Annotated in this window: 61 protein-coding genes (2 of these 61 cut by a window edge); 24 read left to right on the forward strand and 37 right to left on the reverse strand. The window is 39.1% G+C overall.

Annotation, left to right across the window (positions count from 1 at the left end; translation table 11 throughout):
• The 3 genes from ATS74_RS11220 to ATS74_RS11230 form a co-directional block, all read right to left on the reverse strand.
• Positions 1–233, reverse strand: partial view of a response regulator transcription factor gene (locus ATS74_RS11220; protein ID WP_058548980.1) — the 5' portion only. The gene continues 442 nt to the left of window position 1, outside the view; only the first 233 of its 675 coding nucleotides appear in the window; the start codon lies at positions 231–233; its stop codon lies off the left edge, out of view.
• A 3-nt stretch (positions 234–236) separates the two neighbouring features.
• The gene (locus ATS74_RS11225; protein WP_058548981.1) at positions 237–497 is read right to left on the reverse strand and encodes a PepSY domain-containing protein; all 261 of its coding nucleotides are present in this window, start codon (positions 495–497) and stop codon (positions 237–239) included.
• A 159-nt stretch (positions 498–656) separates the two neighbouring features.
• Positions 657–959, reverse strand: coding sequence for a YciI family protein (locus tag ATS74_RS11230; RefSeq protein WP_058548982.1), 303 nt, complete (start codon positions 957–959; stop codon positions 657–659).
• 188 nt (positions 960–1,147) lie between these two features.
• Here ATS74_RS11230 and ATS74_RS11235 point away from each other — a divergent pair, with 188 nt between their 5' ends.
• On the forward strand, positions 1,148–2,572 hold the full coding sequence (locus ATS74_RS11235; protein ID WP_058548983.1) for a sodium-dependent transporter: 1,425 nt from the start codon (positions 1,148–1,150) through the stop codon (positions 2,570–2,572).
• 54 nt (positions 2,573–2,626) lie between these two features.
• Here ATS74_RS11235 and ATS74_RS11240 read toward each other — a convergent pair whose 3' ends face one another.
• Entirely contained in the window at positions 2,627–3,268 is a 642-nt protein-coding gene (locus ATS74_RS11240; protein ID WP_058548984.1) for a CPBP family intramembrane glutamic endopeptidase, read from the reverse strand.
• A 67-nt stretch (positions 3,269–3,335) separates the two neighbouring features.
• Entirely contained in the window at positions 3,336–3,911 is a 576-nt protein-coding gene (gene ispZ, locus ATS74_RS11245) for a septation protein IspZ (protein ID WP_058548985.1), read from the reverse strand.
• Between the two features lie 172 nt (positions 3,912–4,083).
• Here ispZ and ATS74_RS11250 point away from each other — a divergent pair, with 172 nt between their 5' ends.
• Positions 4,084–4,353, forward strand: coding sequence for an HU family DNA-binding protein (locus ATS74_RS11250; RefSeq protein ID WP_058548986.1), 270 nt, complete (start codon positions 4,084–4,086; stop codon positions 4,351–4,353).
• A gap of 341 nt (positions 4,354–4,694) precedes the next feature.
• Positions 4,695–5,273: a type 1 glutamine amidotransferase domain-containing protein gene (locus ATS74_RS11255; RefSeq protein WP_058548987.1), complete on the forward strand. Its 579-nt coding sequence runs from the start codon at positions 4,695–4,697 to the stop codon at positions 5,271–5,273.
• Between the two features lie 90 nt (positions 5,274–5,363).
• On the opposite strand, the gene trpA is transcribed toward ATS74_RS11255, so the two are convergent.
• Genes trpA through ATS74_RS11285 form a run of 6 tightly spaced genes read right to left on the reverse strand, consistent with a single transcriptional unit; the run spans position 5,364 to position 11,952 of the window.
• Positions 5,364–6,185, reverse strand: a complete 822-nt coding sequence (gene trpA, locus ATS74_RS11260) for a tryptophan synthase subunit alpha (protein WP_058548988.1) — start codon at positions 6,183–6,185, stop codon at positions 5,364–5,366.
• Positions 6,182–7,366, reverse strand: coding sequence for a tryptophan synthase subunit beta (trpB, locus tag ATS74_RS11265; protein WP_058549169.1), 1,185 nt, complete (start codon positions 7,364–7,366; stop codon positions 6,182–6,184). Before trpB ends, trpA begins: the two co-directional genes overlap by 4 nt.
• 7 nt (positions 7,367–7,373) lie before the next feature.
• Entirely contained in the window at positions 7,374–8,738 is a 1,365-nt protein-coding gene (gene trpCF, locus ATS74_RS11270) for a bifunctional indole-3-glycerol-phosphate synthase TrpC/phosphoribosylanthranilate isomerase TrpF (RefSeq protein WP_058548989.1), read from the reverse strand.
• The gene (gene trpD / locus ATS74_RS11275) at positions 8,731–9,768 is read right to left on the reverse strand and encodes an anthranilate phosphoribosyltransferase (RefSeq protein ID WP_058548990.1); all 1,038 of its coding nucleotides are present in this window, start codon (positions 9,766–9,768) and stop codon (positions 8,731–8,733) included. The genes trpCF and trpD overlap by 8 nt, the downstream gene beginning before the upstream one ends.
• A gap of 11 nt (positions 9,769–9,779) precedes the next feature.
• Positions 9,780–10,382 carry an aminodeoxychorismate/anthranilate synthase component II gene (locus ATS74_RS11280; RefSeq protein WP_058548991.1) on the reverse strand — a complete coding sequence of 201 codons (603 nt, stop codon included), beginning with the start codon at positions 10,380–10,382 and terminating at the stop codon, positions 9,780–9,782.
• 1 nt (position 10,383) lies between these two features.
• Complete coding sequence (locus tag ATS74_RS11285) at positions 10,384–11,952, reverse strand: anthranilate synthase component 1 (RefSeq protein ID WP_058548992.1); 1,569 nt, start codon at positions 11,950–11,952, stop codon at positions 10,384–10,386.
• Positions 11,953–12,402: 450 nt separating this feature from the next.
• Here ATS74_RS11285 and rnm point away from each other — a divergent pair, with 450 nt between their 5' ends.
• From rnm to ATS74_RS11300, 3 genes are read left to right on the forward strand one after another with little or no spacing between them, the layout of a single operon-like run.
• On the forward strand, positions 12,403–13,257 hold the full coding sequence (gene rnm, locus ATS74_RS11290) for an RNase RNM (protein ID WP_058548993.1): 855 nt from the start codon (positions 12,403–12,405) through the stop codon (positions 13,255–13,257).
• The gene (locus tag ATS74_RS11295; protein WP_058548994.1) at positions 13,254–13,874 is read left to right on the forward strand and encodes an L-threonylcarbamoyladenylate synthase; all 621 of its coding nucleotides are present in this window, start codon (positions 13,254–13,256) and stop codon (positions 13,872–13,874) included. Before rnm ends, ATS74_RS11295 begins: the two co-directional genes overlap by 4 nt.
• Before the next feature lie 6 nt (positions 13,875–13,880).
• The gene (locus ATS74_RS11300) at positions 13,881–14,723 is read left to right on the forward strand and encodes a segregation and condensation protein A (protein ID WP_058548995.1); all 843 of its coding nucleotides are present in this window, start codon (positions 13,881–13,883) and stop codon (positions 14,721–14,723) included.
• A 57-nt stretch (positions 14,724–14,780) separates the two neighbouring features.
• Here ATS74_RS11300 and ATS74_RS11305 read toward each other — a convergent pair whose 3' ends face one another.
• Together ATS74_RS11305 and ATS74_RS20020 are read right to left on the reverse strand one after the other, a co-directional pair.
• A complete protein-coding gene (locus ATS74_RS11305; RefSeq protein WP_058548996.1) occupies positions 14,781–15,626 on the reverse strand; it encodes a transporter substrate-binding domain-containing protein in 846 nt (281 codons plus the stop codon).
• A gap of 137 nt (positions 15,627–15,763) precedes the next feature.
• On the reverse strand, positions 15,764–15,931 hold the full coding sequence (locus tag ATS74_RS20020) for a hypothetical protein (protein WP_007375427.1): 168 nt from the start codon (positions 15,929–15,931) through the stop codon (positions 15,764–15,766).
• 370 nt (positions 15,932–16,301) lie between these two features.
• Here ATS74_RS20020 and ATS74_RS11310 point away from each other — a divergent pair, with 370 nt between their 5' ends.
• Positions 16,302–16,856, forward strand: coding sequence for a hypothetical protein (locus ATS74_RS11310; protein ID WP_058548997.1), 555 nt, complete (start codon positions 16,302–16,304; stop codon positions 16,854–16,856).
• Here the strand turns inward: ATS74_RS11310 and ATS74_RS11315 are convergent.
• Positions 16,843–17,646: a M61 family metallopeptidase gene (locus tag ATS74_RS11315; RefSeq protein WP_058548998.1), complete on the reverse strand. Its 804-nt coding sequence runs from the start codon at positions 17,644–17,646 to the stop codon at positions 16,843–16,845. The genes ATS74_RS11310 and ATS74_RS11315 overlap by 14 nt on opposite strands.
• 392 nt (positions 17,647–18,038) lie before the next feature.
• Between ATS74_RS11315 and icd the strand changes: the two genes are divergently transcribed.
• Positions 18,039–19,310 carry an NADP-dependent isocitrate dehydrogenase gene (gene icd / locus ATS74_RS11320; protein WP_058548999.1) on the forward strand — a complete coding sequence of 424 codons (1,272 nt, stop codon included), beginning with the start codon at positions 18,039–18,041 and terminating at the stop codon, positions 19,308–19,310.
• Between the two features lie 12 nt (positions 19,311–19,322).
• Here the strand turns inward: icd and ATS74_RS11325 are convergent, their stop codons facing one another.
• The 4 genes from ATS74_RS11325 to ATS74_RS11340 all read right to left on the reverse strand — a co-directional run bounded on the left by ATS74_RS11325 (position 19,323) and on the right by ATS74_RS11340 (position 21,875).
• Positions 19,323–19,754 carry a hypothetical protein gene (locus ATS74_RS11325; protein ID WP_058549000.1) on the reverse strand — a complete coding sequence of 144 codons (432 nt, stop codon included), beginning with the start codon at positions 19,752–19,754 and terminating at the stop codon, positions 19,323–19,325.
• 410 nt (positions 19,755–20,164) lie between these two features.
• Complete coding sequence (locus ATS74_RS11330; protein ID WP_058549001.1) at positions 20,165–20,371, reverse strand: hypothetical protein; 207 nt, start codon at positions 20,369–20,371, stop codon at positions 20,165–20,167.
• Positions 20,372–20,398: 27 nt separating this feature from the next.
• Entirely contained in the window at positions 20,399–20,848 is a 450-nt protein-coding gene (locus tag ATS74_RS11335) for a GNAT family N-acetyltransferase (protein WP_058549170.1), read from the reverse strand.
• A 79-nt stretch (positions 20,849–20,927) separates the two neighbouring features.
• Positions 20,928–21,875, reverse strand: coding sequence for a LysR family transcriptional regulator (locus tag ATS74_RS11340; RefSeq protein ID WP_058549002.1), 948 nt, complete (start codon positions 21,873–21,875; stop codon positions 20,928–20,930).
• Positions 21,876–22,256: 381 nt separating this feature from the next.
• On the opposite strand from ATS74_RS11340, the gene aceK reads away from it, so the two are divergent.
• The 4 genes from aceK to lepB all read left to right on the forward strand — a co-directional run bounded on the left by aceK (position 22,257) and on the right by lepB (position 26,196).
• Complete coding sequence (gene aceK / locus ATS74_RS11345) at positions 22,257–24,032, forward strand: bifunctional isocitrate dehydrogenase kinase/phosphatase (RefSeq protein ID WP_058549003.1); 1,776 nt, start codon at positions 22,257–22,259, stop codon at positions 24,030–24,032.
• A 51-nt stretch (positions 24,033–24,083) separates the two neighbouring features.
• Positions 24,084–25,046 (forward strand): zinc-binding dehydrogenase, encoded by a 963-nt coding sequence (locus tag ATS74_RS11350; RefSeq protein WP_058549004.1) that lies wholly within the window; start codon positions 24,084–24,086, stop codon positions 25,044–25,046.
• 103 nt (positions 25,047–25,149) lie between these two features.
• Positions 25,150–25,404, forward strand: a complete 255-nt coding sequence (locus ATS74_RS11355) for a DUF2999 family protein (RefSeq protein ID WP_004586776.1) — start codon at positions 25,150–25,152, stop codon at positions 25,402–25,404.
• Positions 25,405–25,545: 141 nt separating this feature from the next.
• A complete protein-coding gene (lepB, locus tag ATS74_RS11360; protein ID WP_058549005.1) occupies positions 25,546–26,196 on the forward strand; it encodes a signal peptidase I in 651 nt (216 codons plus the stop codon).
• Positions 26,197–26,275: 79 nt separating this feature from the next.
• Here lepB and ATS74_RS11365 read toward each other — a convergent pair whose 3' ends face one another.
• Complete coding sequence (locus ATS74_RS11365) at positions 26,276–26,920, reverse strand: bifunctional 4-hydroxy-2-oxoglutarate aldolase/2-dehydro-3-deoxy-phosphogluconate aldolase (RefSeq protein WP_058549006.1); 645 nt, start codon at positions 26,918–26,920, stop codon at positions 26,276–26,278.
• 127 nt (positions 26,921–27,047) lie between these two features.
• Positions 27,048–29,069, reverse strand: coding sequence for a methionine--tRNA ligase (metG, locus tag ATS74_RS11370; RefSeq protein WP_058549007.1), 2,022 nt, complete (start codon positions 29,067–29,069; stop codon positions 27,048–27,050).
• A gap of 187 nt (positions 29,070–29,256) precedes the next feature.
• On the opposite strand from metG, the gene apbC reads away from it, so the two are divergent.
• Both apbC and dcd read left to right on the forward strand, forming a co-directional pair.
• A complete protein-coding gene (gene apbC, locus ATS74_RS11375; protein WP_058549008.1) occupies positions 29,257–30,333 on the forward strand; it encodes an iron-sulfur cluster carrier protein ApbC in 1,077 nt (358 codons plus the stop codon).
• 5 nt (positions 30,334–30,338) lie between these two features.
• Complete coding sequence (dcd, locus tag ATS74_RS11380) at positions 30,339–30,923, forward strand: dCTP deaminase (RefSeq protein WP_058549009.1); 585 nt, start codon at positions 30,339–30,341, stop codon at positions 30,921–30,923.
• 16 nt (positions 30,924–30,939) lie between these two features.
• Here the strand turns inward: dcd and ATS74_RS11385 are convergent, their stop codons facing one another.
• Positions 30,940–31,725, reverse strand: coding sequence for a CLCA_X family protein (locus ATS74_RS11385; RefSeq protein ID WP_058549010.1), 786 nt, complete (start codon positions 31,723–31,725; stop codon positions 30,940–30,942).
• Between the two features lie 19 nt (positions 31,726–31,744).
• Positions 31,745–32,341: a tRNA-uridine aminocarboxypropyltransferase gene (locus ATS74_RS11390; protein WP_058549011.1), complete on the reverse strand. Its 597-nt coding sequence runs from the start codon at positions 32,339–32,341 to the stop codon at positions 31,745–31,747.
• A gap of 136 nt (positions 32,342–32,477) precedes the next feature.
• Between ATS74_RS11390 and ATS74_RS11395 the strand changes: the two genes are divergently transcribed.
• Positions 32,478–32,822: an Hpt domain-containing protein gene (locus ATS74_RS11395; protein WP_058549012.1), complete on the forward strand. Its 345-nt coding sequence runs from the start codon at positions 32,478–32,480 to the stop codon at positions 32,820–32,822.
• Positions 32,823–33,236: 414 nt separating this feature from the next.
• The gene (locus tag ATS74_RS11400; protein ID WP_058549013.1) at positions 33,237–34,454 is read left to right on the forward strand and encodes a pyridoxal phosphate-dependent aminotransferase; all 1,218 of its coding nucleotides are present in this window, start codon (positions 33,237–33,239) and stop codon (positions 34,452–34,454) included.
• A gap of 62 nt (positions 34,455–34,516) precedes the next feature.
• Here ATS74_RS11400 and ATS74_RS11405 read toward each other — a convergent pair whose 3' ends face one another.
• From ATS74_RS11405 to ATS74_RS11420, 4 genes are read right to left on the reverse strand one after another with little or no spacing between them, the layout of a single operon-like run.
• The gene (locus ATS74_RS11405; protein WP_058549014.1) at positions 34,517–34,984 is read right to left on the reverse strand and encodes a glycine zipper 2TM domain-containing protein; all 468 of its coding nucleotides are present in this window, start codon (positions 34,982–34,984) and stop codon (positions 34,517–34,519) included.
• Between the two features lie 55 nt (positions 34,985–35,039).
• The gene (gene lpoB, locus ATS74_RS11410) at positions 35,040–35,657 is read right to left on the reverse strand and encodes a penicillin-binding protein activator LpoB (RefSeq protein WP_058549015.1); all 618 of its coding nucleotides are present in this window, start codon (positions 35,655–35,657) and stop codon (positions 35,040–35,042) included.
• A gap of 11 nt (positions 35,658–35,668) precedes the next feature.
• Complete coding sequence (locus ATS74_RS11415) at positions 35,669–36,094, reverse strand: YcfL family protein (protein WP_058549016.1); 426 nt, start codon at positions 36,092–36,094, stop codon at positions 35,669–35,671.
• A gap of 8 nt (positions 36,095–36,102) precedes the next feature.
• A complete protein-coding gene (locus tag ATS74_RS11420) occupies positions 36,103–37,467 on the reverse strand; it encodes a COG3014 family protein (protein WP_058549017.1) in 1,365 nt (454 codons plus the stop codon).
• A 414-nt stretch (positions 37,468–37,881) separates the two neighbouring features.
• On the opposite strand from ATS74_RS11420, the gene ATS74_RS11425 reads away from it, so the two are divergent.
• Positions 37,882–38,751 (forward strand): DMT family transporter, encoded by an 870-nt coding sequence (locus ATS74_RS11425; protein WP_058549018.1) that lies wholly within the window; start codon positions 37,882–37,884, stop codon positions 38,749–38,751.
• An 18-nt stretch (positions 38,752–38,769) separates the two neighbouring features.
• On the opposite strand, the gene ATS74_RS11430 is transcribed toward ATS74_RS11425, so the two are convergent.
• From ATS74_RS11430 to ATS74_RS11460, 7 genes are all read right to left on the reverse strand, one after another.
• Complete coding sequence (locus ATS74_RS11430) at positions 38,770–39,456, reverse strand: M15 family metallopeptidase (RefSeq protein WP_058549019.1); 687 nt, start codon at positions 39,454–39,456, stop codon at positions 38,770–38,772.
• Positions 39,456–40,586, reverse strand: coding sequence for a succinyl-diaminopimelate desuccinylase (gene dapE / locus ATS74_RS11435; RefSeq protein WP_058549020.1), 1,131 nt, complete (start codon positions 40,584–40,586; stop codon positions 39,456–39,458). The genes ATS74_RS11430 and dapE overlap by 1 nt, the downstream gene beginning before the upstream one ends.
• On the reverse strand, positions 40,586–40,930 hold the full coding sequence (locus tag ATS74_RS11440) for an ArsC family reductase (protein ID WP_058549021.1): 345 nt from the start codon (positions 40,928–40,930) through the stop codon (positions 40,586–40,588). The genes dapE and ATS74_RS11440 overlap by 1 nt, the downstream gene beginning before the upstream one ends.
• Positions 40,931–40,934: 4 nt before the next feature.
• Complete coding sequence (locus tag ATS74_RS11445) at positions 40,935–41,432, reverse strand: PTS glucose transporter subunit IIA (RefSeq protein WP_058549022.1); 498 nt, start codon at positions 41,430–41,432, stop codon at positions 40,935–40,937.
• A gap of 3 nt (positions 41,433–41,435) precedes the next feature.
• Positions 41,436–41,822, reverse strand: a complete 387-nt coding sequence (locus tag ATS74_RS11450; RefSeq protein WP_058549023.1) for an ACT domain-containing protein — start codon at positions 41,820–41,822, stop codon at positions 41,436–41,438.
• Positions 41,823–42,049: 227 nt separating this feature from the next.
• The gene (gene pta / locus ATS74_RS11455; RefSeq protein ID WP_058549024.1) at positions 42,050–44,209 is read right to left on the reverse strand and encodes a phosphate acetyltransferase; all 2,160 of its coding nucleotides are present in this window, start codon (positions 44,207–44,209) and stop codon (positions 42,050–42,052) included.
• A gap of 2 nt (positions 44,210–44,211) precedes the next feature.
• Positions 44,212–45,426: an acetate kinase gene (locus tag ATS74_RS11460; RefSeq protein ID WP_058549025.1), complete on the reverse strand. Its 1,215-nt coding sequence runs from the start codon at positions 45,424–45,426 to the stop codon at positions 44,212–44,214.
• Positions 45,427–45,682: 256 nt separating this feature from the next.
• On the opposite strand from ATS74_RS11460, the gene yfbV reads away from it, so the two are divergent.
• Positions 45,683–46,129, forward strand: a complete 447-nt coding sequence (gene yfbV / locus ATS74_RS11465; RefSeq protein WP_058549026.1) for a terminus macrodomain insulation protein YfbV — start codon at positions 45,683–45,685, stop codon at positions 46,127–46,129.
• Here yfbV and ATS74_RS11470 read toward each other — a convergent pair.
• The 3 genes from ATS74_RS11470 to xthA are packed head-to-tail and all read right to left on the reverse strand — an operon-like array spanning position 46,113 to position 48,372.
• Positions 46,113–46,916 (reverse strand): putative RNA methyltransferase, encoded by an 804-nt coding sequence (locus ATS74_RS11470; RefSeq protein ID WP_058549027.1) that lies wholly within the window; start codon positions 46,914–46,916, stop codon positions 46,113–46,115. The two genes, yfbV and ATS74_RS11470, sit on opposite strands and share 17 nt — an antisense overlap.
• Positions 46,913–47,560 carry an energy-coupling factor ABC transporter permease gene (locus ATS74_RS11475; RefSeq protein ID WP_058549028.1) on the reverse strand — a complete coding sequence of 216 codons (648 nt, stop codon included), beginning with the start codon at positions 47,558–47,560 and terminating at the stop codon, positions 46,913–46,915. The genes ATS74_RS11470 and ATS74_RS11475 overlap by 4 nt, the downstream gene beginning before the upstream one ends.
• Positions 47,561–47,565: 5 nt before the next feature.
• Entirely contained in the window at positions 47,566–48,372 is an 807-nt protein-coding gene (gene xthA, locus ATS74_RS11480) for an exodeoxyribonuclease III (protein WP_058549029.1), read from the reverse strand.
• Positions 48,373–48,612: 240 nt separating this feature from the next.
• Between xthA and ATS74_RS11485 the strand changes: the two genes are divergently transcribed.
• The 4 genes from ATS74_RS11485 to rluB all read left to right on the forward strand — a co-directional run bounded on the left by ATS74_RS11485 (position 48,613) and on the right by rluB (position 51,394).
• Positions 48,613–49,044 (forward strand): hypothetical protein, encoded by a 432-nt coding sequence (locus ATS74_RS11485; protein WP_058549030.1) that lies wholly within the window; start codon positions 48,613–48,615, stop codon positions 49,042–49,044.
• A 222-nt stretch (positions 49,045–49,266) separates the two neighbouring features.
• On the forward strand, positions 49,267–49,788 hold the full coding sequence (locus ATS74_RS11490) for an EF-hand domain-containing protein (RefSeq protein WP_058549031.1): 522 nt from the start codon (positions 49,267–49,269) through the stop codon (positions 49,786–49,788).
• A 149-nt stretch (positions 49,789–49,937) separates the two neighbouring features.
• Entirely contained in the window at positions 49,938–50,528 is a 591-nt protein-coding gene (gene scpB, locus ATS74_RS11495) for an SMC-Scp complex subunit ScpB (RefSeq protein WP_058549032.1), read from the forward strand.
• Positions 50,525–51,394: a 23S rRNA pseudouridine(2605) synthase RluB gene (gene rluB / locus ATS74_RS11500; protein WP_058549033.1), complete on the forward strand. Its 870-nt coding sequence runs from the start codon at positions 50,525–50,527 to the stop codon at positions 51,392–51,394. The genes scpB and rluB overlap by 4 nt, the downstream gene beginning before the upstream one ends.
• Positions 51,395–51,458: 64 nt before the next feature.
• Here rluB and ATS74_RS11505 read toward each other — a convergent pair whose 3' ends face one another.
• The gene (locus ATS74_RS11505; protein ID WP_058549034.1) at positions 51,459–52,205 is read right to left on the reverse strand and encodes a YciK family oxidoreductase; all 747 of its coding nucleotides are present in this window, start codon (positions 52,203–52,205) and stop codon (positions 51,459–51,461) included.
• A 207-nt stretch (positions 52,206–52,412) separates the two neighbouring features.
• Here ATS74_RS11505 and ATS74_RS11510 point away from each other — a divergent pair, with 207 nt between their 5' ends.
• Both ATS74_RS11510 and sohB read left to right on the forward strand, forming a co-directional pair.
• The gene (locus ATS74_RS11510) at positions 52,413–54,842 is read left to right on the forward strand and encodes a VolA/Pla-1 family phospholipase (protein WP_058549035.1); all 2,430 of its coding nucleotides are present in this window, start codon (positions 52,413–52,415) and stop codon (positions 54,840–54,842) included.
• A 101-nt stretch (positions 54,843–54,943) separates the two neighbouring features.
• Positions 54,944–55,919 carry the 5' portion of a protease SohB gene (sohB, locus tag ATS74_RS11515; RefSeq protein WP_058549036.1) on the forward strand. Its footprint extends 41 nt past the window's final position, so only the first 976 of its 1,017 coding nucleotides appear in the window; its start codon is at positions 54,944–54,946; the stop codon falls past the right edge of the window.

Here is a 55,919-nt window from a genome sequence, read left to right on the forward strand (position 1 = left end):
AATATTAAAATAGGGATTGTTATGCCTTGTGCACGTGCTTTATTAATTAGCTCAATACCGTCTATTTTAGGTAAACCTAAATCAACTACGGCCATATCAAGCGGGTATTCTGTAATGTGGAAAAGACCTGCTTCACCATCGTGGCATAAATCCACACTGTAACGTTCTTTTTCTAGTGCATTACGTAGGTTATCTGCTAAATGTAAATCGTCTTCTATAACTAAAATTCGCATTTGTTAATCCTTTTTCACTTCGCCGGTTTTTTTATTTATATGTAAATCAACGACGTGGCCGTCAGATTTGAGTATTCGTACGGTATAAAAATCTGTTTTTTCGGTAATTTTAAGGGTTTTACCGTCTATGGTTTGTTTTGCAAGTACTACAGCTTTCTTTTTGCTTACCTCAGTTTTTGCTGTTTTTGTACTCGTTGTGCTTGCTTGAGCTAAATTAGCAAAGCTAATACAAGCAATTAAACTAAGGCTTAATAATACGCGCATGACGGAAACTCCTAGACCAGACCCACCTAGTTTAATTAACTAAGTTACTAAAATTCAAGTAAAAACGTTTAATTTAGTTTTACTTCGGTAATTTTAATTAAAATCTTGTGAACAAACCCTGAATTGTGAGATAGCAACTGTCCTCAGGGCATTTCACAATTAAGCAGGTAATACTTTTTTAAACGGTTTAACTACTGAATTATCGTAAACGCCGCCAGCTACGTAGGGATCAGCAGCAGCCCATTCGCGGGCCTCTTCTAACGACTCAAATTCGGCAACTACTAAAGAACCTGTAAAACCAGCATCTTGTGGGTCTTCGCTATCAATGGCTGGTAAAGGACCCGCTGTAAATAAGCGGTTTTGAGAATCAAGCTCATGTAAACGTGCTAAATGAGCCGGGCGAGCTGCTTTTCTGAGCTCTAAGCTGTTTTCAACGTCAGTTGAGTAAATCATGTACAACATAGTAAATCTCATAAATTTTGTTAAATTTGATTAATCAAATAATACCACAGCGTTGATACTTGGTGAATTAAAAGCGTATTTACACAGGTTTACACCAAGAATTATTTTTTACGCTGCAATTGCTTGAAAAGCGCTGTGTAACACTGGTAGAGTCGCTTGGATAACATAAATAATAACAAGGTTTACGCATGAGCGAAAATAGAGAGCACTTTAGTTCCCGCCTCGGATTTATATTAGCAGCTGCTGGGTCTGCAGTTGGCATAGGCAATTTAGTTGGTTTTCCTGTTTCTGCAACAAAAAATGGTGGTGGCGCATTTTTACTCGTCTACGCTCTATTTGTAGCATTTATCTGTTTACCAGTGATGATGGCCGAAATGGCAATGGGGCGTAAAGCGCAAAAAGATCCTTTAGGCTCTTACAAAACTTTGGCTGATAATGATAAAAAATGGAAAATTGCAGGCTTTTTAGCCGTGTTAACTCCATTTATGATTGCTGTATTTTATATGGTAATTACTGTTTGGATTTTTGGTTACTTAAGTCAAACAGCTATGGGCAATTTAGATGTACTTGCCGACCCTAGTCATTTTGGCAGTTTTATAAATAGTTATACAGTATTTGGTTACATGGCTGTTGTTGTTGTTATTGTTAACCTAATTTTACTTGGGGGTGTTAAGCAAGGTATTGAAAAAGCAGCTAAGTTTTTAATGCCTGCGCTTTTTGTAATGCTTTTAGCGCTTGTTGCCTACGTATTAACGCTTGATAATGCGATGGCCGGTGTTAAGTATTATATAATTCCTGACTTTTCTAAAATGAGTGCCAGCGTGTTAAATGGTGCCCTTAGCCAAGCGTTTTTCTCATTGTCGTTAGGTATGGGTATTTTAATGACGTATGCATCTTACATATCTAAAAAAGATGACATAGTTGGTAGTGCTAAAATGGTGGCCATAACAGACTCGTTAGTTGCATTTGTTGCAGGTTTAATGGTGTTACCTGCAATCTTTAGTTTTGACCCAAATACAGACCCAGCTGCACTTTCAGACTCATCTGTTTCGATGATTTTTGTATATTTACCAAAAATATTATTAGCGCTGCAAAATGATATTGGCTACTTTGGTGCATCAGCCGTTGCGTTCTCGTTCTTCTTACTGGTGTTTTTTGCAGCAATTACATCGCTAGTTTCTATTGTAGAAGTACCTACAGCAACACTGAGCGACCGCAAAGGTATTAGCCGTAAAAAAGCACTAGGTATTTTAACACTAGCAACAGGAGTGCTAACCGTTTTATGTACTATGTCGTTTGGTATGGTAGATAGTTTAACGTCGCTTACTAGTTATGGCAGTGGTAATAAAAGCTTCTTTGATATTGTGTATGACGTATTTTACGACACTATTTTACCGTTTAATGGCTTAATGGTTTGTCTGTTTGTAATGTATCGCTGGAAAAAGGTGCGTTTAACGCAAGAGCTAAGCCAAGGCTCGCCGAAATATGCAGGTAGTTTTACAGAGAAATACGTTAACTTTTCACTCTCAACGTTTATACCGGTTATTTTGCTATTAATATTTATTAATACCGTAACCACAAAGTTTTTTGATTTTAAGTTATTTGGCTTTTAATCTAAACTGCTTTTTAAACACGATTAGCCGCGTTATTTAACGCGGCTTTTTTGTTTAACTAAGTGCACCAGAGTTTAAGTAGCTGCCAATTCCAAGGGTAAACATCCAAATGCCCCACAAGCTATGTTCAATAACACACACAAACGTTGAGCGGCTTTGTGCATAGGTATACGAAAAGAGTAACCCGCCTAAAAATGCTAATCCTACCGCAATCCAATTTGCATACACTATATGCGCAAGCGCAAAAACAGTGGCACTGACAATTATACGAACACCTTTTTTTGGCATTATGCGTTTATAACGATGAAAAAAGTAGGTTCTAAATATTAGCTCTTGCGGTAGTACTGAAAGTAGTGGATATAGCAAAATTAATAGTAGCCAGTCGTTTAAAGAGTTTCGGGGCAAGGTAAACCAGTTCCCTTGATGAATAATGCCGTAAAACATACCCGAGAACAGGGCGCCTAAAAAAAAGAAGCTAAATATTCGTCTTTTAACAGCAGAGAACTGCCCAAGGCTTGTGAGTCTAAAGCGTTTAAAATGCGGATCGCTAAGCAGCAACATACAGCAAACACTCATTAAAATTATTAACGCAGGAATAAGCCAGTTAGCTAAATGATGGCGTAACGTAAAACCTATTAAAGGCAACGTTATAAAAACGAGGGTAAATTCAAACCAGCGGTATTGATTGGCGTTCAAGGGCGTCTCTGATTGCGTTTTTTTACAAACTAACAAGCAAAGACGACATTTTTATGACGAAAACATTTTACTTAGCAGCTTCTTCTTCGTCTGGTAGGTATTTGTATAAAGCAATAATAGTGGCAAAAATACTCACAAAGGTAATGCCCATCAAGCCAAACACTTTAAAGTTAACCCAAAAATCGAGTGAAAAGTTATAAGCAATGTAAATATTGAGCACCGCAATACCGGCTGTTATGGCAACCCACAGTAAATTAAGTTTATTCCATAGAGGCTCTGGCACTCTAATTTCTTGCTTTGAATCGTTCGCGTTTTCAAGTATTGAGCTTAGTGCTTTTTTAACCAGATTTTTATTAAGTGCATAACGACTAACAAGTAAGGTTAAGCTTAAACCGGCGTATATTATTGTGGCTTTCCATTTTATGTATTGCTCGTCATGAAAAACTAAAGTCAGCGTACCAAATACAGCGGCAATCCCAAAAAATATCCACTGACGGGTAGGGACGTTACCGTGTTTAAAGTAGCTATAGGCAACTTGGATAAGTGTAGTTGCCATTAAAAGGCCCGTTGCCCAGTAAATATCAACCAGTTTAAATACCGCAAAGAATAATATGAGCGGAATGTATTCAATTAATGCGTGCATATACTACCTAAATTATACAAAAAGAAGTCAGGGAAGTTTTTACCACATAACACCAAGCAACTACAAGGTTGACTTGTTGCCCTGTAAGCCTTAGCCTGCGTGGCTTTATTTATTCATCATCATATTCTTACGCTTAACCACCCCTGATTAAGCGTGCATTTAGGAGCCTAAAATGAACAAAGCCCAACTTATTGCCCAAATAGCTAAAAGCAGTGACCTTACAAAGAAAGATACCCAAGCTGTACTTGCAAGCTTGCAAAAAGTGATTACTAAATCGCTCTCAGAAGGTGACCAAGTGCAAATTAATGGTTTTGGCACGTTTGCATTAAGTTACTACCCAGCGCGAGCCGGGCGTAATCCGCAAACAGGCGAAGCTATTGAAATAGAAGGCGCAAATAAAGCCGTATTTAAACCTGCTAAAGCGTTAAAAGATCTTCTTTAAAATAGGTTTATTTAGCTCTTATTGGCGCTATTAAATATAAAATTATGGGCACTGCCCATCACGCCAACAAGTTGTGCGTCTACAAAAAAACTAATGCCGTGCATAAGTCGTAGGCGCTGGACTTGCTCACGGGAAAGCGAAGCTTCAGTATTTTAATCATTGAGTATCAAAGCGGTGTTGTATCTGGCCTATGTAGATTATTCATAACCTCTAAATGATTTACATGGCTTTAGTCATGTTGCTTATAAATCTTTATTTTTTTCAGTGGCTTAAAGTTGGCATTTCTTATGCTTTTAATAAGATGATTCGAACACTTTATTAAATGTTATAAGGAGATCTAAATGACTACATTACAAACCAGCACACGTTTACAAGGCAAAAAAATTGCAATTTTAGCCACAGATGGTTTTGAACAAAGCGAACTGTTATCTCCACGAGATGCTTTATTAAACGCAGGTGCCGATATTGAAATAGTATCTATTAAAGAAGGTCAGATCACCGGTTGGGACGAAGACAAATGGGGCGACAAAGTAAGCGTTGATAAACTTGTAACTAATGCAAGTGCCAGCGATTACGATGCACTTATGTTGCCTGGCGGTTTATTTAACCCAGATTCTCTTCGTCAAGATAAACACGCAAAAGCATTTATTGACGGCTTTTTTGGCGCAGAAAAAAATAAACCTGTAGCGGCTATTTGTCATGCTCCTTGGTTACTTGCCGAGATAAATAAATTACGCGATCGCACTGTCACTTCATTCCCAAGTATTAAAAGCGATTTAATTAACGCTGGCGCAAATTGGGTAGATAAAGAGGTAAGTGTTGATCAAGGCTTAGTAACAAGTAGAAGCCCCGCAGATTTAGAGGCGTTTAACGCTAAATTTATTGAAGAAATTTTAGAAGGTAAGCACCAAGCTCACTAAGCTCACTAAGCTCACTAAGCTTTCTCAGTACGATTTTAAAATAAAAAGGGCATTTTAAATGCCCTTTTTTAATGTGTAAATTTAAACTTTTTATAATGCGGTTGCAGCTTTCATTTCGCTAACGAACGCTTTTAACTGAGCGGTCATTGCATCTAAATCATTAAGGTTAGCCTCAATAATTTTAACGACGGCTGAGCCTGAAATTGCACCGGCAGCACCTGCATTTAGCGCTGCTTTTACATCATCGGGTGTTGAAATACCAAAGCCCAATAAAGCAGGGGCTGCATGGTATTCTTTTAATTTAGTAACAATGTTGCCCGCTGGCATTTGCGCTTTAGTATCAGTACCGGTAACACCTGCACGCGACAGTAAATACGTGTAACCACGCCCGTAAGATGCACATTGGCGCATTGTATCGTCATCGGCATTGGGTGTAGCAATAAATATTGGGTCTACACCGTTTGCCATAGCGGCTTTTCTAAACATTTTAGACTCATGCAGTGGCACATCAGCAACTAAAATAGAGTCTACGCCTGCTGCTTTTGCATCTTTATAAAATGCTTCAAGGCCGCGCTTAAACACAAGGTTAGAGTACAGTAATAAACCAATAGGAATATCTGCATTGTAATCGCGTATTTCTTTAATAATATCAAAGCAATCTTGGGTGTTAATATTTACATCAAGCGCGCGAATATTCGCTTTTTGAATAACAGGGCCATCAGCGATTGGATCTGAAAACGGAATGCCAAGCTCAAGTGCATCAGCGCCACCGTCAATTAGGCTTTTAATAATCGCAATACTTTGCTCTTTGCCTGGGTCACCAATAGTAACAAAGGGTACAAATGCACCTTGTTTTTGCTCATTCAGGGCGGCAAATGTTTTACCGTAACGATCTGTATTTAGCTGGCTCATAGTTGACCTCCTTGTGATAAAACAGTGTGTACGTGCGTTAAATCTTTGTCGCCACGGCCACTTAAGTTAACCACTAAAATGCTTTCTTCTGTTTGCTCTTCTGCGTATTTAAGTGCATAAGCAAGGGCATGGCTTGATTCGAGTGCCGGAATAATACCTTCGTTTTTAGCCAGCGCTTGGAACGCATCAAGTGCTTCTGTATCGGTAATACCAACATATTGAGCACGACCGGTTTCGTGTAAAAAAGCGTGCTGTGGCCCAACTGCTGGGTAATCAAGACCGGCAGATACCGAGTATGACTCTTCTATTTGACCATCGTCGTTTTGCATAATGTAAGTATACGTACCGTGTAATATACCTTTGGTGCCTTTACAAATGGTAGCGCCGTGCTCGTGGGTATCTAACCCTTTACCAGCAGGCTCAACACCGATAAGTTTTACACTTGGCTCGTCAATAAAGTCTGTAAACATACCAATAGCGTTAGATCCACCGCCAACACACGCAAGTACCGCGTCTGGTAAGCGACCTTCAGCTTTTAATATTTGCTGTTTAGCTTCTTCACCAATAATTTTTTGATACTCTCGTACAATTGTTGGGAATGGGTGAGGGCCCGCAGCGGTACCAAGTAAGTAATGTGCCTCTTGATAATTTGCAGACCAGTCACGTAGTGCTTCGTTAACCGCATCTTTTAGTGTGCCAGAGCCTGCTGTTACCGGAATAACCTCTGCGCCCATTAATTTCATTCTAAATACGTTTGGCTGTTGGCGCTCAACATCTTTAGCGCCCATATAAATTCGGCATTTTAAGCCAAGTAATGCACACGCAAGAGCCGTTGCAACGCCGTGCTGGCCTGCGCCGGTTTCTGCAATAACTTCTTTTTTACCCATACGTTTAGTTAGCAACGCTTGACCAAGTACTTGGTTAGTTTTGTGCGCGCCACCGTGTAATAAATCTTCACGCTTTAGGTAAAGTTTAACTTTAGGGTTTTTAATTAAATTACGCGTTAAAGTAAGCGGCGTAGGGCGCCCTGCATACTCGTTTAGTAACTTGGTAAATTCTGCCTGAAACTCAGGATCTTTTTGTGCTTTGTTAAATTCGTTTTCTAACTGCTTAAGCGCAGGGACAAGTAGCTCGGGTACAAACATACCGCCAAACTCGCCAAAATAAGCTGGATTTTGCATTTTAACCTCAATAATTTCTGATGCTTGTAAAAGCATTTTGTAATTTGCCAGGGCACTTTTTACCCGCAGATTCTTCAACGCCTGAGTTTAAGTCAAGGCCAAGGGCACCTTGAAAAAGCGCGTCTTTAATATTTTCTGGATTTAAACCACCCGCTAGCATAAACGGTGTGGTTGCATCGCGAAGCACCGACCAATCAAATGCTTTACCTGTACCACCAGCTTGTGTATCGCTGTGGGTATCGTAAAGGTGACGCTCTACGCCATTTACAGGTGTTGGTAGCGTATCTTTAATTGCTTGTGCTTTCCAAATTTCACACCCGTTAGGAAGTTGTGTACGTAAAGTGGCAATATAATCGTCACTTTCTTGTCCATGTAATTGAACTGCCGCTAATTTTAACACACTTGCGTATTGAGCTACTTGCTCAATTGGTGCATTTACAAATACACCTACAAAGTTTAACGGAGCGCTTTGGCTAAGCTCAATAGCACAGTCTAAATCTACATATCGTGGTGATTTAGGGTGAAAAATAAGCCCACCATAGACTGCACCGCTGTTATAAGCTGCTTGCGCGTCTTGGCTACGCGTTAAACCGCATACTTTGTTATCACCAAGTATCACTTTTTTACAGGCTTGCTCTAAATCGCGCTCGCTCATTAATGAACTGCCAATTAAAAAGCCATCGCATAGCGGTGCTAGGCGTTTAACATCTTGATGGGTATAAATACCAGACTCTGAAATAACCACTTTATCTGCAGGAATGAGTTTACGCAGCTTCTCGGTGGTGGCTAAGTCGGTACTTAAATCGCGTAGGTCGCGGTTATTAATACCTATAATTTGCGCATTGAGTGCAAGGGCGCGGTGCACTTCTTCTTCGTTACTTACTTCAGTTAGTACCGACATGTTAAGCGAGTCTGCTACTGTATGCAGAGCCTTGTAGCTTTCGTCATCAAGTACTGAGAGCATTAATAAAATAGCATCGCCGCCATAAATTCGCGCCATATACACTTGGTACTCATCTATAAAAAAGTCTTTACAAATAAGTGGTTGCTCTACTTGGCTACGTACAAACTCTAAGTAATCAAAGCTACCTTGAAAGTACTTTGCGTCTGTAAGCACGCTCATGCAGGTAGCGTATTTTTTATAAACAGAGGTGATCTCGCTTAAATCAAACGGCTCGCGTATTAACCCTTTTGACGGAGAGGCTTTTTTGCACTCTAAAATAAATTGTGTACCTGGCGCAGCTAGCGCTTTATAAAAGCTGCGGCTTGTAGGCTCTGCAAGATGTTTAAAGCTTTCAAGCGGGCGGGCTGCTTTGCGCTCAATGAGCTCTAATTTTTTATCAGCAACAATTTTGTCTAATACATTAGCCATGACTTACCTCAATAATTGCATTTAATGTGTCCATGGCCTTGCCTGAACTGAGTAATGTTTGTACGTGTCGTGCGCCATCTTTTAATGATTGCACTTTATCGCTTAGGTATAAAAGTGCAGCCACATTGACCACAATGGCAGCGTTGTGTGCGTCTGTGCCTTTACCTTGCAATATAGCAAGGCTTGCATTTGCGTTGTATTGTGGGCCTTCACCTGCTAGTTGTTCAAGTGAATAGTTTGCAAGGTCAAAGTCGCTTGGGTTTAATGTGTACTGTGTTATTTCGCCATTATTAAGCTCAACTACGTTGGTTGGGCCATGAAGGGCGATTTCGTCAGTACCTGAGCCATGCACGATCATTGCGCGCTTAGTGCCTAATGTTTTAAGCGTTTGTGCCATGGGCATACATAGCGACTCGTCGTACACACCTAGTAATTGCACATCAGGCGCCGCAGGGTTAGCAAGGGGGCCTAAAATATTAAATATTGTACGTGTTTTAAGTGCAGTACGTACGCTCATCGCATGGCGTACGCCGCTGTGGTAATGCGGTGCAAACAAAAAGGTAAAGTGTGTTTGCTCAAGGCATTTTGCAGCTTGTTCTGGGCTCATATCAATATTAATGCCCAGTGCTTTGAGTAAATCGGCTGAGCCTGAATTACTTGATACACTTCGATTACCATGCTTTACCATATTAATACCCGCGGCCGCTGCAACAATTGCAGCAGTAGTGCTTATATTAATTGTATTTGAGCCATCGCCACCGGTACCACAGCTATCAGCAAGTTGTGAGCTGGTTGTATTAAAAACAACCGCGTTTTCACGCATTGATGCGGCAGCGCCGGCAATCTCATCGCTCACTTCGCCTTTTATTTTAAGGCTAATAAGTAAGGCTGTTAGCTCTATTTCACTCATGTTGCCTTGCATTATTTCATCAAATAATGCTTTTGACTGCTCATAGCTTAGTGATTGATTTTTAATAAGCTGCTCAATAGCATATTGAACATTTATGGGCTCTTGTCGTTGTGTACTCATAATGTCCTCTATTAATTTGCGCGTGTTAAATACGCGACACTTTGCTGAAGTAGCATCGCACCATTTGGCGTAAGTATTGATTCAGGATGAAACTGATAGCCCAATGCACTGTCTCCATGATGGTAAATAGCCATAGGTATGTCTTCAAATTGTGCTATTACTTCAATATTTTTAGGTACTTCAGTTGCCATTAGCGAATGATAACGCGCTACAGGCATTGTACTTCCCATGCCATCAAATACAGGGTGTGCGTTTAAATCAATGATTGATGACTTACCATGTACGGTTTCGCCAGCGTGACCGATTACTCCGCCATAACTTTGTGTTAAAGCTTGCTGGCCTAAACAAATACCAAGCATAGGAAATTGACCTTTAGCAAGTTCAATTAGCTCCATTAAGCAGCCGGCGTCGCTTGGTGTACCAGGCCCTGGTGATAGAACTAATAATACTTGGCCAGGCTCTTGGCGCATTTTGTTAAAAATAACGTCAGCGTTTATGTTGTTTCTGTATACAACAAGCTCACACCCTAACATGGTTAGTTCATCAACAAGGTTGTAGCTAAACGAATCAAAATTATCTAAAAAGTATATTTTAAGTGGATTTTCATTACTCATTTTATACCGCCTTATAAGTAGATTTTATGGCGGTAATGACCGCTTGAGCTTTTGCGCGCGTTTCGTTTGCTTCTGATTGCGGATCTGAGTCAAATACGACTCCTGCGCCAGCTTGCACATACGCCGTATTGTTTTTTACAAACGCAGAGCGAATAACAATACAGCTATCCATTGCGCCATCGCCGGTTAAATAACCTACTGCACCACCGTAGCTTCCACGGCGCTTACCTTCTGTTTGGCGTACAAGTTCTGCGGCACGTACTTTTGGTGCACCAACAAGCGTGCCCATGTTCATACACGCTTGATAAGCATGTAGTGCGTCAAGTTCAGGTTTTAAAGTACCTACTACGCGTGACACTAAATGCATTACTTGTGAATAACGGTCTACTTTTAATAACTCTTTTGCAAAACGAGTACCTGCAACACTAATACGTGCAACATCGTTACGCGCTAAATCGACAAGCATTAAATGTTCAGCACGCTCTTTTTGATCGTTTCTTAGCTCAAGCTCAATACGGCTATCTAAGTCTGGGTTTATTTGACCGTTTGCAAACTTACCACGCGCTCGGGTACCTGCAATTGGATACACTTCAACTTGTTGATTACTTACATCGTACTTAAGCGCCGACTCAGGAGAGGCGCCAAATAAAGCAAAGTCTTCATCGCGCATGTAAAACATGTATGGGCTTGGGTTTTGCTTTTTAAGTTGGCTGTAAGCATGTAACGAGTCAGGGCAGGGCAATGAAAAAGTACGTGAAGGCACCACCTGAAAAATGTCGCCATCGACAATATTCTTTTTAAGTTTAACTACTTGCTCGCAGTAAGTTTCATCGCTTATATCAACGTTTACTTCACATTCGCCAGTTTGCATGTCAGCGCTAAATTCTGCCGCGTTGTCGCAAAGGGTATTTAACCGTTCAAGTTCTTTACCTACTTCAAAGCAATTTGCATGAACATCTGGGCCATTAAATACATTACCAATAAGCTCAGTGGTTTGTTTTTGATGATCAATAACAACTAAGGTTTCGGCTAGGTAAAATACGTAATCTGGGCAGGTGTTTTCGCCATCAGGTACATCGCTTAATTGCTCAAAATTTGCCACCATATCGTAGGCAAATACACCGCCTAAAAATACCGAAAATGGATTTTCGGTGGTGCTTTGAATACTGTTAATACAGGTACGAAGAGCGCTGAAGGCATTATCGGCAACAAGCTTACTTGCTTCGTCTATATCGCTGCTGGTGTCTTGGTAGTTAAGTGTAAGCGTTGTGTCGTTTAATTGTGAATCGCAGCTCTTAACATTTGCTTGTAAGTAGCTTAATAATTGTTTGCCGTTATTAGATTGTGCGTTAACAGTTACCGTTTTTCCCTTACATACAATACGCAGGGCACTATCAACTAAAATTAAACTTTTAACACTGTCTTTAGAATCAATTTCAGCTGACTCAAGCAGCAGCGAATTAGGCTTATCAAGTGCAGCATAAAGTGCAAGTGGGCTACTTATGTATTCGCGAACTTGCGTAATGCTTGTTACTTCGCCTGGTGTGGTAGTTATATGACTAAAAATCAAACCTCATTCCCTCAAAAAATTAAACCCCGCAATGCGTTAGCAATGCGGGGTTAGAATAACGATATCTAAATTACAAACAGATCATTACCGTCCCGCTATATCAGGCGCCACCACCAACGATGTGTAAGAGTAAGACCGTTATTCATGTTTTTTTGCCTCAAAATTAAAAAATATAATTACGTAAAATTTAGTTATAAAAAAACCCGCATTATGCGGGTTTTGAATTTTTGCTAGACACGACAATTCATCACCCAATAATTATGAGTGCCACCACCAAATAGTGTTTTGAATTGAATTGATCATTTTTATTAATTCTTAATGTGTCTGAAAGTGGCTACAGTAAAACGTATCTAGTGCTTTTGTGTCAAGTGTTTATTTAAAACAATTTAGTCAAAAAACTTGTTATACTTACATAAACGCCATTAACCCTTAATTTTAAGCAGTTTTCTTTTGATAAAATACGATTTACATAGCCACACCACGCATTCAGACGGGCAGTTAACGGTTGAAGAATTACTTACCCGCGCCGTTGATAAAAATATAGATGTGTTTGCTATTACCGATCACGATACTGTGGCTGCTATTAAGCCCGCTCAAGAATTTATTCAAACCGAAAATTTGCCTTTATCATTAATTACCGGGGTAGAAATTTCGACTAAATGGGAAAGCTTCGAAATACATATAGTGGGTTTGAATGTTGATATTGATAATTTTGACCTTACTTCATTGTTAACGCAGCAGCAGCAAAAGCGTGAAGTCAGAGCGCTAGAAATAGGCGCAAGGCTTACAAAAAACGGTTTTGATGGCATTTATGAGCAAGCCAAAGAGCTTGCACAAGACGCGCAAATTACTCGTGCGCACTTTGCACGCGCGCTGATAGAGCGTGGTGTAGCTAAAAACTTCCCTGGTGTATTTAAAAAATATTTAGGTCGCGGTAAAACCGGCTATGTGCCAAGTAACTGGTGCAATATGCAAACCGCCATTGAAGCAATTCATTCAGCGGGAGGTATTGCAGTAGTGGCACATCCTGGGCGTTATCAAATGTCTAATAAATGGTTGCGTAAATTGTTAACCGAGTATAAAAGTGTTGGTGGTGATGCAATGGAAGTTGCACAGCCTCAACAAGCTCCTAGTGAGCGACAATTTTTAGGTGAACTGAGCCGAGAGTACGATTTACTCTGCTCGCAAGGGTCTGATTTTCATTTTCCGACAAGCTATTTAGAGCTTGGCAAAAACTTATACTTACCTAAAGACTGCCAAGGTGTTTGGCAAGCATGGGAAGGACAAGAAGGGGCATTAACATGAGTCAATTATTTCATATTCATCCTGATAACCCGCAGCCACGACTTATTAATCAAGCCGTTGATATTATTAAAAAAGGCGGCGTTGTTGTTTATCCAACAGATTCTGGTTACGCCATAGGGTGTAACTTAGGTAACAAACAAGCTAAAGAGCGTATAGAGCGCATTCGTGGCATTGAAAAAAACGATAACTTTACACTTGTTTGCAGAGACTTATCAGAGCTTGCTACTTATGCAAGAGTAGATAACCAACTGTTTAGATTAATTAAAAATAATACGCCAGGGCCTTATACCTTTATTTTTAAAGGTACAAAAGAAGTACCAAAGCGTTTGTTAAACGAAAAGAAAAAAACCATAGGTATGCGTGTTATTGAGCACCCAATTGCCTGTGCGTTACTTGCTGAACTAGGTGAGCCGCTTATGTCGTGTTCACTTATTTTACCAGGGCAAGAGTTTACAGAATCAGATCCTGATGAAATTTTAGAACGCTTAGATAAACACGTCGATTTAATTATTCACGGTGGCTATTTAGCTGAACAAGCAACAACAGTAATTGATTTATCCGAAGACGATATAAAAATACTACGTGTTGGCTGTGGCGATACTAGCCCGTTTGAGTAAACACTGTTGAGTGACAAGCCCGAAAATAACGGTGTATCGAATGAACTTGAGCCAGTGCAGCAAAAGCTGCCACTGGCTTTTTTGCACGGTAAAGCCGTAGTTGATAAACCCGAAGATCTATACATTCCCCCTGATGCGCTTGAAATCATTTTAGAAACGTTTGAAGGCCCACTCGATTTACTACTGTATTTAATTAAAAAGCATAAGCTAGATGTGCTTGAGCTTTCTATTTTTAGTATCACTGAACAGTATGTAAGCTATGTTGAAATGATGACCGAATTTCAACTAGAACTCGCTGGCGAGTATTTAGTCATGGCGGCGCTGCTTGCACAAATTAAATCGCGGTTACTATTACCTGTTCACGAAGAACTTGAAGAGGAAGAAGATCCCCGTGCTGAGCTTATTAAACGCCTGCAAGAATATGAGCAGTTTAAAACAGCCGCCGAAAATCTAGATGAGATCCCCCGTGTTGGCCGTGATATTTTTATTGCGCATGCCGCAATGCCAACCGCAAGTGATAATAGCCCATCTTTACCAGAGCTTGAACTTAAAGATTTAATGCTTGCACTTAGCGATGTAATGGCACGAGCTAAAACATTTGAGCATCACCAAATAACAGCTGAAGTACTATCAACCCGCGAACGAATGAGTCAAATACTGCAGCAACTATCTAAAGCCGATTCTGCTGTTGTATTTAATGAACTATTTACCCTAAGTGAAGGCAGAAGCGGTGTAGTGGTTAGTTTTATAGCTATGCTTGAGCTGATAAAAGAGGGGCTTATAACGTGTTTGCAGGTTAATCCACAAAGCTTAATTTATGTAAGTTTAAGCGAAAACGCTACTGTATAGCCTCCATAAGTAGTGTTTTAAATAACCTTCAAGTGAAAGCTCAGTTATTAAAGGGCGTTACTTTTTTGCTAGTAGCATTCTTTGTTGAAATAAAGGTTTTAAGTGCTCTGGCAGCCAGCGCATAAGCAATTCGTTATATTGCTTAGTGTGTTTAATTTTTTTAAGTTGTTCGTCAAGTATTTTTATATCCTCAGCACCTTGTGCGTTTTTAGTACAGCCAATATATCCATAACTTAAAGCTGGCGCTTCTTTAAGTGGGCGCTGTGTGAGGTTTTTATCAAAATGCATCGATTTAGCTAAGTAGTAATGTTCGCTTGGATAACCTAATAAAATATCAATTCTTTTTAAATTAAGCATATACGTTAAGCTCGCTAAGCTATCGCGAGTAGGGCGTATAACTAAGTCTATGTCTGGTGTACTGTTTATAACTGTATCTATTTCTTTACCGTAAGAACGACTCATAGATACACCAAGCGTTAGTTTTTTATCTTGTATTAGTTCAAGTAAAGACACCTCGTTCGCATCTTTAAGTTCTAACGCGTTTGCTAAACGTGCGTGCATAGCAATAGATGGGGATAAACCCGTCGTCGAACTTTCATCTGTAAAGTAAATATGCTGTTTTCTAAACTCATTTTTATAAAGGGACAGCGCACAAGCGTTATGCGAAGTATTAGATAGTTCTTGAACTACTTTACCTGAGGGGATGATCATACGGTTAAAAGTAATATTGGGGAGCTGTTTTTCAAGTAAAGTAATAATACTTTCATCGCGGCCTTGATGTTGGAATTGGCCATTTAAAATATAATAGGGTGCAAAGTCGTGTGCTAACCAATTAATGGTTCTAGCATTACTTATTGAGGTTAAACAAAAAAATAGTAATAAGCTTAAAAATACACGGCGCATTACAGCAGCTACCAGTAATTATTATTATAGCTCTATTGTAGGCATCAAAGTGTTAAAAAGTAAAATGCCAGCAACAAGGCTGGCATAATTTTTATGAATAATTGCAGTAATAAGAGGCAATTAAAGTTATATATTGTTTAGCTAGCTTTTAGCCACTTAACAAATTGGCGTGCATCACTCGCTTTTTGAAATAATGCATTTTTTAAACCTTGTGTATCACTAAAGATAACACGATGTTTATTTACAGAAATTGATTGCACTGGATGTGCGATTTGGATCATAGACCCATTATATTTATAAGACATAATAAAACTCACTTTATTCTTGTTATTTATTCTGCGCTATATTTTTATAGCAAATTGCAGTCAATAAATTAACGATGTTGTGTTTAGCTTCATTACAGTGTTGACGATCTTTATGACACTTTTGCGATGATTCAAAAATCATCTCGGTATTATTTAAGGGGTTCTCGCCGTACAATAACTTAGCTTTCAAATATACGTTTTGCGGGGCTTACTGGATCAGGGTAAAAAGGTTAACCGCGGTGGTTTTTTAAGACCAGAGAGGAAAGGTAACCCAAATAAAAAATGTGTGCAAGCTATTTATTTAATAATTATTTATAATTAACTTTATCAACTGCTTATAAGCGATGCTTTTAACTATAAAAAGGTAAGTATGAATTATATAATAGTCAGCGATATTTTTGGATTAACACCAGCTTTAACCAAGTTATCAGATGCGATAATGGCTAAAACAGTGATTATTGAACCTTACGATGGTAAGTCGCAACCATATGATACTGAACAACATTATTATGATAAGTTTATAAAAAATAGTAGCCATGATAATTACGCAGCTAAAGTTAAAAATGTATTTGACGAGCTTGATTCACCCACCGTGTGTATTGCATTTAGTGCTGGCGCAAGTGCAGCATGGCGAGCACAGTTATTAACAGGCAATCTACATCTTAAAAAGCTCATTGGTTTTTATCCATCGCAAATTAGAAATAATTTAGATGTAAATGCAACTATCCCTTGCGAATTTATATTTCCACAAAATGAACCCCACTTTAATGTTGATGACATTATTAATTCTTTAGCGTTAAAAGTAGGTGTTAAGTGTAGCAAGACGACATTTTTACACGGCTTTATGAACCAATACTCAGTAAACTTCAACACAACAGCATTTGATGAGTACATTCATTATATAAATAGCGCTAAAGCTTGCTAAGCTGCGTTTTTGTAACCGGAGGAAAATCGGTACGTGTATTGTATTTGGCATAAAGTGTGGTAAAAACACTGCTTCGCGAGAGCTTATCAAGCTCTTTTATAAATGTTTTTGCGCTTGAACGAGCGGTTCTACAACATGCTTGATACTGTTTTATGATACTTGCTACGTTTTGTCCTTGCTTTTGTAAGGCTAAATCAGCTTCTACAAAAAAAGCTGCCCCGGTCCAATAAACGCGTTGTTGTGCGCGTTGCTTCCACATATCACTTGAAAGCTCATTAAGGGGTTGTTGTTTTGTTTTAGTTTGTAAGCGCGCTCGCTCAAATCCAGCGTTTAGGCGCTGAACAAATTGCGCTTGGCTAATTACACCGCTATCACGCATTATTACGTTTTGCATATAACTGGCAAATCCTTCACTTAACCAAAAACCAGAGTAAGGTAGTAATGGCAAATATAAGTGCGAAAGCTCATGGTAAAGCGTCCAATCTTTTGTAAACGCTTTTAAGCTTGCATAGCGGTCAATATGCAGCTCAAGCCCATCGGGGTTATTACGCTTTACACTAGCCCACGGCACCGGTTCAAAAGCAAAATATTGTGGCTTTAAATATATAGGTAAGGTGGTTTGCTGTAGTGGGCCTAAGGTATTTTGTGTTTTTGTAAGGCTTTGATTTATCCAAGTAGATACTGTTTTTTGACCGTTAGTAGTAAGGGAGTCTAAATTATGAATAACCACATCAATAGCAAAAGCGTTTAAAGAATACATTGAGAACAAAAATAGCCAAAGTAACTTCATTTATACCTCCTTTAAAGTAGAGTTTGTTTAATCGCGGCGCGAGATTTGCAACTTAGTGTGCACGTTAACTGCTCCTGCGTTACCGTATAGCCCTACATTCATTTAAGCAACGGCGCCTAGGAAGAACCCGCTGGGCAGCACCTGTTTATGGAAAAAACCACACTACATAGGCTCCGTCTTGTGTAAATATAAAACAGACGATTGAAAATTTAATCTTGAAAGATCAACAGATACAAAATACACACTTGATATTAAGACCCACTATTTACTGAAATAAGCACATTTAATTCGCTATTTTTTTAACTAATATCAATTATAAAAAGCAAATTACATACACATTCCCCCAGGCATGATTTAATCAGATCATTCTATTTTAAGTATAGGTATTAATCATGGCTTATCAGCATATTAAAATCCCTGAACATGGAAAAAATATTACTATTGATGCTAAAGGCCTGTGGCATGTTCCTGTAAATCCTATTATTGCTTACATTAATGGCGATGGTGTAGGGCAAGAGGTAACACCTGCAATGCAGCATGTAGTTAATAATGCCATAGAACACTGTTATGGCAATGCTCGAAAAATTCACTGGATGCAAGTATATAACGGCGAGCAAGCTGCAAAATTATATGATGGGGATTGGTTCCCTCAAGAAACCATTAACGCCGTGCGAGCCTGCAAAATAGCAATTAAAGGACCGTTAACTACACCACTTGGCGGAGGTTTTCGCTCATTAAATGTAGCGCTTAGACACGAGATGGATCTATTTGTAAATATGCGCACTATTAAAGGCTTTAGTGCGTTGCCATCACCTTTAAAAAACCCTTTTTTAACTAACATTACCGTGCTGCGTGATAGCAGTGAAGACGTATATTCAGGAATAGAGTGGCAAGCGGGCAGCATAGAAAGTGAAAAAATGCTCGACTTTTTATGTGAAGAAATGGGCGTAACCAGACTGAGGTTTTCACAAGAGTGTGGCATAGGCATAAAAAATATATCTAAAGAAGGCTCTGAGCGCCTTGTTCGCTATGCAATTAATTACGCGCTTAAAAATAATAGCGAATCGCTAACGCTTGTGCATAAAGGTAATGTACTTAAATTTACAGATGGCGCCTTTAAACGTTGGGGGTTTTCGTTGGCACAAAATGAGTTTAACGCTACCCCACACGAAAACGGACGCTGGCTTGAAATAGCACGAGTAAATAAACCTTCTTTAATAATTAAAGAAGTGATAGCCGATAACATGCTGCAACAATGTTTAATGAACCCAGAGCAATTTGATGTGGTGGCAACCACAAACCAAAATGGCGATTTTTTAGCAGATATGCTTAGCGCACAAGTGGGGGGAGTAGGAATAATGCCTGCAGCAAACCTTAATAACGATGTCGCTTTTTTTGAGCCAACCCATGGCACGTTTGAGAGAATAGCAGGGCAAAATAAAGCAAACCCAAGTAGTAGTATTTTAAGTGCCGTTTTAATGCTTAAGTTTATGAGGTGGAATGAAAGTGCATTACTTATTGAAAACGCATTAGAGAGTGCGTTTAAAAACGCAGATCTAACATTTGATTTAGCGCAAGCGCGCCAAGGTGTTGCAGGCAATGCTCATAACTCGACAACCTTAAGCTGCACAGACTTCGCACAAAAGGTTATCGAGCACTTTTAAACACTTCCATTATTAAGCTGCTGATGCAGTTTTTACTCTATGTACGCAAGGGCGATTAGTTAACTGAGCAGCACGGTGGTAAATATCATGTGCATTTGGCTCATCGCACTGTGTACCGCTAAGCGTATCCATCAAGGCTACAACAATAATTGCAGGAACCTGGCAGCAATATTCATCTAAAACCGCTTCAGTTGTTTGCGCATCAACATGACAGCGAGGATGATTATGAAGCTGGTACGCGTTTAATAGTGTATCTACTTCTAATACATCATTGGGTTGGTGTTTTGTTTTGCGGCATTTACAACCAAATTCATCAACTAATGTAGCTAGCGCTTGGTATGCGTCTGTTGTATTGGTTTTAGTGCATAACTGCTGGGTAATAAACTGATGTAAATTTGCATCAATAAATAACCCGTCTTGTTGTGTGAAGCTTGATGTTGTCATAATAATTACTCTTAGTTTGTTGGCTTAACTTCACTCTAGCGCTAAGAGTAGTATTAATGAAATTGTTGTTTTCAATAACTGATATTGATCTTATCAATATTAAAATTGTAGCTGAGAAAAGACAGGCTAAACTTCACTGAGCATCCTTAATTAAAGTGGTGCAAAAACCTATTAAAATGCACAAAACTGGGACATATTAAATAATAAGGAAAAACATCGCCGTATTAGGCTGCTGATTTTAAATGTCTTTTTCCTTTTAGCTAGGTTGGCATCAAGGTTGCAAAATATGAAGGGTAGGGTTCACTCCTATTTCTACGATTTAAAAAGCGCCATGGTATTTTCCCAAAGTTGAATACCATGGCGCTTTTTTATTAGAGCATTCATTTTATTTAGCCTTAGCAACAGCAATGTTAAATTTTAATAAAATAGGGAATTGTTACTAAAATAGTACCCACAATTAATAGCATGCCTACGCTACTCATAAAGTACGGAAACACCAATAACGACAAACCAGTACAAAGTGGCACTACGGCTTTTTTTCTTCGTCCGTATGTAAGGTAGCCAATACCAATTCCGCCAAATAAAACACTCCATGCAATTAAAGATGTACTATCCATTTTTATTACCTATTTTAAAGTACTGTTTCATGTAATTACCGACATAGCCAGCTTTTCGATACCATGTGAAGGAGTCCATCTTTTGAATTCCACAAAACCATGCTTTTTATATAAATTTATTGCAGGAGTATTAGCAACCGCAGTCTCAACTCTTGCAAGAGAGATATCACCCATCGTTAAAACATGATTTATTAGCTTACTTGCAATACCTTTTTTAAAATAACTAGGATCAACGGTTAAACTACAAATATCTATACACTCATTGTTTATATTTACTTCAATAACGGCCGCTAAACATTCATTTTCGGTGAAGCCATAAAAGGTTGTTTCTGACTTTTTAATATCTTCGGCATTACGTGCTAAAGGAGGAAAGTTAAGCGCACCTATCAATTTAGCCTCAATTGCATAGGATTTTTGAAATACAGCAAATATTATATTAACTGTCTCGGTATTCTTATTATTAAGTTTGTTTATCATTACATTCTTCAGCAAAAAGTAAGCCGTTAACATCATGCGCAATATTGAAAGTTTTTGTGCCTAATGAGGCGTTAATAAATTACCTATCTTCTACCGTTTTAGCAAACTCAAGCAACTCACGGCGTAGCCACTGATGAGCGGGTGCATGATGAAGTAGTGGGCTCCAGATCATTTTTACCTCAATAGGGACTATTTGAAATGGCACTGGGCTTATCACTAAGTTGGTGTGGGTTGTTAATAATTTAGCCTGTCTGCGCGGTAAAGTAGCAATAAGTTGCTCTGATTGGCATAGCAAACTTGCAATCATGTAGTGGCGTGTAAACACCCGTATTTTACGCGTTTGTTCTAGCTGCCAAAGTGCTTCATCTACCCAACCTAGTTTTTGCTTGCCAGACTTATTGGTAACGGCGGCTTCTGGCCCCCAGCCTGCACGGTTTACCCAAATATGTTCTTTTTGTAGGTAATCATCAAGGCTTGAATGCTGTAAAAAGGTATTTTTAGGATGTGTTAAACAGCAATAATTATCGCGCCATACACTGGCTTGATGAAACGAGCGTGGTAGGCCGTTAAAACGATTTATAGCTAAATCGATAGTGCCTTTTTCCATATCTTGTAGATTTACATCGCTTGGGCTGAGTACATCAAAGTTTACGCCGGGGTTTTTAGTGAGCTGCTCGGTAATAAAAGGGGCAATTAAAGTCGATTCAATGTAGTCGTTTGCCATTATTCTAAAAGTCACCTCTGCCGTTGCTGGATTAAATTGCTCACTGGGCTGAGTAATCGCCTCTGCCATTTTTAACAATGCTTCAACCTCTGGTTTGAGATGCATTGCTTTTGCTGTTGGTGTCATAGAGCCTGCGGCACGCACAAGTAGCGGGTCGTCAAATAAATCACGTAATCGTTTGAGTGCGTTACTCATGGCTGGTTGTGTTAGCGCGAGTTTATTTGCAGCTTTTGAAACACTTTTTTCATCTATTAATACATTTAAATAAACGAGAAGGTTAAGATCGACATTTCTTATATTCATATGGGCGTGTTGGCCTTTCAGGGTTGAAATTTGTTCAATCTAGGGACGATTTAATCGCGGCGCGAGATTTGCCACCTAGTGGGCTAAGTAAAAATCGAGCAACAAAGAGTTAATCGTCCCTAGAAAGAACCCTATGGGCAGTATGTATTTGGCCTTTATGCAGCGTTAAAGTACATTTATGGGGAGTCACCACACTACATGTACTTTGCCTAGCTTAAAAACCAAATACACGACTGCAAAATTAACCTCGAAAGGTCAATACGCCCAATAAATTCTATTTATATGCTTTATTAATTACCTAAATTAAAGCCTGCTTGCTAAGGTGTAAACAATTAATAAAAAATAACCGCTATAAGTGGTAAAAATAAAAGTGTTGTAAACATGCCAAAAATATTAACTAATCAATCAGATAATGCGATACAACAAGTTATAGCTACTAAGTTGGCTCGAGCTGTGTTTGCAGGCTTTGAAGCTATGTTTGCGCAGTTTTTAAATATAACACTGGGTGCGCAGAGCCGGTTTGAACAACAAAAATATCACGATGTACAAAGTGCCATGCGAGAGCGCTTACAAGTGTACGAACGCGAAGTAAAAAATGTGAGTAATGCGGTGCGGGTTATCGCCTACAGCGAGCTTAATTGCCCGCAAACGTGGCAATTGGCGAAAAATATTTATGGTGACATGCTACAAAATCATGAAAACAAACCCATAGCGCATACCTTTTTTAATTCGACCTTTGGTGCTATTTGGGATGATAAAAAAATTCGTACCGTGCATTTGTTTGTATTAAAAGCAAAGTACAGAAGCGAGCCACGCTCGTACGAAAATTTAGTTAGCCGAATATCATTTAAAGATGGGTTTAACCATGCGGTTAAAACGCTCATTACCCGCCAAGTATTTAGAGTGTCTTTTAGTAATTTAGATGCTGATTTACAGGCATTACAAACAACGTTAATGGCAGGTGCAAAGCAGCAATGTAAACAAGTGTATGAGCTTATAAATTTAAACAACGGGTTTATAGAATACGCAAACTCTCTATTTTTTAGAAACAAAGCTTGCTACTTAATAGGGCGCTGCATTGCTAAAAATGGCGATAACATGCCTTTTGCCATTGCTATTTTAAATACCAGTAAAGGATTAAAGCTTGATGCCGTAATGATGGGGGCCGATCAGCTTAGTTTGCTGTTTGGTTTTGCCCGTACCTATTTTATGGTTGATACCGACCAACCTGCGCGTTATGTGGATTACTTAAGCGTGCTTATGCCCCATAAAAAACGTTTTGAATTATTTAATGCGATTGGTTTTATTAAGCATGCTAAAACTGAGTTTTACCGTTACAAGGTTGATACCACTAAAAATAGCCCTGCTAATTTTAAATACATAGCAGCGCCTGGCACCCCTGGTATGGTTATGCTGGTATTTACTATTGAAGGGCTCGACTACGTTTATAAAGTAATAAAAGACAAATTTAGCGCGCCAAAAACAGCCACAAAAGCGCAAGTTAAAGACAAATACAGTTTTGTAAAGCAAGCAGATAGAGTAGGTCGCTTAGTCGATACGCACGAATTTAGGTATTTAGCGTTTGACTTAAGCCGCTTTAGCGACGAGTTACTTAACCAAATGCAAGCGCAAATTGGCAGCAGTATGGTTATATCGGGTAAGGCACTTATTTTAAAACACGTGTATGTAGAGCGTAAAATGATGCCACTTAATTTGTACATCAATAGTTGTAATAACAAAGCATTACAGCAAGTTATGGACGACTACGGTAAAGCGATTAAAGACCTTGCCGGTGCAAATATATTTCCGGGTGACATGCTGATGAAAAACTTTGGTGTAACCCGTTGGGGGCGTGTTGTATTTTATGATTACGATGAAATATGCCCACTTACCGATTGTCACTTTAGAGACGTGCCAAACGCTCAAAATGCACTTGAGGAGTTAAGCAGTAATACTTACTTTGATATAGCAGAAAATGACATATTTCCGAGTCAATTTAAGGTGTTTTTTAGCGCAAACGACGCAGCGTTTAACAATTTTAATAATTTGCACAGTAATTTGTTTTTAGCTAAATTTTGGCAAGGTTGTCAACAGCAAATAAGAGCGGGTTACTTGCCCGATGTGTACCCGTATAAACAAAGTTGGCGGTTTAAATAAAAATAACTAACCCCATGTCTTAATTATTACAAAACTTAATACGGAGTAACAATGAAATATATTTCTCATGAGGGTGGCAACCTTGCATTTAGTGAAACCGAGAAACCGGTTTTAAAAAGCCATGAAGTATTAGTTAAAGTTGCGGCAATAGGTGTTAACCGTGCAGACTGCATGCAGCGCCAAGGTAAATATCCGGCTCCAAAAGGGGATAGCCCCATTTTAGGTTTAGAGTGCGCAGGCACCGTAGTTGAGCTTGGTAGCGAAGTTGACAAAAGCTGGTTAGATAAACGCATTTTTAGCTTATGTGCGGGTGGTGCTTATAGTGAATATGTTGCTATTGATGCCAAACAATTAATGGAATTATCTGATGAGCTAACCATGGTTGAAGGTGCAGCCATTAGCGAAGTGTATTTAACTGCTTTTGGTGCCATGTTTGAACTCGGTAAATTACAAAAAGGCCAAACAGCGTTAATTCACGCAGGGGCTAGTGGCGTAGGTGGCGCAGCAATTCAAATGGCTAAAAGTGCTGGTGCTACTGTGGTTATTACCGCTGGTACGGATAATAAATGCCAACACGCAAAAGAACTCGGTGCTGATCATGCAATTAACTACAAAACCACTGACTTTGTAGAATATATGAAAGCAAATGAGTTAACAGCTAATGTAATTGTCGACCCTGTATCGGGCAGCTATTTGAATAAAAATGCCGCCATTGCTGCTATGGATTGCCAAATAATCATGCTTGCCTTTTTAGATGGGCGCTTTGCAGAAGTTGATTTTGCAGCACTTTTACAAAAACGTATTTCTTTTCATGCATCAACGCTTAGAAATCGTAGTATTGAGTTTAAGCGCCAAGTGCGCGATGACCTAGTGGCACGCTTTTATAATGATATTGCCGCTAAAAAATACGACTTTAACGTGTATAAAACATTGCCTTGGAGCGATGCAAACGAGGCGCACGCTATATTAGAGCGTAATGAAAATGCAGGTAAAGTGGTTTTACTTGTAGAATAACCATGAGATATAACACTCAGACGTGCGTTGGCGTTGTTAATGCATGGCTCAGCTAATATAATTTAGTAAATATAAAATACGTACAAAACACACAAGGTTAAAAATGAACCCAATACTAGCAATACTTAAAGAGCACAATGTAAGCGACGAAAAAGTAAAAGCATTGTTTGAAGCGTTTACCCAAAACCCAATGATGGCTATGGCGCTTGTTCAAGAGCTTGGTATTCCGCCTGAAAAACTACAGCAGTTAATGGCCGTGGTAATGACTCAACCGCACTTAATTAAAGAAGCAACTGACGAACTTGGTTTGGATTTTGAAAAAGTAAAAGAAGCGAAAGACAAGCTAAACCAGCAATAAGCTTCAAACGTTATTCATTACCAAGGCTTAAGCCTTGGTAATCATGCCTCAAACCCTGCACACACTTTTTGTTACATTCTTCATTGAACTGCTCAGTATTAAGCTAGTCATACTACTACTTATAAAATGTAGGGAATGTGTATGAATCCGCTTTATAAATTTTGGAAAAATAACCGCTCTTTAATTGTATTTATTGCCTTAATGAGTGTGTTTAGAAGTGCCGTAGCTGATTGGTACGAAGTGCCTACAGGCTCAATGAAGCCGACTATTCAAGAAGGGGACAGAATTTTAACCGATAAAATGGCCTACGACATTCGTGTGCCGTTCACTCATATTAAACTATTAAAATTAGCAGACCCACAAACAGGCGATATTATTGTATTTGACTCGCAAGCGGCTGATAATCGGTTAATTAAGCGTGTAATAGGCATACCTGGCGATACCATCGCGCTTGAAAACAATGAGCTCATTATTAATGGTAAAAAGCTTAATTATGCAGATCAGCGAAGCAACATAGACTCGCTTGATAAAATTGAAAATTTAAACGGGCTAGAGCATTCGATAAGAGTGGCAAATATTCCTTCACGTTTATCGGGGTTTGATGCAATTACAATTCCTGATGATTATTATTTAGCAATGGGTGATAACCGCGACAATAGCGCTGACTCGCGTGTCATAGGTTTAATTCCGCGTAATGAGTTATTAGGAAAAGCAGAACGCGTTATAGTGTCCCTTGATTACGATAACTATTATTTACCAAGAAAAGATCGTGTATTAAAAAAATTGAATTAAGTAATAATTAATTTTTTGAGCGATCAATCAAATTTATGAGCGTACATTTAACTATCTTATAAATAAAGTAAACTGCCTATTAAGGCAGTTTACTTATATAACTTTTTACCAGCCTATTAAGTGCGCTGCGTTCTTGTTCGTTATTAACTACTTTACAAAAATCACTACTAACTGCAGCACCACAGGCACCTGCTTCAAACCATTGGGATATATTATCCAAAGTAATGCCACCAACAGGCATTAGTTGCGCGTCTGAAAATGGTCCTGTTAACGCTTTGAAGTAACCAACGCCCATACTGCCAGCAGGAAATACTTTAACAATATCAGCATTATATTCAATCGCATTTGCAACATCGGTAGGTGTTAATGCGCCCATAAGTACAGGTAAACCATGCTGGTGGGCAAGTTTTACCACTGCTTTATTAGTATTTGGTGTAACTATAAATTGTGCACCTGCATCAATTGCTTGCTGGGCAAGTGTTGTATTTAGAATTGTACCTGCGCCAATGAGGGCATTTTTATGAGCTGTACGTGCTTTTGTTATTTCTTGCTCAAAGCCAGGCGTGTTTGAAGTGATTTCGAGTGCGTTTATGCCTGCATTAACTAAGCAGTCAATTAATGGAGCTACATCGCTTTGTTGTTTTAAGCGCAAGATTGCGAGTAATTTATATTGCTTGATTAGCGCACTGGTATTTAGTCTTTGGGTATCAAGGTTGCTGGTCATGGTAGTGATCTAAAAAATATTTTAATACACTGATATTATTTAAACAATGCCTATAAAGCAAATAGGGGAGCTTATAAAAAAACCGCTGACAGTATCAGCGGTTTTTAAATGGGTTATTAGCGTTAGCTTACATTACGCGCATACCAGGCTCTGAGCCGTCATCTGGGTTTAGAATATAAATTTCTTTACCGCCAGGACCTGCGGCTAATACCATGCCCTCAGACATACCAAAGCGCATTTTACGAGGCTTAAGGTTTGCAACCATTACTGTAAGCTTACCTTCGATGTCCTCTGGTGCATAAGCTGATTTAATACCCGCAAACACTTGGCGAGTTTCGCCACCTAAATCAAGTGTTAGCTTAAGTAGTTTGTCGGCGCCTTCAACGTGCTCTGCTTTTGCAATTTTAGCTACGCGTAAATCTACTTTTGCAAAGTCATCAAACTCAATTTCATCGCTAATTGGCTCTTTTGCAAGTGGGCTATTTGGGTCAATCGTTACTTTTGACTCTAGGCTTTCTTTTGATTCTTCAACCATTTTATTCACTTTATCCATTTCTACGCGTTGCATTAACGGCTTAAACTTATTAATAGGGTGGCTTACTAGTGCATTTTGAACACCATCCCACGCTAATTCATCATTTAAAAACGCTTCAACGTTTTCAGCCATTTCTGGTAATACAGGTTTTAAGTAAGTAATTAATACGCGGAACAAGTTAAGGCCAAGTGAGCACACTTCGTGCGCTTCTTGCTGTTTTGTCTCGTCTTTAATTAACACCCAAGGAGCAGCACCATCAATAAACTGGTTTGCCTTATCGGCAAGCGCCATAATTTCACGAATTGCACGGCTGTATTCGCGGTTCTCGTAATGGGCAGTAATACTTGGTGCAGCTGCTTGAAACTCTTCAAGTAGTTCTGGCTGCATAATGATGCTACTTAGCTTGCCATCAAACTTTTTAGTAATAAATCCTGCACAACGGCTCGCTATGTTTACCACTTTACCTACTAGGTCTGAATTTACACGTTGTGCAAAGTCTTCTAGATTTAAATCAAGGTCAATAATACCGCTGTTTAATTTAGCCGCGTAGTAATAACGAAGATACTCTGGGTTTAGGTTATCTAAATAAGTACGCGCTTTAATAAACGTACCCTTAGATTTAGACATTTTTTCGCCATTTACGGTTACAAAACCGTGTGCAAATACGTTTGTAGGCTTTCTAAAGTTAGCGCCTTCTAGCATTGCTGGCCAAAATAAGCTGTGGAAGTAAATAATGTCTTTACCAATAAAGTGATATAGCTCTGCGTCTGAGCCTTCAGCCCAAAACGCATCAAAGTCGATGCCTTTTGTGTCACACAGGTTTTTAAAGCTTGCCATGTAACCAATTGGTGCATCTAGCCAAACGTAGAAATATTTGCCTGGTGCATTTGGAATTTCAAAACCAAAGTAAGGCGCATCACGGCTAATATCCCACTGCTGCAGGCCATCAGTGAACCATTCGTCTAGCTTGTTAGCCATTTCTTGTTGAATAGTACCTGAGTGTAACCACTCTTTTAACATGCCTTCAAATGCTGGTAAGTCAAAAAAGTAATGCTCTGAATCTTTTAAAATAGGCTCAGCACCAGACATAACAGAGCGTGGGTTAATTAGCTCTGTTGGGCTGTAAGTTGCGCCACACGAATCACAGCTGTCGCCATTTTGGTTTTCAGACTTACATGTTGGGCAAGTACCGGTTACGAAGCGATCGGGTAAAAATATGCCTTTTTCAGGGTCAAACAATTGCGAAATAGTGTGCTTTTTAATATGACCGGCATCGTTTAGGCGGTTATAAATAAGTTCGCTAAATTCTTTGTTTTCTTGGCTGTGAGTGCTGTGGTAATTATCAAACTTAATGTTGAAGTCGGCAAAGTCGCGTTGGCGTTCAATGCTTACATTTTTAACCATTTCTTCAGGCGTGATCCCTTGCTTTTGCGCATTTAGCATAATTGGCGTGCCGTGAGCATCGTCGGCACAAACATAATATGCTTCGTGGCCTTGTAGCTTTTGAAAACGTGACCAAATATCAGTTTGAATGTATTCCAATAAATGGCCTAAGTGAGTAGGGCCATTAGCATAAGGTAATGCGCTGGTAATCAGGATCTTTCGCTGCGTCATAATCATTCCGAATTGAGGATAACTCATCATTTTAATAGTGAAAATGGAGATTATCAGTAATTTATCTACAAGCTAGAGGGCAAGAGTGCGCACAGCTTATGGATTTTTGTTAATTGACTGGTGTTAATGCCCTGAATGTTACATAATTCCGTGGCACTTTTCATCAAAGAAACGCTATTTAATTGCTATGTTTGGACTGTCGAAACTATTCTCTTCTAAATCGGTGCAAAAACAACCGATTATTACTGCCTTAGCGGCGTATCGTAGTGCGGCTTTTGCCGTAGGAATTGATGAGAGCTTCATTGATTCTATTTCTCAAAACGACGATAAATCAATACTAATTCAATTGACACTGCCATTTGCAGCGCAATCAGAAATGCCACATGTTCAGCAGCATGTAAGTGAAAGCTTAAGCGTGCCTGTGGTCATTGAATCTGTGGTTAACATTAAAGAGCCTGCCAAATTTAAAGCCATTAAACACATTGTGCTTATTGCCTCGGGTAAAGGTGGTGTGGGTAAATCTACCACCGCGGTAAATTTAGCGGGTGCGCTTAAAAATGAAGGTGCAAAAGTAGGGATTTTAGACGCTGATATTTATGGGCCATCTATTCCTATGCTTTTAGGACTCGTGGGCGCAGAGCCACAAACCAAAGATAACAAACTACTACAGCCATTTGATGCCAACGGTATTAAAGCCCAGTCAATTGGTTTTTTAGTGCCAGGTGATGACGCAACAGTATGGCGAGGGCCAATGGCATCGGGCGCGCTAAATCAATTATTAAACGAAACCGATTGGGGCGAGCTTGATTATCTAATTGTAGATATGCCGCCAGGTACCGGTGATATACAACTGACTATGAGCCAAAAAGTACCCGCAAGTGGCACCGTTATAGTTACTACTCCACAAGATTTAGCTCTGGCCGATGCGCAAAAAGGCATCGCCATGTTTAATAAAGTAAACGTACCTGTGCTTGGTTTAATTGAAAATATGAGCCATTACATTTGTACTCACTGTGGTGAAGCAAACCATGTATTTGGCAAAGACGGCGCAGAAAAGCTCGCCCACAAACATGGCGTTCCAATATTAAGCCATATTCCACTTGCGATAGATATTCGAGAATACTCTGAGCAGGGCAAACTTATTGCAAGTGATAACAGCGCCGCAATAAGTAAAACATACAGCGCAGCAGCGAGGCTAATGGCCAGCACGCTTTACTATCAACAGCATCACAATGCGATTGAAATTGTGATTACAGAAGATTAATAAAAATGAGACTTTCAGACACACATATTAAAGAATACTTAAACGATGGCCGTATTGTTATTGAGCCTGCGCCAACGAGCGAAATGATTTCGGGTGTTACAGCAGACTTACGCTTAGGGAATAAGTTTAGAACCTTTAATGCACATAATGCAGCATTCGTGGATTTAAGCGGCCCTAAAGATCAGTTAAATAAAGCTATGGAATCAATAATGAGTGAAGAGATTGAGCTTGCCGATGGCGAAGCTTTCTTTTTGCACCCTGGCGAGCTTGCTCTGGCTATTACATATGAAAAAGTAACATTACCTGCTGATATAGTAGGCTGGTTAGACGGGCGTTCGTCGCTTGCCCGACTTGGTTTAATGGTGCATGTAACTGCACACAGAATCGACCCAGGCTGGAGTGGTAATATTGTTTTAGAGTTTTACAATTCAGGTAAGTTGCCACTAGCGCTGCGCCCACTGATGAAAATTGGTGCTATGAGTTTTGAAATGCTCTCAGGCCCGTGCGAAAACCCATACAATATTCGCAAAGATGCAAAATATAAAGATCAAAGTAGTGCGGTAGCAAGTCGTATTAGTGACGATAAATAACCGCCTAATATAGACATTACTCGTCTATTTTATGAAGCGCATAACCCAGTAATTCAAAATAACGGTTAAGCGCTTTATTTGCTTTATTAATATGCTGAGCATTTGGGTATATTAAATTACTGCTTTTTAAGCCACTGACCAAAAAGCTATTTTGAATAGTGCTGTGGGCATCTATGCAGGCTTCAAAGCAGCGCGCTGCTAATTCCTCAGGCATACTCATGTAATTCATGTTATGCGCTTGGTCGTGTTTTATGCAAGTTTGCACAAATTCATTTGCATCTTCCCCATCAAAATCTAAAAATACGTTTTTGTAAAAATCGTTAAGCTCATTATTAAGTGGGTGCGATAAATTAGGCGTATTTGAAAGCCATAATTTTGATGCAAAACCAAAGCGAGGTTTTGCTGCAAATAAGTGCTCGCTTATATGATGATCAAATGCATGAAACCATTCGTGAGCCAATGCGCCACCGCCCGCATTTTTAGCTAAAGCAAGGGTTTGTGAAGCTGCGTTATAATGCGCTTGTACGCCTTTTTGACCGCCATGCCCAAAGGCAAAATTAAGTTTACCGCGAAGGCCTATCGCTTTAGGCGGTAAATGGAGTATTTGTGCAAGGTCCGCTAGGGCATCGTAAATTAAATTAGCACTAATAAAACGCTCTTCTTTGGTTACCCATTTACCTACCACCATAGATCTAAATCCAAACGTGTTTCTTATATCGCTAAAATCAACTTGGTCGTCAAAGCGATAGTCTGGGCCTTGGCGAGTAAAGCCTCGCTTTAATCTATTGGGGTAATTACGCATTAAAGTTTTGCCGCCGTATTTAAGCTAAGTAACGTGCTTTTACGTGCTCAGGCATTTGTTGGGTTTGTTTTTGTATTAATTCATCTAATAAATTATAAAGTGGAGCAGGGTTTAACTGCTCTATTAAAAACAAACTATGAGCAACGGCTTCAAGTGTTGAAAGGCTATCGGCTCTAGGGGCTTTTCGAATAGCGTAGCGGCTTTTAGGTAATTGCTTAAAGCTGATTGTTTTAAACTGATTTAATAACGTAGTGAGTTGTAATATTTTGTAGGCTTTTTTCCATGTGCCATCTATCACGATTAAATGAGTGATTTTGTTTAACTCAGCGCTTTGAGCTTTATCATCTAAGTTTATAGCCTGCTCATTAGGGTAAAGTAAAACCGTTGTTTCTAAAGGCAGACTTTTTAATATATCAAAGTCGTTATTATTTTCACCTTTGATTATTTGGCAACCACTTAGGCTTAAATTAAGTAATTTAGCGGTATTTTTTGCTATTTTTTCTTCACTGGGGTGTTGTAGAATAATAACGTTTACGTGGTTATTTACATCTTTAACTGCACTACAAATACAAGTAGAAAGTGAAAAATTACAATTATTACAAAGTGTGCGTGCCATTTAATAAACTTTTTTGCCAGTATGATCCTCATAATTATACATTTATAAGGTAATTAAGTTGGTTTTTTTTACGCATCAATATAGAGTAATAGTATTGACATAGATTTAACACGGATTGTTTTTAAGGGCTTAAAATATGACACAAATTAGTATTGATGAATCTGCATTAGAAAGTATGGAATCGTTATTAGGTGAACAATTTCCGGATACGCTTGATTTTTGCTGTGCAGAATTTGAACGTTTAGGTACAGACGTTATGGCTACTATTGGCCAAGATAAAGAAGCGGCTATTCGCCACTCTCACAGTTTAAAGTCTAACGCTGCGCAGTTTGGCGCATCAAGCCTTGCTGAAGTTTCTCGTATTATTGAGCAAAGCTTAACTGTTGACGATTTAGCGCAAGCAACCGATGCCTCAAATAATCTGATGGAGCAAGTTAAAGGCTCTCAAGTTAAATTAAATGAGTGGTTAGCGTCTCGTTAAAATATGCAGCTTAAACGTGAATTTATTTCAGTATTAAGCACCTAAATTGACTAGCATTTTACGCCTTTACTAGGTTAGTCTAAATACTCACTAGGGCGTGCTGATCTTCTTGGATTGAATTGGCAACGAGTGTCTGGTTTTTAGGTTAGGCAGAGCCTATGCTGTGTGGTTTTTCTACATAAATAGGCGATAACAACACATAAATTCCAAACATGCATTGCCCAGAGGGGTTTTCCTTGGGGCTATTTTTTCTTTGTTACTCACTTTTACCTATTCTTACATAGATGTAAGCCTGTAGGGTAACGCAGGAGCCGTTAGCGAGCCCACTAGGTTACACACCTCACGTCGCGATTAAATCGCCCCTAGGTTGAACAAATTTAATCTATAAAGCCAATACGCCCTAAAGAGGTAATAATGTCTGAAATTAAAAAGAGTCACAAATTAGAAGGTGTATGTTATGACATTCGTGGGCCGGTTTTAGCGCAAGCTAAAAAAATGGAAGACGAAGGTCAAAAAGTATTAAAACTAAATATAGGCAATCCGGCCGCCTTTGGCTTTGATATGCCAGAAGATATGCACCGCGATATTATCCGCAACTTATATTCAGCCCAAGGTTACTGTGACTCTAAAGGCCTCTATTCAGCCCGTGTGGCTATTTATCAGCATTACCAACAACGTGGTTTACATAACTTAGATGTAGATAATATTTACATTGGTAATGGCGTAAGTGAGCTTATTCAAATGATCACCCAAGCGCTATTAAATAATGGCGACGAAGTGCTTATTCCAGCACCTGACTATCCTCTTTGGACTGCATCGGTGACGTTATCTGGTGGTAACCCAGTGCATTACCTGTGTGATGAAGAGCAAGATTGGTTTCCGGATATAGCTGACATAAAAAGTAAAATTACATCTAAAACTAAAGCTCTAGTACTAATTAACCCTAATAACCCGACAGGTGCAGTGTACAGCGACGATTTACTCATGCAGCTGATAGATATTGCACGTGAGCACAAACTGTTACTGTTAAGTGATGAGATTTACGAGAAAATTTTATACGATGGTATAACGCATACCTCTATTGGATCACTTTGCGATGATGTGCCAATTATTACTTTTAATGGCTTAGCTAAAACATATCGTGCTGCCGGGCTAAGAATGGGCTGGATGGTTTTAAGCGGACGTACTTCGGTTATGGATGATTTACGAAAAGGCTTAGAAATACTTTCATCTATGCGTTTATGTGCCAATGTACCTGCGCAATACGCAATTCAGCAAGCGTTGGGCGGTGTGCAATCAATTGATAGCTTAATAGACCCGGGCGGGCGTTTATACGAGCAAAGAGATATTGCTTGGCGCGGTTTAAATGCAATTGAAGGTATTAGCTGTAAAAAACCCAAAGGTGCATTGTATGCATTTGCTAAAGTAGATACAGAGCATTTTAACGTTAAAGACGACGAAAAAATGATGTACGATCTGCTAAAAGCCGAAAAAATATTACTTGTTCACGGTAGGGCATTTAATTGGCCTGAACCTGATCACTTTAGATTAGTGTTTTTACCAAGCAAAGATGACTTGTCGGATGCAATGATTAAAATGAAGCGTTTTTTTAGAGATTATCGACAAGTGTAATTACTATAATGCATAAAAAAACGAGCCAAATTGGGCTCGTTTTTTATTTATAAATATTTAGACTAGTACGCTTTATCTACACGTACGGTGTTATCACTTAAATAGACTAATCGTACATTGTCGCCTCTGCTAAAACGCATTGACTGGTCTTGATCTTGAACTACCATAAACTGGTCGCCATTTTCGACTTGTATTAACAGTTCAACAAAATTACTTTGCTGATAATGGCTTTGCTGTTGCTTATTGTGTGCAACACTTCCGCCAATAACTGAGCCTAAAATAGTTGCCACTGTGCGCCCACTTCCGCCACCAAACTGATTACCTATTACGCCACCTAGTAAAGCGCCGCCGAAGGTTTTCCAACCGTTGTTTTTATCTTGTATGAGTTCTTGTTCGGTAATATTACGCACCGATTTTACATCACCAAATAAAACCTGTTGAACAGGTACAGCTTTATTTCGCTCATATTGGGCAAAAGTTGGCGCGCTCATAGTAATTAGAGCACACATTACTAATGTTATAGCTTTCATAATAACCTCCTATTGGTAGCAAGTACGGGCTTATTAGCCCGTAAAGGCTTAGTAACTACCAACCAAATGTCGATTTTTCTTTAGTTTTACGAATTTCAGTTTCGTCAGCCCATTCTACAAGGCCGCTTTCCATATCCATTAAGCGCATTGTAAATTTGTAATATACGTCTGATTTGTCTGCATTTGATTTAACTATGCTCGATAAGTTTCCGTATAACATGTATTGCGCTCCAATTTGCTTACCAAAGGCAACGGCTGTTGCTGGGTTAACAAGGGCGTCTTCGTTTTGAAAATTAAGTTGTTCACGCACTGACTCAACACGTGTCATATCTACAAAACGAAACTTACCACTGCGAAGCATTTGCGTAGAGATTGAATCTGTGATTGATTCTGTATCAATGTGCTCGCTGGTTTTGTTTTTAATACGCTCTACAAATACAACAGGGCGCTTGTTAGCGGTCATTGTGCCAACAACCGGCGAACTTAATAATGAGTCGGTCATTTGGCTGGCAACTTTTTGTAAATCGGTAGAGCCAAAGTTAATATCGGTTGTTTCTACAGCTTGTGCATCGCCGTAACTTACAACTGCTTTATTTGCACAGCCGCTTAATACTAACGCGCTTAAACCTACTAAAGCATAAGTAGATACTGTTTTAAATTTTGTGTTGATCATTGTTGTTTCCTCTAATCTTTAAATTCTTGTGATTCGGTAGACACTTCTCTAACAGCTAAAGAAAACGTAACCGCATCAGAGCTTGGTGCTAAGCCCGGTAATTGAGTTTTTGCAAAACCAAATAGGGTAAGTGCTTGCCAAGGCGAGTGATTGCCTTTAATTATAAAACCGTCTTTATCAAACCAATTAAATTGGTACTGTAAATATTGTGACTTTTTATATTGGCTAGAAAGTGTGACTACCACGTCGGTTAACTGGTTAGTTTGACGCGTTTTTACATCAGTAATCGCCAGCTTATTACCTAAATCTGGGTTATCAACACGCAACTGCTCATTAAAACTGTTTTTGCTTTGTTCAACTGATATTCCTGATGTAACAGGTTGGGTTGCACATGCACTTAGCATTAAGACTGCAAGTAGTGGCACTATGTATTTCATGATGACTCCTAGAGTTGAACTACATGGTAGTTGAAGTAGTTATTAATAGAGGTTAGGTAAATTAACGTTAACCTTTGCTTACTAACGGTAAAATTTATAGGCGGGTGATTGCCTATATTAACTAAGTGCTCGCCTGCGTTGACGCTACTGCGAGCTACACTTATTTGATTAGGAAGCGTAAGCCAGCTGCGAGTATCGGCTTGCTCAGACGCTAAATTATAAATATTGGCCAGTATATTTCCTACATCACCAGCGCTGCGGGCAAGCTCTGCTCTGACTTTTTCTTTAGCGACTAGGCGCAGTACTTGACGCGCTACTTTTGCAGGTATTTGTTCTTCTAATGTTTTTGCTGCAAGTGCTTCTATATGTACTAATGGGCTTAGCTCTAAACTTTGTGAGTCTATGTTGATATTATTTACACCACGCACGTAGGCGTTATCTTTATATACTGGCATTGCAAGGCTATAAAAACGTGCATCGCCACCGGATGTATATATTGGTAGGCGTAATTTAAATTCATCTTGTTTAGGCACTAAGCCTTGTTCAAATAGCACAACTACCTCGCCTTGATTTGCAGATATGCTTGATGCATCGCTATAGCGCTTTTTAAATTCAGCTAAGTCTTGATCAAACCCTTGTTTTTTAGCAAGGCGCATTACATCACGCTGTAAATAAATGTTATCTGGTTGTATAGCTAGTGCTTTTTTGTAATCTATATAAGCATCGTCATATTGTTTAGCGCTTTGGTAAAGCAAAGCCGATAAGTAAAACGTATACGCATTTTGAAAGCCATTTTCAACGTCTCGTGTAACGTTACTCATACTTGGGTAGTGTTGCTGTGCTTGTTTTACTGTTGAGTCTATGTCTGTTTGGTTATCTGCTAAAGCATCTACTTGAACTTTGTTAGCGCGACGCACTTCTACAAGTGCGCCTTCAATATCATTTTTATAAACATAATTTAATGCTTTAAAACTATGTAACATGCTCATTTCGTAAGCGGGCGGTACATATGTAATGGCTGAGTCGTTAGTAAATAATGCATTACTTTGCTCAAGCCCTGCACTTAACTGAACTTTTGCAGCTTCTCGCTTATTTTGCATTTGCGTATACACATTTTCAAACTTGGTTTGAGCATCTGATGGTGCGTTTGCTAAATCGTTTAAACGAGCTTGTTCTAATTGGTTAAGTAAGTAGCTGCTGTGCATAGCGCTATTTTTAGCAATGAGCGACTGTGCTTCTTCGAGATTATTATTTTCGAGCGCATGTCTTACAGGTGTCATTTGAGTGGCGTAGTCGTTAAATAGGTCGTTAAAACCCATTGTGCTACAACCACTTAAAATGCAACAAAAGCTTAAAATTATACTGCGGCGCACTGAGCACTCCTCTAAATTTACTTTCACACATTAACATGTTTTTTTTAGTTATATGTACGAAACATTGTAAGAAATCGTAGAGTAACGTTGGTGAACAATACGTGAATTTTTATATTCAATATATTGCTTCAAGAAAATCATAAATCAATTTTTGAGTCGATAGTTGTTCTTGTTGAGTCGCACAATTACTATAAAACAGATTTTATTAAAATATAACGTTATACCTAGTATTGCTTACTAGGGTTATCGGTTTTGTATCAAGGTTTTAAATGTGTAACCTAATTTTGTAAAAGCACATACACTCTTTGCACCACAAGGCTAATCCTGTTTAAATGAATCAGCCTGCTGAGTTTAATGTATAAAATTAATCGATTGCTTTTATAAGGCTATTATTTTTGTTTTTAAGGAATTTTTTTGAAAGCCACTTTATATACACTTATTGCTTTAATTGCGTTTGCCGCAAATTCTTTGTTTTGCCGTATGGCGCTCGCGCAAGGTTACATAGACCCGTGGAACTTTACAATAATTCGCCTTTTAAGTGGTGCTGCCTGCCTAGGGATTATAATGGGGGTTTATAGTTACAACTTAAAACGTAAAGGTGCATTTAACCGTGAAATTTTAAACGATAGAGGGAGCTGGCGAAGCAGTATTAGCCTATTAGTTTATGCGCTGAGCTTTTCAATTGCGTACGTAGAACTTGATACTGGCACAGGTGCACTTATTTTATTCTCAGCGGTGCAGTTAACGATGATTGGCTGGGGAATTTATCAAAAAGAGCAATTAAGTGCATTGCAATGGGCAGCATTTATTGTGGCGTTGGGTGGTTTTGTGTATTTAATGCTGCCATCAGCCGCTGTGCCTTCAGTTTTAGGCGCATCCCTTATGGCATTAAGTGGCGTAGCGTGGGGTATTTACAGCATACGCGGTAAAGTATGTGTATCGCCGCTTCGTACTACTGGGTTTAATTTTATTAGAAGTTTAGTAGCTGTGCCTATTTTATTGCTAGTGGGTATGAGCTATATAAAAACGGTGAGCATTGAAGGAGTTTTACTAGCATGTGCGTCAGGTGCGATAGCATCAGGTGTTGGTTATAGTATTTGGTATGTAGCTATGCCGCTGCTTAAAAGTACACAAGCCGCTGTGGTGCAATTATGTGTACCGGTACTTGCAGCTGTAGCTGGGGTGCTGTTTTTGTCTGAGCAATTAACGGTTGAATTTGTAATAGCAAGCTCACTAATACTAGGTGCTGTTCTGGTCTTTATATTAAATAAGCACAAAGCCTAGTGATTAAGTAAACCCGCATTATGGCGGGCTTACGTTACTTATAAAACGTTTATAAAGCGCAGGTAGGTTGGCTAAAATAGCTGACTTACCAAGTAACTCACTGTTATTAATACACTCGTAAAGTATTTTCTCGCTAAGCACATCAACCATTAATTGTGATTGTTTAATATGGCTAATATGCCAAAGCTCAGGCGCAACCCCGTCTAAATCATGTTTATAAGGGCGATAAAAACCAAATTTAGCTAAGTTATTGTTAAGCCAATTGCTCAAAGGGGCGAATGGGCCGCCTTGCTCATACTCATTTGGAGTTAGCTGTAATCTGTAATCGTCATTTACTGCCGCTTTATCAAATATATCAAGGTCGGTGCCTAAATGATGTCTACTTGCGCCGGGCAGGGCAGAGTAGCGCATTATAGCAATACACTTATTTATATCCGTTAATTTGGTTAAATCTACGGGCTGTTGCTGCTTATTATAAACAGGGCGACTACCTGAAAATTTATTGTTCCAAATCATCGATTGGCGATCAAAATCTCTAAAGCTTGAGGCAATTGTTAGATCAAAACCTGCATTTTTAGCTGCATTTTGTAGCGCTAAAAAATCATCAATAATCTTGCTATGTAAGCGATGGCTTTGAATATCAGTTAAATGTGTATCACTTTGCCCAGTAATACACTCACAGGCTATTAAGTTGCTTAAGGCCATTATGTTAAAAGGTTTTCGAGGATTTGTTCGTAAATATCGGCAAGTGCGATTAAGTCATCTGTACTTACACATTCATCTACTTTATGAATTGTGGCGTTACGCGGTCCAAGCTCAATAACTTTTGCGCCTGTTTGCGCTATAAAGCGTCCATCAGATGTCCCACCGGTGGTTTCTAAGTTGGTAGTAAGCCCTGTAACAGATTTAATAGCACTAACAGTGGCATCCACAAGCGGGCCGTGCTCAGTTATAAATGGCAGACCATTCACTATCCAGCTTAGTTCGTAGTTTAATTTGTGCTTTTGTAATATTGCGTTTACTCGTGCTTGTAATTGCTCATGCGTTACTTCGGTACTAAACCTAAAGTTAAATTGTATTTCAAGCTCACCTGGTATTACATTACCCGCACCAGTACCCCCATTTATGTTTGATACTTGAAAGCTAGTTGCTGGGAAAAACTCATTACCCTCATCCCACACTGTTTGGCTAAGCTCAGTAATGGCTTCAGACGATAAGTGAATAGGGTTTTGTGCTAAGTGTGGGTAGGCAACATGGCCTTGTATACCTTTTACTTTTAAAAAGCCAGTTAGAGAGCCGCGGCGACCGTTTTTAACTACATCACCTAATACATCACGTGATGATGGTTCACCAACTAGACACATGTCGATTTTTTCACCGCGCGCTTCTAATGTATCTATTACGCGAGTTGTGCCATTTATAAATGGACCTTCTTCGTCTGAGGTTATTAAAAATGAAATAGAGCCTTTGTGATCTGGGTTTTTAGCAATAAAACGCTCAGTTGCAACGAGCATTGCTGCAAGAGAGCCTTTCATGTCAGCGGCGCCGCGACCATGTAACAAACCATCTTGTACCAAACCCGAAAACGGTGGATGTTGCCAATTTTGTGCTGGGCCTGTAGGTACAACATCGGTATGTCCTGCAAAGCAAAAATGCGGTGACTGAGTGCCCTTACGTGCCCATGTATTTAGCGTATCAGTAAAAAATAATGATTCAATATTAAAGCCAACCGCCTTTAGGCGATCGTTCATCATTTGTTGGCAGCCAGCATCTTCAGGTGTTACCGATTCACGCTGAATAAGTGCTTGTGCAAGTGCAATTACATCGTGTGTCATTATTTAAAAATCTCATCATATTGAGCAGCTTTAAAGCCTAAATGGTAGCTACTATTGTTTACAAGTACAGGGCGTTTGATCATTGCTGGCTGCTCAACAAGTAGCTCTATTGCAGACTCTTTAGTCAGACTTTGTTTTTGCTCATCAGATAATGCGCGGTACGTGGTGCCGCGTTTATTAACTAGCTGTTCCCAGTCTAGTTTGTCTGCAAACGTCCTAACCATTTGAGTGTTTACGCCATCTTTTCGATAGTCATGAAAAGTAAACTCAATATTATTATCTGCTAAGTATTTTTTAGCTTTTTTTATCGTGTCGCAATTGCTTATGCCGTATAGAGTGATCATAAATCTACTTCTTTTTGATAATAGTTAATAGGGGATCTGCACCCGCATTTACATGCGTATGAGAGTAATGAAACGTGCCTAAGGTATGGCCGTTGAGTAATATTAAACTTGCTAGCATGGGGGTATCAAACTTACGCAGGTCAAAATACGCAAGACGCTGACCTTTATGTATTTCACTGCCGTTAAGCTGGGCAATATGGGTATGAGTAATAGGTTGTGAGCCAGAAATAGTTAAGTTTATTAACACTTTTAGGCCATTTTTAGCCTGCAAAATAAACTCAGTACCTGCGTTTTTTACTTGAAGTAATGTGCCATCGAAAGGCGCTAAAATTTTATGACTGCTAAGGCTCACCATAATACCAGGACCAAGCGTGCCATATTTAAAAAAAGGTTCGGGATGGCTATCAAGCATGGCTACTTTACCAGTAAATGGGCTAGTAATTGTAATTGCATTATTGGGTGTTTTATTAACGGCTAAATAATCAAGTTGCTGTGCTTTCATTGGCTAATCTGCTACCACATTGTAGCCATCATTTTTTAACGCTTTGAGCGCTTTTGAAGCTGTTTGTTTTTTTACCAAAATATAGTCTGTATCGTAAGTTGATATTGAAAAAATAGAAATTTTAGCACTGGCGAGTACGCCTGATATATTAGCCATTATACCTGTGAGCGAAAAGCCTAATGGGCCAACCACTTCTAGTGCTTGCCAGTCAGGCTCTGTATCTAAGCTTTGGATTTCAAATTCACTAGGGCAAACAATCGATAGTTCATCGTGAGTTTTAGAAATAAAAAATAAAGGCTGTTTTAAAAGTGCCGAAGGTATGTTGGCATCAACGTCTAAACTATGAATAGATAAAAGCGTGCTGTGTAATTGTAATGTTTGTTTTGACATTAAACGCCTGCGATACAGCCATATTGATAGCTTTATAGTATAGATTATTGGATTTAAATTAAAGGTGTATCAGTGACTAAAGTAGCGGTTTGTAGGCAGGTTTTAATAAAGATTAAAAACTTACCCACAATTTCTGTGGATAAGTATGGGAATTGGTAGGTATAAATAGCCTAACTTATTAATTATTAAATAAATAATAGCTAGGCTATAAAAAGCACACGTTTAGATTATTGCGTAATTAAAGCTTCTGCTTGGGCAGCCTGAATAGCCGTTAATGCAATAGTGTATACAATATCGTCAACTAATGCGCCGCGGCTTAAATCGTTAACCGGTTTACGCATACCTTGTAGCATAGGGCCGATACTTATTAAATCGGCACTACGTTGTACGGCTTTATAGGTTGTGTTACCGGTATTTAGGTCTGGGAATATAAATACGGTTGCTTTACCTGCAACTGGGCTATTTGGCGCTTTTTTAAGAGCAACATTTTCCATAATTGCGGCGTCGTACTGAAGGGGGCCATCAATAATTAAATCAGGGCGTTTTTGCTGTGCTATTTTGGTAGCCTCACGTACTTTTTCTACATCGGCACCAGTACCAGATGTACCTGTACTGTAACTTATCATTGCTACACGCGGCTCTATTCCAAACGCGGCAGCTGAGTCGGCTGATTGAATTGCTATATCAGCAAGTTGCTCTGCATTTGGATCTGGGTTTATTGCACAGTCGCCATATACAAGAACTTGATCAGGCAGTAGCATAAAAAATACAGAAGATACGAGCGATGACCCAGGGGCTGTTTTAATGAGCTGAAGTGGCGGGCGAATAGTATTAGCTGTTGTATTTACTGCACCCGATACTAAGCCATCTACTTTACCTTGCTCTAGCATCATAGTACCCAGCACTACGTTATCTTGCAGTTGCTCTTGCGCCACAACGGCTGTTAAACCCTTACCTTTACGTATTTCTACCATAGGTTCAATGTAGTCGTTAATAATGCTCTTAGGTTCTACAATGCTTACGTGCTCGTTTAACTCTATCCCTTGTTGCTCTGCAATACGCATAATTTCATCGCGATCACCTAGTAATATAGTTTTAGCTATACCACGCTGGCCACAAATAGCGGCGGCTTTAATTGTGCGTGGCTCGTTACCTTCAGGGAGTACGACTGTTTTACCTGCTTTACGGGCTTTATCTGTTAATAAGTAACGAAATGCTGGTGGTGACAGCTTACGTGTTTTACCGACACTTTTAACGAGCGTATCTAGCCAGTCTGAATCGATAAACTGTGCATTATGATCTTTTACTTTTTCAATACGCTGGTCATCATCGCTAGGTACTTCCATATTAAAATTATGAAGCAGTAGGGATGTACGCCATGTATCGGCTTCGGTTGCAAGTATTGGTAAACCCGTTTGCATAGCTTGTTCACACAGTGCCATTATGCGCGCTTCAGGTTCAAAGCCACCGGTTAGCAATATTGCGCCAATTTTAGTGCCATTCATGGCTGATAAACATGCAGCAACAAGTATATCTGAGCGGTCGCCAGGTGTTACTAGTAATGCACCGGGAGTAAAGTGATTCAAAATATTTGACACAGTTCGGGCACAAAATGTAATACGACGCAGGCGACGATGTAGCATGTCACCTTCGTTAATAATGGTCGCTTTTAAATACGCACTTAAATCTTTAACGCGTGGTGCAACTAAGTCAAAGTCCCACGGGATGGCACCAAGTAACATAAACGGGTTTTTTCTAAAAATAGGTAAAGAAGCTAAGCGGTTTAGCTCGTTATCTAATTCTTCAGGTTTGTAGGCGTCGACTAAATCCGCACGTGCGCGGCCTTCTTCATCAAGAGGGGCATTTACTTTATTAAAAATACAGCCAAGAACACGTGGGTGGTCAATACCGCCGTAGTTACCCGCTGCGATTTCAAGACGATCTTCTATTTGCGTAATATTGTAGTTGCCGGGGGTAAGTACAAAAACAATGTCGGCACCGAGTGTTTGCGCTATTTCGCGGTTTACGCGCCCAGCATAAGGTTGCCTACGGGTAGGAACCATACCTTCAATAATTGCAACTTCATCATCGTTAATTTTACTTTCAAATCGCTCAACAATTTCTTCAAGAAGGTCGTCACCACGGCCATCACCGATCATTTGTTCGGCGTAATCCAATGCAAAGGGAGTAGGCGGATTAATAGGTGAGCCCTGAGTAACTATTTGCGTTGATTTTTCTGGCCCAGTTTCGCCTGAGCGAGGCTGTGCTATTGGTTTAAAAAAGTTAACTTTAACCGTTTTTTGCTCTAAAGCGCGCACTAATCCAACAGAAACAGAGGTTAAGCCAACGCCTGTAGACACCGGGATAAGCATAATACGACGTGCCATAATTACAGCTCCTTCACAATGTTTGCGGCATCTAGGGCAATAACCCATTCTTCGTTAGTAGGCATTACTACTGCTTTTGATATTTTATCTGATGTGCTAATAATACCTTGCGTGCCAAAGCGAGCGTTTAAGTTTGCTTGCTCGTCACAGTTAAGGCCTAAGTAGCCAAGCTGTTTGATTACATTTGCACGAATAATATCGGAGTTTTCACCAATACCGCCGGTAAAAATAAGTGCATCTAGTCGTTGTAATGGCACCATGTAAGCTGCAATTTGTTTAGCTAAACGATAACAAAAAATATCAAGCGCCAATTGTGCTTTTTTATGTCCTGCAACTGCGGCTTCTTCTATTGTACGGCAATCATTAGAAAGCTCACTGATACCTAAAAGGCCACTTTCTTGGTTTAATAAGTTATCAATTTGTTTTGCGTTGTAATCTAGCTGGGTAGTTAAAAAATTAAATAAACCTGGGTCAATATCACCACTACGAGTACCCATAACTATGCCTGCCAGCGGTGTTAAGCCCATGCTTGTATCAACGCTTTTCCCGTCTTTAATTGCGCAAACAGAGCAACCATTACCTAGGTGAGCGCTAATAAAATTACTTTGCTCAATAGGCTGGTTTAGTAACTTAGCTGTTTGGCCTGCAACGTAATAATGGCTTGTACCATGCATGCCGTAACGTCTTACACCGTAGTCGGTATAAAGCTTATAAGGTAATGCATATAAGTAGGCAACTTCATCCATGGTTTGATGAAAAGCGGTATCGAATACGGCTACTTGCGGTAAGCCTGTAAAGGAATTTTGCGCTGAAGAAATACCTAACAAGTTAGCATGGCCATGCAAAGGTGCTAAAGATGATGCTTTAGTAATGCCTTCAATTACAGCATCATCAATTAAAACTGATTTCGTAAAATGCTCACCACCATGAACAACCCGATGACCTACAGCAATTAAGTACTCATCAAGGTTGTGATCTTTTATTAAGGTTACAAGCGTATTTATAGCCTCAGCATGTGCTTGGTTTGCACCCAGCTCAATTACTGTTTTAGCGCCATTATATTTGTATTTAATAGACGGCGCGTCAGCACCTAAGCGCTCAGCTAGGCCCGAAATTATTTCGTGTCCATCGTTTGCATCAATAATGGCAAACTTTAAGCTAGAGCTACCACAATTTAGTACTAAAACATGTTGTGACTTAGGGGAGGTTGTTGGCATAGATTTAATTTCCATAAACAAATTAGTAAGTGAGCGTTAAGTATTGGGCGTTACACTTGAGCTGATAATGGCTAAAAGTTTAATTTAGCACTGCCTATTTTAACTTAGTTCAGCAATTTAGTTTAGTGTTTTGGCTGATTTAGCAGCTAAATTAAGTGTTTTTACCGATAAAGTGTAACTCCCTTATTTTGTGTTACACTTTGGAAATAGCCAATATTGAACTTGAATTTAAAAGCAGTATCTGTGAGGAGTCATGATGCAAAAAAGTGTGATGTCACAACTACAAACGGGTCGTTTGTATGCTAAAAACTGGCCTATGCGCAAAGAGCTGGCACCTTTATTTTTAGAATTTAGGGTAATAAAAGCGACTGAACTAGCTATAACTGTGATGCCAATCTTAGCTATGCTTACTTTGTTTTTTCAGCTTAACTACTTAGGCCCTGACTTTTTACCACAAGCAATTGCTAGCGCATTATTTTTTATATCACTGCCTCTACAAGGTATATTTTGGCTAGGTAAACGAGCACAAACACCTTTAGAGCCCGCAATGCAAAAATGGTACACCGAGCTTTATACAAAAATGGTAGAAAACGGTTATCAAGTTCAACTTAGTGAAAACAAGCCCCGTTACATGGAGCTTGCTAGCTTACTTAAAGATATGTTTGAAAAAATGGATAGGGCGTTCACTAAAGAGCAGTTTTAATAAACTGAGTTATGTAAAACGATAAGGTGACCTTGTGCTCACCTTTTTCCTCGAGCGCTGTCCAGTGCTCGGGTCTAAATTTCCACGCGAATGGCGTCATCATAATCAAGTTTTTAATGTCGGTTACACCGAGTGTAACGGTTTCAGTTAAAAGCGATTGTGCTGATTTATCAAAGCCTTTTGGTGTTGTTATTTCTGTGTGTTCATTTATATTTGAATAAATGTACGATTTGAGTTCTTTTAAATGCCAAGGCCCAGGGCTTACTACTACTAAGGTTGTGTTTTCATTTGCTAGGCGCGCTAGCTCTAGCTCAAATAAAGGAGCAAAAACACTAACAAGTACATCAGCAAATTCATTTTTAAACGGGGCTTGGCTTATAGAAGCCACGCTAAAATGGCAGTTAGGGTAACGCTTAGCGGCATATTTAACCGCAGACTTTGAAATATCAACGCCGTATACCTGCGCGTTCGTTTTATTTGCTATGGCTTGAGTATAAAACCCTTCACCACAACCTAAATCTACAACAGTATTAGCGCTTATATTGCTAATTGTATTACTAAGGCTTTGCTGTAAAAAACTGTAATGACCAGTTTCTAAAAATGCACGTCTAGCTTGCACCATTTCTAGAGAATCGCCCGGTTGCTTCGAATTTTTTTGCTGTACTGGCAGCAAGTTAACATAACCTTCTTTTGCAAAATCAAAACTATGATTATTAGTACAACGAAGCGTAGAGTCTGTTTTTATAAGTGTTTGGTTACACAGTGGGCATTGATATTGTAGACTCATGAGTCTAGGTAGTCCTTATCGTAAAAAGTTTTAACCCAGTGTGGGCGGTAAGTGATCATAATGGTAATAGCCATACCATTGAGCATTGCTTCAGGAAACCAAATTATAGCACTCAAATAAACGTAGTTATCAGCCAGTTCTTGCCAATTGTATTGACCTATTGCCAGATAAAATAATGCACCTAAGCTTATTTTTATACAGGCAATAAACCCAGCTGTTATAAATGCACAAACAAATATATAAACAAAAAAATGACGGGGTAAATATTGGTAACTGATTAAAAAGCCAAGGTAGCTCAATAATATAGGTATAAAGGCGCCAATAAGTATTTGCATGGGTAACAGATTAAGCTCGATTTGACCAACGGCAGTCAATAATGCACTGGCTAGCACAGAGCTTAAAATAGCTGATCGCCACCCTAAAATTAAGGTCGCTGCCGTAACACCTAAAATGTGTAAATCGAGGCCTGTTAAAATACCGGCTTTTATACGCCAAAGCACAGAAAATACTATAGCGCATGCAAGCACACCCGTTTGACGTGCGGGTGTTGTATAAAGTGCTTTATATGTTTTTTTATCAAAGCTTAGTAAAGCGATAATAATAACAAGGGCCCAAAGTAGCCCTTGTAAAGTAAGACTAATCATCAAAACTATTTAAATGCAGACCAAATAGGTGCGTGATCCGATGGTTTTTCAATACCGCGTAACTCGTAATCAATACCTGTATCTATGCAGCGTGCTGCAAGGTCTTTAGTAGCAAGTACTACGTCGATACGAAGGCCTCGGTTATCAACAAACCCTTTAGAGCGGTAATCAAACCATGAATATTGATCGTTTGTTTCGGGATTTTGCTCTCTAAAGGTATCTGTAAAGCCCCAATTTAATAATGTTGCTAACCACTCACGCTCTTCTGGTTGGAAAGAACATTTACCTGTTTTTAACCAGCGCTTAGCGTTTGCATCACCAATGCCAATATCTAGGTCGGTAGGGGAGATGTTTATGTCGCCCATTACAATTACGTCTTGCTCTGGTGTGTGGTTAGTTTCAAGGTGGGTCATTAAATCTTTGTAAAACTGGCGTTTATAAGGAAATTTAGTTTCGTGATTAATGTTATCGCCTTGTGGGAAATAACCATTCATAACGGTTAGGTCGCGGCCATTATCTTGTTCAACGGTTACGCTTATCATACGTTTTTGTGATTCATCAGTATCTGTTGCAAACCCGTTTAAAACCGATTTAGGTTCTTTTTTGCATAACATAGCTACACCGTAATGTGCTTTTTGACCATGAAAATAAACGTGGTATCCCATTTTTTGAACATCTTCTAATGGGAATGCTTCGTCATGAACTTTAATTTCTTGCAAGCCAATAACGTCTGGTTGATGTTTATCTATTATTGCTTGTAATTGATGAAGGCGGGCACGCAGACCATTGATATTGAAAGAAATCACTTTCATAAAATTTACCTTAAAATTGGTTCTATTTAGTGGCATAAATTGTATCAGTAAATACGCTTACATAACATGACTGAATTGAGTTAATAGCTGCACAAATGTTGATCAAATGATGGCTAAAGTTTAAACATTGTAAATGCATTATTAATTAATTAAATAAATAAAAAATTCAATTGATATTAACTATTTTGAATATATAATGCGCAAAAATTACTTGTTTAGCTCGTTCAAATAGGATCTCTCATGAAAACACAACTACTTTTAGCTACCGCTTTATTTGCATCTGCAACTGTTTGTGCACAAAGCAACACTTACTTCAGCCAAGACAACAAACTTGAGTCTAAATTATGTGTATTAAGTGCTAACGAAGGCTTTAGCGTTGCCCGTAAAGAAGCTGCGCAACATGGCGTTTATTTATCTCGTTTTTCTAAGAGTATTTTGTGTAACGGTGAAGACATTCGTGATATCGCTAAAAAAGCGACGGCAAGTACTTCATCAGTAGATAAAGTAGAAGTATTTGCTAAAGATGCACACCAAGAAACACAGTTATGTATGACTGCACTTAAAAAAGGTTTAGCACCAGTACGTCAAAAGATTGGTAACTTAAACTCTTTAAAATGTAATGGTCAAAACGTAACTGAGTTTGTTAAGCGTTACCAAAACGCTGCAATTTAATTTTAAGCTAAAAATTATCTTTTAGAAAATGCCTGGTTTTAACCGGGTATTTTTTTGCAAAAATTACAAGGTAGGCTGCAATCATTGCAAAGCTAAGTAATTGATTAGAGTATATAAAATAAGCTAAAAACTACTAACCAATTGATAGTTAGAGTGTTATTTATATTGGCATCGGACTTGTATTAGTTAAAGTGACATTTACTAACTACAAGGATACGTCTTATGAAAAAGTTAACACTAGCAACAACTATTTTAGCATCTTTGAGCTTAGCGGCTTGTGCATCAAACCAAGGTTTAGAAAAAATCGATAGCGATTTTGCAAGCTTAGATAACGACAGTGATGGTTATATTTCAAAAGTAGAAGCAGATGATGACAGCATCTGGGGCCATTTTTCAAATATTGATACCAACATGGATAATGAAATCAGTCGTAAAGAATTTAACGCTTACATGCAATTAAATACCGGTAAGGTAGCCACTGACAGTGAAGTTAGTGAGTCAGCATTTAAAGCTAAAATAGCAAAGTTTGATAAAATCGAAAATGATTTTAGAAGCTTAGATAACGATAAAAATGGTTATATTTCAGTAGAAGAAGCTGACGATGATGATATTTCGAACCATTTTGGATACATGGATGGTAATAACGATAAGCGCATCAGCAAAGGTGAGTTTAAAGGTTATATTAAAAAATACGGTAAAGCGGTAGCTGAAGATGATGCTCTTAAGGTATTGAGACACAGCTAATATTACCTAAATTAGTTAATAAAAACAGCCAGCATTAATTGCTGGCTTTTTTGTGCATTTAATTTAGATAAAAGGCAGATATATTTTCCACCTTTTATGATGTTCTGTCATAATAGATGGCTGTGTATTTTAAAAGGCTGAGCAAAATTATGGCGGGTCGTCGAATTAGTGATGAGCAATTAATTGAGATCATTGAAGCGGCTATATTTGTCGCAGACAAACCAGTTAGTAAGCGCCATTTAAAAGACACAGTACTTGCTGATTTAGCTATATCAATGGCAAGAATTAACGCTGCAATTGAAGCTATAGAAAGCCACTTTCAGACACGAGGTATACGCCTTGTAGAAGTTGGCAGCGGTTATCGGTTTGAGGCTTGTAGTAGCTTAAGCCCTTGGCTGAGCAATTTATGGCAAGAACGAGCGCCTAAGTATTCGCGCGCGCTTTTAGAAACGTTGTCGTTAATAGCCTACAGGCAACCAATAACACGTGGTGAAATAGAGCAAGTAAGAGGCGTTACTACCGGCTCAACAATTATAAAAACCCTTCTCGAGCGTGAGTGGGTTAAAGTGGTAGGGCATAAAGAAGTGCCGGGTAAACCGGCATTATATGCAACTACTAAGCAATTTTTAGATTATTTTTCGTTAACAGGTTTAGAGAATTTACCTGCTTTGCCATCAGATCAGCAAAGCAAAATTAATCAGTTAATGAGCGATCCTTCTGTGAGAGAACCATCCGAATGAGTATACAAGGTGAAAAGTTACAAAAAGTCTTAGCCCGTGCAGGCGTAGGCTCACGCCGTGAAATGGAAAAATACATTGATGCTAACCGCGTTAGTGTAAATGGTAAAGTAGCTAAGTTAGGCGACCGTGTTGAAGAAACCGATTTAATTCGTGTTGACGGTCATACTGTAAAAATTGAAGAAAAAGCAGATCGTATCTGTCGTGTAATTATGTACAACAAACCAGAAGGTGAGTTAAGTACACGTAAAGATCCTGAAGGCCGTCGTACTGTATTTGATCGCTTACCTCGTATTGACGGTGAACGCTGGATTGCAGTTGGACGATTGGATATTAATACTGCAGGCCTAATGTTATTTACCAATGACGGCGAGCTTGCAAATCGTTTAATGCACCCAAGCTACGAAGTAGAGCGTGAATACTCAGCTCGAGTATTTGGTGAAGTAACGAATGAAACAGTTAAAAATCTTACTCGTGGTGTTGAACTAGAAGATGGTCCCGCTAAGTTTTTAAGCGTAAAACCAATGGGCGGCGAAGGTATTAACCGCTGGTTTAACGTTACACTTAATGAAGGGCGTAACCGCGAAGTTCGTCGTTTATGGCAGTCTCAAGATGTTGAAGTATCTCGCCTTATTCGTATTCGTTACGGTAAATTAGAACTTGATAAGCGTGTACCTCAAGGTGGCTGGAATGAGTTAGACCTTGAAACAGTTAACTATTTACGTAAAACAGTTAAGCTTGGTCGTGAAACACAGACTAAACTTTCGGTTATGCCTGAAAAGCGTAAAGATAAGCGCGCTAAAATCAATCAAATACGCAAAGCGGTAAAAAAGCACAATCAACGTGTTAAGCAAACTAAACGTAAGTAATTACCAGATATTTACAGACAAAAAAGCCGCAATTTATGCGGCTTTTTTATGATTGATGTGTATTTTATTTTTTCTGTTGCGCATCAAGTGATTCGCCATTTACTGATGCTGAGTCATCACTCATTAAGTATAAGTAGGTTGGCATTAAGTCCTCAGGCGTGGCAAGTTTGTCTCTGTCTTCACCTGGATAGGCTGCAGCACGCATAGACGTCCTGGTTGCACCTGGATTTATGCAATTTACACGAATAGACGTCTTACCTACTTCGCACGCCCATGTTTGCATCATGCCTTCTACAGCAAATTTAGAAATAGCATATGGTCCCCAAAATTCACGGCCTTTTCGTCCGACACCTGATGATGTGAAAACGACTGATGCACTTTTTGATTTACGTAGTACAGGGAAAAGCGCTTTAGTGATCATTGCTTGTGCCGTTACATTTACTTTCATTATGTTTTCAAAAGTAGATGAACAAAAATGCTCTAACGGGCCAAGAGATCCTAAAATTCCGGCATTATTAAGTAACCCATCAAGGCGGCCAAATTGGCTTTCTATAGTGGCTGCTAAATCACGATAGTTTTGCTTAGTCGCTCCTTTTAAATCCATTGGTACAATAGCGGGCTGTGGGTAACCAGCATTTACTATTTCATCGTAAACACACTCAAGTTTATTAGTTGTTTTTCCTAATAAAATTACTGTTGCGCCATGTTTAGCATAGTTTATTGCGGCTACTCGGCCAATACCATCGCCTGCGCCAGTGATCAAAATAACTTTGTCTTGCAGTGCGTTTTCAGCTGCTTGATAAGTGTGCATAAAATTACCAATTAATAAAATTTTTATGATTTTAACATAGCAAAACGTGAAGTAATCGAATTTATTGTAAATTTAGGTGGCGAAAATAGAAACTTTACGTTAAGTTTAACTGGTCTAATGTCTCATTAATAAACTAGTTACATTATTTTAACTTTAACACACTGAAAAAACACACTATAAAAATAAGATATGTGCGGAGCCAACAATATGAAGAAAATGCTACTCTCACTCTCTGTTACAGCTGCATTAGCAGGTTGTGGCGGCGGAGAAACGTTAGAAGACGTTAAGAACGACACAGCAACTATAGTTCCAAATGCAACGGTTACTTTCGATCCTGCAAATGGAATTTTATCAGTTCCTAATGATTTATTAATGAGCGGTACTCAAGACGGCACACTTAATATTCCTGGGGAATTAGATGATGACAACGTATCTATTTCTCGCGCTGCTTATTCAGACCCTCAACTTGCTCTGGGTGCTTTAGATGGTTGGTCTTCACAAGTACCCTATAAAATTGATTTAACGTTTCCAAGCGGTGTTTCGCTTGATGAAACATCTGCTGCAAGTCCTGGTACGCTCAGAATTTTTGAAGTTGTGATGGGCGCAAGTCTAACGGATGCAGAATGTTCTGTAGTTACCGCTGGTACAGCCTGTAAATTAGTAGGTGAACTTACATTTGGTGTAGATTTTATAACTCAAGCCTCTGGTGATGGAGTCGCTGTTATACCGCTTAAACCATTTACACCAGGTAGCTCTTACATAAATGTTTTAACTACAGGGCTTAAAGATTCGTTAGGACGTCCTATTCAACCTTCTTCTACTTACGCTTCTGTAAGTGAAGAAGCTCCGCTTATTACCGATGCTCAACTTGGGTTACAAGGCGCTGTAAATAGCTACGAAAACGTGGTTGTAAGCTCAGGCGATATTACCAAAGAAGATATTATCTTTTCTTCTGCGATGACGATCCAATCAGCAGGGCCAGTACTTGGTACTATTAAAAATTTACTTGCAGCTAGTTTGCAAAATGATGCATTGCCAACACCAATGGTTAATGTACCTGAGCAAGATGTAGTGAATGTTCAGCAAGTTTTTGCAGCAGCTGGTGTTACAGTATCAGCTGCTTTTTCTGGTGTTCAGTATTTAAAAGGTAACATTACATTACCTATGTATTTAGGAACACCAACAGGAACAGAAATAAGCGATTTAAACGATACATACTGGCAAGGTATGTGTGATAACGCCGTTGCTATTTTGGGGTATAAAGCAGCAGTTGGGGAATCGTTTCCTACAGAGCCTGTGAGTGAGAATGATGCGCTCTGTTCAGCTTTAAGCGATGGGCAACTTCGTGATTTAGGTTTGGATTCTACTCGACACTTAACTAAGTATAATTCTATCCCTAAAGTTCAAAGCATGGCTGATGTGCCAGTACAAATAACTAAACCAATTTTACCCGTTATAAACGGTATACGCGCACAACTTCAGTTAGATGCAATTGAAATGCCTGAAAGTGGCTGGCCAGTAGTCATTATGCAACATGGCATAACTACAGATAAAGAAAGCATGTTAGCACTGACCGCGCAACTATCAATTCAAGGATTTGCTACAGCAGCAATAGATCACCCTCGCCATGGTGAGCGTGGAGTTGATGTTGATGATGATGGAACAGACGACTTTAATGCAACAACGGGCTCTGTGCTTAGTTATATGAATTTAAGTTCATTGCTTGTTGCGCGTGATAGTTTACGTCAATCTTCAGCTGATTTATTAGGTTTACGTTTAGGGTTAAACTTTATAAATGATGCAACGATTAACGCACAAGACGTCACTTACATTGGTCATTCATTAGGCTCTATTGTCGCTCCTGCATTTATTTCACAAGCAAATAATCCATTAGCGCCAACGGTTGATCCATTATTTAATGTAAACACAGTAGCACTTGCGAGTGGCGGTGGCGGTATTGCTAGCTTCTTACTTGAGTCGGCAGCATTTGGTCCATTTATTCAAGGTTCAGTGTTATCTCAAGCTGGCACAACAGAGGCAGATGAGTTTAACGCATATTTACAGGCTGATGCAGTGTCTAACTGTGGAGTCGTGTTACCAGATACAGAAGCATATTTAACGTGTGGTTATAACGAGTATGTAGCTTCTTTAACTACAGCTGGTGAAACAAGCAAGCTTACTAATATTCAAGGTGTGTTTACTCAGTTTGCATTTGCTGCACAAACAGCCCTTGATAGCGGCGACCCAACAAATTATGCGGCAGCGGTACAAGCTTTAGGTACACCTGTTTATACAAATGTTGTTGTAGGTGATGGCGCAGATAATAAGCCTGATCAAGTGATACCACCAATGGCTGCAAATAACCCTATTTCGGGCACAATCCCACTGGCCACTTTTATGGGGCTAGAGACTGTAAGCACAACTCAAGCGTTGAGTGAAACACCAGCAAGCTACTTAGTTAAATTTACTAAAGGGCACCACGGTTCTATATTAACGCCTGCTCAAGATGCTGCAGAAGCGGCTACTGTAGAAGGGAGCGCGGCAGCAAATGCAGAAATGCAAATGCAAGTTGCTGTTTACTTAGCAACACGTGGTCGTATGTTATTAGTAACAAATAGTGAAGTTGTTACTGATTAATCTATTACTTTAAACGTTAACTTATAAAAGCCACTGTAAAGTGGCTTTTTTTTGGTTAAAAGCATGATAAATTAGCTTAAATTTATAAATGGAGAAACCAGTTGGAATTTTTATACGAATACGGTTTGTTTTTTGCCAAAACAGTGACATTTGTTATCGCAATTGCCGTTGTGTTAATGCTTATAGTTGCATCCGCCGTTAAGCCAAAATCGAAAAAAGGTGAGATTGAAATTGAAGATGTATCTGAAAAACTTAACGAGCTCAAAGAAAGTTTTTTGCACAATACATTGTCTAAAAAAGAGTTAAAAGCGCATCAAAAGCAGTTAAAAGCTCAGAGTAAAAAATCAGTCAGTGATGAACCAAAGCCTCGTTTATATGTAGTCGATTTTACGGGTAGTATGGATGCGCACGAAGTAGAAAGTTTACGAGAGGAAGTGACTGCTATTATTTCGATTGCAGATCCTAAAACAGATAAAGTATTAGTGCGTTTAGAAAGTGGTGGTGGGGTTGTTCATGGCTATGGGCTTGCAGCATCTCAGTTACAGAGAATTAAAAGCGCGGGTATTCCTTTAAGTGTAGCAATTGATAAAGTAGCAGCAAGCGGCGGTTATATGATGGCTTGTGTAGCTGATGAAATACTTGCAGCGCCATTTGCAATTGTAGGTTCGATTGGGGTGATTGCACAAATTCCTAACTTTAATAAAATATTAAAGAAAAACGACGTAGACTTTGAACAAATTACAGCAGGTGAGTTTAAACGTACACTCACATTATTTGGCGAAAACACAGATAAAGCACGTGAAAAGTTTCGTGACGAAATTGAAGAAACTCATGGTTTATTTAAAACCTTTGTAAGCACGCAGCGCCCAAGCCTAAATATTGATTTAGTGGCTACAGGTGAGCATTGGTTTGCAACGCAAGCAATTGATAAAGGCTTGGTAGATGTTATTAAAACCAGTGATGATGCTTTATTAGAGCAGCAATCTGAGCGTCAAATATATAAAGTAAAATATAAAGTTAAAAAGGGGCTAAGCGATAAACTAGCACTTGGATTAAGCAGTGGTGTAAATAAGGTAG

Source organism: Pseudoalteromonas sp. H103 (assembly GCF_001469205.1).
GTDB lineage: Bacteria > Pseudomonadota > Gammaproteobacteria > Enterobacterales > Alteromonadaceae > Pseudoalteromonas > Pseudoalteromonas carrageenovora.

Excerpts from the sequence above, each read along its gene's own strand:
- rluB (WP_058549033.1), top strand. The coding sequence starts at position 50,525 with ATGAGTATACAAGGTGAAAAGTTACAAAAAGTCTTAGCCCGTGCAGGC.
- ATS74_RS11475 (WP_058549028.1), bottom strand. The coding sequence starts at position 47,560 with ATGATTAGTCTTACTTTACAAGGGCTACTTTGGGCCCTTGTTATTATT.
- trpCF (WP_058548989.1), bottom strand. The coding sequence starts at position 8,738 with ATGGCTAATGTATTAGACAAAATTGTTGCTGATAAAAAATTAGAGCTC.
- ATS74_RS11510 (WP_058549035.1), top strand. The coding sequence starts at position 52,413 with ATGAAGAAAATGCTACTCTCACTCTCTGTTACAGCTGCATTAGCAGGT.
- trpB (WP_058549169.1), bottom strand. The coding sequence starts at position 7,366 with ATGCAAAATCCAGCTTATTTTGGCGAGTTTGGCGGTATGTTTGTACCC.
- ATS74_RS11330 (WP_058549001.1), bottom strand. The coding sequence starts at position 20,371 with ATGGATAGTACATCTTTAATTGCATGGAGTGTTTTATTTGGCGGAATT.
- ATS74_RS11365 (WP_058549006.1), bottom strand. The coding sequence starts at position 26,920 with ATGACCAGCAACCTTGATACCCAAAGACTAAATACCAGTGCGCTAATC.
- dapE (WP_058549020.1), bottom strand. The coding sequence starts at position 40,586 with ATGACACACGATGTAATTGCACTTGCACAAGCACTTATTCAGCGTGAA.
- ATS74_RS20020 (WP_007375427.1), bottom strand. The coding sequence starts at position 15,931 with ATGTCTTATAAATATAATGGGTCTATGATCCAAATCGCACATCCAGTG.
- aceK (WP_058549003.1), top strand. The coding sequence starts at position 22,257 with ATGCCAAAAATATTAACTAATCAATCAGATAATGCGATACAACAAGTT.
- lpoB (WP_058549015.1), bottom strand. The coding sequence starts at position 35,657 with ATGATCAACACAAAATTTAAAACAGTATCTACTTATGCTTTAGTAGGT.
- ATS74_RS11450 (WP_058549023.1), bottom strand. The coding sequence starts at position 41,822 with ATGTCAAAACAAACATTACAATTACACAGCACGCTTTTATCTATTCAT.
- ATS74_RS11230 (WP_058548982.1), bottom strand. The coding sequence starts at position 959 with ATGTTGTACATGATTTACTCAACTGACGTTGAAAACAGCTTAGAGCTC.
- ATS74_RS11335 (WP_058549170.1), bottom strand. The coding sequence starts at position 20,848 with ATGATAAACAAACTTAATAATAAGAATACCGAGACAGTTAATATAATA.
- ATS74_RS11460 (WP_058549025.1), bottom strand. The coding sequence starts at position 45,426 with ATGCCAACAACCTCCCCTAAGTCACAACATGTTTTAGTACTAAATTGT.
- pta (WP_058549024.1), bottom strand. The coding sequence starts at position 44,209 with ATGGCACGTCGTATTATGCTTATCCCGGTGTCTACAGGCGTTGGCTTA.
- ATS74_RS11350 (WP_058549004.1), top strand. The coding sequence starts at position 24,084 with ATGAAATATATTTCTCATGAGGGTGGCAACCTTGCATTTAGTGAAACC.
- ATS74_RS11355 (WP_004586776.1), top strand. The coding sequence starts at position 25,150 with ATGAACCCAATACTAGCAATACTTAAAGAGCACAATGTAAGCGACGAA.
- ATS74_RS11255 (WP_058548987.1), top strand. The coding sequence starts at position 4,695 with ATGACTACATTACAAACCAGCACACGTTTACAAGGCAAAAAAATTGCA.
- ATS74_RS11430 (WP_058549019.1), bottom strand. The coding sequence starts at position 39,456 with ATGGCCTTAAGCAACTTAATAGCCTGTGAGTGTATTACTGGGCAAAGT.
- ATS74_RS11340 (WP_058549002.1), bottom strand. The coding sequence starts at position 21,875 with ATGAATATAAGAAATGTCGATCTTAACCTTCTCGTTTATTTAAATGTA.
- ATS74_RS11280 (WP_058548991.1), bottom strand. The coding sequence starts at position 10,382 with ATGAGTAATGAAAATCCACTTAAAATATACTTTTTAGATAATTTTGAT.
- ATS74_RS11250 (WP_058548986.1), top strand. The coding sequence starts at position 4,084 with ATGAACAAAGCCCAACTTATTGCCCAAATAGCTAAAAGCAGTGACCTT.
- dcd (WP_058549009.1), top strand. The coding sequence starts at position 30,339 with ATGAGACTTTCAGACACACATATTAAAGAATACTTAAACGATGGCCGT.
- ATS74_RS11295 (WP_058548994.1), top strand. The coding sequence starts at position 13,254 with ATGAGTCAATTATTTCATATTCATCCTGATAACCCGCAGCCACGACTT.
- ATS74_RS11310 (WP_058548997.1), top strand. The coding sequence starts at position 16,302 with ATGAATTATATAATAGTCAGCGATATTTTTGGATTAACACCAGCTTTA.
- icd (WP_058548999.1), top strand. The coding sequence starts at position 18,039 with ATGGCTTATCAGCATATTAAAATCCCTGAACATGGAAAAAATATTACT.
- trpD (WP_058548990.1), bottom strand. The coding sequence starts at position 9,768 with ATGAGTACACAACGACAAGAGCCCATAAATGTTCAATATGCTATTGAG.
- apbC (WP_058549008.1), top strand. The coding sequence starts at position 29,257 with ATGTTTGGACTGTCGAAACTATTCTCTTCTAAATCGGTGCAAAAACAA.
- ispZ (WP_058548985.1), bottom strand. The coding sequence starts at position 3,911 with ATGCACGCATTAATTGAATACATTCCGCTCATATTATTCTTTGCGGTA.
- ATS74_RS11400 (WP_058549013.1), top strand. The coding sequence starts at position 33,237 with ATGTCTGAAATTAAAAAGAGTCACAAATTAGAAGGTGTATGTTATGAC.
- ATS74_RS11395 (WP_058549012.1), top strand. The coding sequence starts at position 32,478 with ATGACACAAATTAGTATTGATGAATCTGCATTAGAAAGTATGGAATCG.
- ATS74_RS11485 (WP_058549030.1), top strand. The coding sequence starts at position 48,613 with ATGAAAACACAACTACTTTTAGCTACCGCTTTATTTGCATCTGCAACT.
- ATS74_RS11225 (WP_058548981.1), bottom strand. The coding sequence starts at position 497 with ATGCGCGTATTATTAAGCCTTAGTTTAATTGCTTGTATTAGCTTTGCT.
- ATS74_RS11470 (WP_058549027.1), bottom strand. The coding sequence starts at position 46,916 with ATGAGTCTACAATATCAATGCCCACTGTGTAACCAAACACTTATAAAA.
- ATS74_RS11305 (WP_058548996.1), bottom strand. The coding sequence starts at position 15,626 with ATGCGCCGTGTATTTTTAAGCTTATTACTATTTTTTTGTTTAACCTCA.
- ATS74_RS11445 (WP_058549022.1), bottom strand. The coding sequence starts at position 41,432 with ATGAAAGCACAGCAACTTGATTATTTAGCCGTTAATAAAACACCCAAT.
- xthA (WP_058549029.1), bottom strand. The coding sequence starts at position 48,372 with ATGAAAGTGATTTCTTTCAATATCAATGGTCTGCGTGCCCGCCTTCAT.
- scpB (WP_058549032.1), top strand. The coding sequence starts at position 49,938 with ATGGCGGGTCGTCGAATTAGTGATGAGCAATTAATTGAGATCATTGAA.
- ATS74_RS11405 (WP_058549014.1), bottom strand. The coding sequence starts at position 34,984 with ATGAAAGCTATAACATTAGTAATGTGTGCTCTAATTACTATGAGCGCG.
- ATS74_RS11505 (WP_058549034.1), bottom strand. The coding sequence starts at position 52,205 with ATGCACACTTATCAAGCAGCTGAAAACGCACTGCAAGACAAAGTTATT.
- yfbV (WP_058549026.1), top strand. The coding sequence starts at position 45,683 with ATGCAAAAAAGTGTGATGTCACAACTACAAACGGGTCGTTTGTATGCT.
- ATS74_RS11390 (WP_058549011.1), bottom strand. The coding sequence starts at position 32,341 with ATGGCACGCACACTTTGTAATAATTGTAATTTTTCACTTTCTACTTGT.
- ATS74_RS11385 (WP_058549010.1), bottom strand. The coding sequence starts at position 31,725 with ATGCGTAATTACCCCAATAGATTAAAGCGAGGCTTTACTCGCCAAGGC.
- lepB (WP_058549005.1), top strand. The coding sequence starts at position 25,546 with ATGAATCCGCTTTATAAATTTTGGAAAAATAACCGCTCTTTAATTGTA.
- ATS74_RS11415 (WP_058549016.1), bottom strand. The coding sequence starts at position 36,094 with ATGAAATACATAGTGCCACTACTTGCAGTCTTAATGCTAAGTGCATGT.
- ATS74_RS11325 (WP_058549000.1), bottom strand. The coding sequence starts at position 19,754 with ATGACAACATCAAGCTTCACACAACAAGACGGGTTATTTATTGATGCA.
- ATS74_RS11235 (WP_058548983.1), top strand. The coding sequence starts at position 1,148 with ATGAGCGAAAATAGAGAGCACTTTAGTTCCCGCCTCGGATTTATATTA.
- ATS74_RS11315 (WP_058548998.1), bottom strand. The coding sequence starts at position 17,646 with ATGAAGTTACTTTGGCTATTTTTGTTCTCAATGTATTCTTTAAACGCT.
- ATS74_RS11440 (WP_058549021.1), bottom strand. The coding sequence starts at position 40,930 with ATGATCACTCTATACGGCATAAGCAATTGCGACACGATAAAAAAAGCT.
- metG (WP_058549007.1), bottom strand. The coding sequence starts at position 29,069 with ATGACGCAGCGAAAGATCCTGATTACCAGCGCATTACCTTATGCTAAT.
- ATS74_RS11490 (WP_058549031.1), top strand. The coding sequence starts at position 49,267 with ATGAAAAAGTTAACACTAGCAACAACTATTTTAGCATCTTTGAGCTTA.
- trpA (WP_058548988.1), bottom strand. The coding sequence starts at position 6,185 with ATGAGCCAGCTAAATACAGATCGTTACGGTAAAACATTTGCCGCCCTG.